Raw genomic sequence first — 56106 nt, 5'->3', positions numbered from 1 at the left:
ATTTCTACCTATCGGGCGACTAAAGCACTTGAGCATGCCTCAGCAGTGGACACGATTAGTGTTCAGATCGTCTCCAGCTCCGTACTGATGATCTTGAAATAAGAGTATTCGCTGGTCAGCGCGTTAAATTCAGACGCGGAGGAAGATCGTCCGAATGCGATAGTGTTCTGCCACCGACTAACGGCGCACCACGCCCGACACCAGCCGCGATCCCCCGAAACCATCGCAGGCTGCGCGGACGCCGAAGTCGAAGACCGCACGGCCACCCGCGAAAAACCCCGAACGCAGGCAGCGCCGCCAGCCGTTGAACCCGCCGCACACCCCCACCGACCGGCGCAGCCTGCCCACCACACGAACGCGCAGTCGGCCGACGAAACGTCGACGGCGCGGGAAAGGACTGCGTCGTGAGCAGCGGACTCGAGGACACGCCCACGCACGTGTCGAGGGCGTCCACGTGGCCGCGCGCCACCACGAGACTCGCCGCACGGATCACCGAGTGGCGCGACTGGAAGCTGCCGATCAAGATCGGGGCCGTCGTGCTCGTGCCGGTGATCTTCGCGCTCGTGCTGGGGGTGCTTCAGATTCGCGGCCAGGTCGCCAAGGCCGACGAGTACGAAGCGATGGACCGGATCGTCACCGCGGGCAGCGCGGTGCGCAAGGCGGTCGAGGACCTGCAGTGGGAACGCAGCGATGCCACCGAGTTCCTGGTGCGCGGACAGACCTCCGAACAGCAGGTCCGGGACCGGATGACCGCCACGGACCGCTCCATCGACGCCGCCCGCCGCGCGCTGGGGGCCGCCCTCGACAGCGACGCGGTGCGGTTCGCCCAGCAGGAAACAGCCCGGCAGATCGCCGAACTGGCCCCGACGCGCAAGCGGGTGCTGCGGAGCCAGATCAACCCCGACGCCGCGATCAAGTCCTACAGCGAGGTCGTCGGTGACCTGCTCGCGCTGGACCGCACCCTGCTCAGCCAGATCTCGTCGTCGCAGCTGGTCTCCCCCGCGACCAGCGCGCACGAGCTCGCCAAGATCCGGGAAGAGGTCCAGCTCCAGCAGGTGCTGGTGCTCACCGGGCTGGTCCGCGGCAAGTTCGACGAGGACGGCCTCGCGCGGCTGGACGCCAGCGAATCCCGACGTTCCGCGGCCGCCAAGGACTTCCGCGCCGCGGCCTCCCTGGACCACCGCATCCACTACGACCAGCTCTACTCCGACCCGCTGTTCCCGGCACGGGAGACCACGGTTCAGCTGGCGATAGCCGAGCGCAACAACGCGCGGGCCCAGCTGTCCTCGGCGCTGGTCTCGCCCGACACCTGGCACCACCAGTCGCAGAACGCGCTGAAGGCGCTCGGCGATCTGGGCGCCGATCTGGACCAGGAGCTGCACGCGATCGCGTTCGGCCTGCAGGACAGCGCCAGCAACCTCGCCGGTTTCGAAGCGGTGATCCTGCTGACCGCGCTGCTGATCGCCAGCCTGGTCGTGGTCCTCATCGGCCGGCACCTGCTCCGCTCCCTGGATCTGCTGCGGCGCAGCGCGTTGGACACCGCGCACCACCAGCTGCCCAACGCCGTCGCCGACATCCGTGCCGGGCACTCCCCGCAGGCCCCGGTCGAGCAGGTGCCGGTGGACAGCGCCGACGAGATCGGCGACGTGGCGCGCGCCTTCGACGACGTGCACACCCAGGCGGTCAACCTGGCCACCGAGCAGGCCGAACTGCGCCGCAGCTACAGCGATTCCTTCGTCAACGTCTCGCGCCGCAGCCAGGGCCTGCTGGAGCGTCAGCTGCGCCTGTTCGAGCAGCTGGAGCGCGACGAGGAGGACCCCGACCAGCTGGCCACCCTGTTCCAGCTGGACCACCTGGCCACCCGGATGCGCCGCAACAACGAGAACCTGATGGTGCTCTCCGGGACCGACCTGGCGCGCCGCTTCACCCAGCCGACCAGCCCGGCCGACCTGGTGCGCGCCGCGGTCTCCGAGATCGAGCACTACCCGCGGGTGATCGTGCAGCCGCTGCCCGACGTCAAGGTCGTCGGCTACGCGGCCAGCGACCTGGTGCGGCTGTTCGCCGAACTCCTGGACAACGCGGCGAACTTCTCCGCACCGCAGACCCAGGTGACCGTCTCCGGGCACCGGCGCGGCGACGGCGCGCTGGTCGTCGACATCGTCGACCAGGGCATCGGGATGAGCGAAGCCGACCGCGAAGCGGCCAACGAGCGGCTCGCCGACGGTGAGCTCACGCTGTCCACGTCGCGGCGCATGGGCATGTTCGTGATCGGCCGGCTGGCGGACCGCCACGGCATCGAGGTGGAGCTGCACCCGGGCCGCGACGAAGTCGGCCTGCGCGCAGCGGTGACCATCGCGCCCGAACTGCTCGCGGACGCGGTGAAGATGCCGCAGCCGCAGACCAACGGGATCGCCACTCACGGCCGCAGCGAGGACAGCCTCGTCGAGGCATTCGACTGGGAAGCCGCCGAGCAGGACGCGGCGAGCCCGGTCCGCAACGGCTACCACCTGCTGCGGCCTCCGACTGAGGACGCACCGGTCCCGGAGCAGCGCAACCTGTCCAACACCCAGGACCTGCCCAACGCTCAGAACGGCGCGCCGCCCCCGCAGCGGACCAATGGTGTCGCGACACCGGCCCCGATCTTCGACGACCTCTCCTCGGTCTGGTTCCAGTTGGCGCCCACCGCCGAGCACGTCGCTCTGGCCTGGCCCGAGCCCAGCGAAGAGCTCCAGCCGACGGGAGAATTCCCGCCCGCGCAAGCGAATCCCGGCAGCTGCAACGGGCATGCCTGGGCCTTCCCCAGCGACGAAGCGGGCCAGCGCGCGCAGGAAATCGCTTCCGCCGAACCGGCCGACCACACCTCCGCCGGGCTCCCGCAACGAGTTCCGCAGGCGAACCTGCTCGCGGGCAGCGCGGAGACCTCCGGCGACGACCGGCCGCGCCCGACCCGCGACCCGGAAGTCGCACGCGGTCGGCTGGCCAGCTTCCAGGCCGGAATCCAGCGCGGCAGGCACCACCTCCAGCAGGACGAGCCGGAGAACCAGACCCCCTGGCCGGCCGACCAGGCAGAACCTCCCGCGCCTGCACGGGAAACCCCCGACTACACCCCCGCCGGACTCCCCCGGCGAGTCCCCAGAACCCAGGTACTACCGGAAACAGTCACCGAGGCCTCCCAGCCTCGCCGCGACGCAGACCTGATGCGCGGCCGACTGGCCAGCTTCCAACGCGGTGTCCGCGAGGGCAAGCACAGCCTCCGCGCCCCACAGCGTTCGGCCGACGAACGACTGTGACAGCCCGCGTCAGTGAGGAGGACAGGAAACACCCATGAACACCAACAACTCCCAACCGAACCAGTTCGGCTGGCTGGTCACCGATTTCACCGAACGAGTCCCCGGGGTGGCGCACGCCGTGGTCGTCTCGGCGGACGGCCTGCTGCTGACGGCGTCGGCGAAGCTGCCCACCGACCGCGCCGACCAGCTCGCCGCCGTCGCGTCCGGGCTGCTCAGCCTGACGCAAGGAGCCGCGCGGTGCTTCGAAGCCGGCACGGTCAGCGAAACCGTGGTCGAGATGGAACGCGGCCTCATGCTGCAGATGGCGATCAGCGACGGCTCGTGCCTCACGGTGCTCGCCGCGCCGCAGTGCGACATGGGGCTCATCGCCTACGAAATGGCGTTGCTGGTCGAACGAGTTGGACAGATCCTGACCCCCGAACTGCGCTCCCAGCTGCAAGGATCGAGTCGGGTGATGACAGGCCAGTCGGTGTGAGGACCCCATGAGCACAGGTCCGGACTCATCCGGGCGACACCATTGGGATGACCACGGATCACCCGAGGTGGATGCCTTCGTCGACGTTTTCAACCGTTTCACCCTCGACAGCGGACGACGCGGCCGCAGGCGCAAACGCGCCCGCGAACAGGACGAGCGGCAGGCTCAGGCACCGCCGCCCGTGCCCGAGCAGCCCGAACCAGCGCAGCCGCCCGCGCCGGAACCGCCGCCCTGGCCGCGGGAAGCCGAAGCTGAGGCGCCCAGCCAGGCACCGGCCCAGGACTGTGACGCCCAAGACGGCGGCACGGCCACCTACATCCGGCCGTATGCCTGGACCGGTGGGCGGACTCGCTCGAACCACCGGCTGGAGCTGGAAACCTTGGTCTCCACCAGTGAGTTCTGCCACCCGAGCCGATTGCAGCGCATCGAGCACCATTCGATCGCCGAGATCTGCCGCCACCCCCGTTCGGTGGCCGAGGTCGGCGCGCTGCTCGGCGTTCCGCTGGGCGTGGCGAAGGTTCTGCTCAGCGACATGGCCGACCTGAGCCTGGTCACGGTGCACCGAACGGTCAGCGAATCCGGCAGCACATCTCACTTCACGTTGATGGAGAGGGTTCTGAGCGGGCTCCGGCGGCTCTGACTTCTCCCGCGCGCGTCCACCTCGCGCAGGACACCAGCTCATTCGACACCTGAGGTTGGCAGAAATGACCCCCGAAACGGGTTTCCGACCTGGTCACCCCTCCCCCACCAGGCCCGCAATCGCGACCTCGGCGAAGATCGTCGTCGCCGGCGGCTTCGGCGTCGGAAAGACGACGTTCGTCGGCTCGGTGTCGGAGATCGTGCCGCTGACCACCGAAGCCGTGATGACCGAGGCCAGCAGCGGCATCGACGACCTGAAGGCGACCCCGAACAAGAACACCACCACGGTGGCGATGGACTTCGGTCGGCTCTCCCTGGACACCGACCTGATCCTGTACCTGTTCGGCACGCCCGGTCAGCAGCGGTTCTGGTTCATGTGGGACGACCTGGTACGCGGCGCGATCGGTGCCATGGTGTTGGTGGACACCCGGCGGCTGGCGGACTGCTTCTCGGCCATCGACTTCTTCGAGGACCGCCAGCTGCCCTACGTGATCGGTCTGAACTGCTTCGATGGCACGCTGCGCCACCGCATCGAGGAGGTCCGCGAAGCCATCGCGATCCCGCCGGACGTGCCGATCGTGCCCTGCGACGCCCGCGACCGGGCCTCCACCAAGCAGTCGCTGATCATCCTCGTCGAGTACGCCATGAAGTGGTGGCTCCGGCGCACCGCCTGACCTTCGGCTGTAACCATGAGGACCCTCCTGTCGTTGACGGGAGGGTCCTCATGTTTTCGCGCCGTGTTGGGGTGGCCAGTGCTGAAGGAACGCAAATCGCTGTGGTGGCTGTTAGGGCCGGTGCTGCTCTACCTGGTGGCGCTCCCGCTGTACAACCGGGTCGAACCCGTGGTGCTGGGCCTGCCCTTCTTCATGTTCTGGACGTTGTTGGCGACCCTGCTCACCCCGGCCTGCATCTGGCTGGCCGCGCGCAAGGATCCGCTGTGGCGGGCCGACCGGGAGCGCGAGCGGGGTGACGCGGAATGAACCCCAACGCAGCGGTTTCCATCGGCATCTTCGGCCTGTTCATGCTCGGCGCGATCGTGCTGGGCCTGCTGTCGCTGCGCGGTCGGGATCGGGCGAATCTGGCCGAGTGGTCGATCGGCGGCCGGAGCCTCGGCGTGGTGCTGATCTTCGTGCTCATGGCCGGTGAGACCTACACGAGCTTCAGCTACCTCGGCGCGGCCGGCTGGGCCTACGACTACGGGATGCCGGTGTTCTACCTGCTGGCCTACCTGGCGATCGGCTTCGCCGTCGGCTACGTCATCGGCCCGGTCCTGTGGCACTACGCGCACCGCAACAACCTGCACAACATCACCGACATCACGGCTTTCCGGTTCGACTCGCCGTGGTTCGGGGCGGCCGTGGCGATCCTGACCACCGTGTTCCTGCTGCCCTACATCCAGCTGCAGATCACGGGGATGGGCGTGGTCGTCTCCACGATCAGCTACGGGACGATCAGCCTGGGCGCGGGGTATCTGATCGCGTTCGTGGTGACCGAGGCGTTCATCATCTTCTCCGGGCTGCGCGGCAGCGCCTGGGTGTCGATCCTCAAGGACAGCATGGTGATCATCACCCTGCTGGCGGTCTTCGTCTACGTGCCGGTGCACTACTTCGGCGGAGTCGGGCCGATGCTGGACCGGCTCGTCGCGGAACGTCCACAGTGGCTGGTCCTGCCCGGTCAGGGCAAGGAGTCGCTGGGGATGTTGTGGTTCGCCACCACCGGGCTGCTCAACGGCGTGGTGTACACGATCTTCCCGACCACCGTCGCCGGTTACCTCGGCGCCAAGAACCCCGGTGTGCTGCGGCGGAACGCCATCATCATGCCGTTCTACCAGGTCCTGCTGTTCGTCCCGATCCTGCTGGGGCTGGCCGCGGTGTTCGTGGTCCCGGGGCTGACCGACTCGAACCTGGCGATGTTCGAGCTCGTCGTGGATTCCATGCCCGCGTGGATGGTGGGGCTGGTCGGCGTCGCCGGGGCGCTCTCGTCGATCGTGCCGATGGCGGTGTTCATGCTCGTGATCGGAACGATGTGGGGCCGTTCGGTGCTGGGCGTGCACCCGCGGACCGCGCCGCGCCAGAAGCAGCTCTCGCAGCTGGTCACGTTCCTGGTCGGGCTGGTCGCGCTGCTGTTCACCTTCATCTCGCCGAGCACGCTGGTGCAGCTCTCGGTGCTGTCGTACCAGGGTTTGGCGCAGCTGCTGCCGGTGGTGCTGATCAGTCTGCTGTGGAAGCGGATGACGGTCGCCGGCGCGGCCAGCGGGCTCGCGGTGGGTGTGGTCGTCGTGTCGGTGCTGGTCGGCACCGGGAACGACCCGTGGCTGGGCATCAACGCCGGTCTGATCGGGCTCGCGGTGAACGTCGCGGTGAACGTGGCGATCAGCCTGGCGCGACCGGCGACGGCGCCTACCGAGCGACTGGCGGTCGACGAACTGGTCGAAGCCCGGAGCTGACCGCATGGGGACTTCGTCGGCAGCGGAGTCCCCACCGGCTCAAGGCATCGGCGGGGCCACCGCGGAGACGCCGAACTCGCCGCTCGCGATCGGGTTTCCGCCGATGTCGACCGGGCCCTCCGGTACCGGCTTCGCCGACGGGTACCAGTGGCGCGCGATCTCCCAGGCCGCGTCGATCAGCGCGCTGGCGTGCCCGAAGGAGTACGGCGAAAGCCCCACCACCGATGGCGCCGGGAGGACGTAGAGCTCGCAACGCGTCGCGTTCAGCTGCATGTCCAGTCGCGCTGCCGACAGCATCGCCGAGCCCAGCGCCGCACCGTTCACCCCGCCCACCGAGCGCGGCGGAATCCGCGGCGTCGGCCAGGTCGCGATCGAGCCGATGCCGCGCTTGGTCTGGTTGTACTCGAAGCGCTCCGTTCCACCGCACGGCAGCACGAAAACCCGCTCCGCACCCAGCTCGACCGCACGGCTGATCGGCATGAACACCGCCGGACCGCCGTCGACGAGCCAGCGGTCGCCGATCTTCACCGGTGGGAACATCCCCGGGATCGAGCAGGACGCGACCAGCGGCGGCAGCGCGGGACCCGACTCGAAGTACACGGCGTCGCCGCTGTCGATGTCGGTCGCGGTCACCGTCACCGGGATCTGCGCGTCGTCCAACCGCCGGTACGGCAGGTTGTTGTGCAGCCAGCGCGCGAGGCCGTGGTTGCCCATCACGTGGTTGGACAGGCCGAGCTTGCCGGCGAGGATCCGCGACGGCTGGATCGGGAACACGTCCGTCCGCCGCATCGACGTCCAGATCTCGCGCAACCTCTCCGCGCCACTCGGTGTGGGGTTGCCCGCCAGCCAAGCGGCGTTGAGCGAGCCGGCCGAAGTGCCGACGAGCAGGTCAGGTTCCACCCCGGCTTCGAAGAGCGCGGTGACCAGTCCGGCCTGGATCGCGCCGAAGGTGGAACCGCCCGGCAGAACCCACGCTGTGCGCATCAGCAGTGCCCTTCCACTCTCGTTGTGCTGTTGATCAGCGACGGCTCAGCCGTCGCCCGGGTCTCCGCGGCGGCGCTGACGCTTGACCTGGGAGCGCTGCTTCTTGCTGTTCAGCCGCCGCTGCTGGGAGCCCTTGGTCGGTTTGGTGCGTCGCCGGGCGCGCTTCGGCGGGGCCACCGCCTCGGCCAGCAGCGCGGCCAGCCTCTCCCGCGCGGCCTCGCGGTTGGCCAGCTGCGCGCGATGTTCGGACGCCACGACTGTGATCACACCACCGACGAGCCGCTTCGCAAGTCGGTCGACGGCCCGCTCCCGGAGGAGCTCGGGCACCGAGGCCGAGCCTGCGAGGTCGAAGGACAGCTCGACGCGGGAATCGGTCGTGTTCACGCCCTGACCGCCGGGCCCGGACGATCGCGAGAAGCGCTCGGAGAGCTCGGCCGCGGGGATGTGCCAGCGGCTGGTGATGCGGAGGTCTCCGGACATGCAGAACAGCATGCCTCAACCCCCGGTCCCGCTCACCACCGATTAACGGCGCGGGAACCTCCCTGCCTGCGACGACGGGGAGGTCCCCGTGCTTCAGATCACTGGCCGGGTCCCCAGCCCGCGACGCCGCCCGGCACTGGGGCCTCCGGGGCGTACGGCGTGCGGGTGAAGATGAAGGTGTTCAGGTCGAGATGGGTGGGAACGCCCTCCGCATCGCGCCCGACCCGCAGGGGCTCACCCGAGTAGTAACCATCCAGACCGGTCCAGGTGCCGTCGGCGTTGGGGCGGAACCGCGACGCCCGGCCCCGGCCCCGCGACGGGGCGAGGTCGAGCAGACCATCGGGGCGGATCCGCAGCACGTACGGGCTCGGGCCCCAGTACCACTGCCCGGTGAGCTCGAGCAGCTTCATGTCCATGTCCGGGCTGGGCTCCCAGGCCTCGGGGATTCGCGGCTCGTGCTCGGCGAGCAGGTCGAGCAGGTCCGTGGACAGCGCGCCGACGCCAGCGGTCGTGTTGGCCATGAAGATCACCCCGGTGCCGTCCTCCGGGTCCGCCCAGAGGTTCGCGATGAACCCGGGCATCGAGCCGGTGTGCCCGGCCAGCCGCCGCCCGCGGTGCCGCATCAGCTGCAGGCCGAGCCCGTAGCCGCCGCGCCACTCCGGCCCGTCGCCGACCGAGCCGGGCGAGCGCATCTCCAGGACCGTGGCCGGGTGCAGGACCTCGCCGGTGTCGCCACCGACGAACCGCACCCACCGGACCATGTCGTCGAAGGTCGACCACAGCTGACCGGCCGGGGCCATCGCGCCCGCGTCCTCGGCCGGTTCAGGCAACACGACGTCCGCCCACGGGTGCACGGCCAGTCCCTCGGCGTGCGGGGCGACCGGCGCCGTCGTGGTGCGCTTCATGCCCAGCGGATCCAAGATCTCGCGCTGCACCACCTCGTGCCACGGCGCGCCGCGCAGCCGCGCCACGAGCTCGCCCAGCACACCGAAGCCCACGTTGGAGTAGTGGAATCCATGGTGCGGCGTGGGGCGCACGGCGGATTCGTCGATGCTCTTCAGCAGTTCTTCCGCGCTGCCGCCCGGAGTCCGCTCCCACCACTCGCCAGCCGGTTCGGCGGTCAGGCCGCTGGACTGCGAGAGCAGCGAGCCGATGCTGCGGTTGCCGATCGCGGTGCCCGGCACGTGCTCGTCGAGCTTGTCGGCCAGGTCGAGCTTCCCCTCGTCGCGCAGGCGCATCACCATCACGGCGACGAAGGTCTTGGTGATCGAACCGATCCGGTACTGGGTGTCGGTGGTGGACGGCCCGCCGCCGACCTTGCCGCGGGAATCGACCCAGATCGTCTCGCCGTCCCGGACCAACCCGGCGATCAACGACGGGATCCGGTTCTCGCTCTGCTCCACCGCCAAGCGCCGCAGCAGGGCGCGCTGGGTGGAGGGCAACAAACTCGTCAACATTCCTCCCATGCTTTCAAAGACCGTCTGACGCACTCGTTTTGCGTAGCGGTGCCGGTAAACTGCCAGGGCGTCACCGGCGGCTGCGGCGGTTGACGCCGCGGGAAAGGCCGGGCTTCTTCTCCTCCGGGAAGGTCACCGGGAGCTTGCCGAACAGCATCAGCACCAGGATCAGCAGCCCGAGGACGATCCAGCCGCTCCAGCCGAGCAGCCCGACCGAGACGTCGTCGATCGCGTGGCCCGCCTGGCTGAAGATGATGGTCAAACCGGCTGCGGCGTTGAGGAAACCGTGCGCGATCGCCGGCGGCCAAACGCTTCCGGTGGCGAGCCGGAGCCAGCCGAGCAGCGTGCCGACCAGGATGCAGAAGCACAGCATCATGATGAACGCCACCACGACCGGCACGGTCGGGTAGTTGAACCCGAGGATCAGCACCGGCGCGTGCCATAGCCCCCACAGCACACCGGTGGTGAGGAACGCGCCGGGCTGGCCGAGGGGCAGCAGCGCCTGCACCAGGTAACCGCGCCAACCGAGTTCTTCGCCCATTGCCGAGAAGACCTGCAACCAGCCGAGCCCGAATACCTTCGCGATCTGGATCAGCGCCAGCGTTCCCGGCGAGGTCTGCTGCTCAGCACCGATCGCGCCCGACCCGAACTGCTCGGCCAGACCGGAGAAACCGGTCCAATCGGCGTGGTAGACGCCGAGCAGGTCGCCGACCAGCAGCGCGAGCAGCATCGTCAGCGGCGGCCCCAGCCACGCGACGAGGACGTACGGCCACCACTTCTTGATCCCGCCGGGATTGGTCAACCCGATGCTGCGCAGCAGCTTCGGTTGCGGGCTGATCCACTTGTTGACCACCAGCGCGGCCACCGCGGGCATGAACATCATGATGAAGAGCACGACGGGTGCCCAGGTCCACGTCAGCCCTTCACCGGTCAGCCACAGCGGCAAGGTCAGCAGCCAGGCGGGCAGATAAGCGATCACGACGAAGCTGACGACGCCGCGAACATCGACAAAGTCTTGCTCGGTGCTCACAGGGAGGCATTCTGCCAACCGTTTCTGAGTCGCAGCTGAGCGCGCGAATTCGGCACGAAAAAGGGAACCCCCCGATCAACGATCGACCGGGAGGTTCCCTCGTTCAGCTCCGACTAACCGGGCAGCTTGGACTAACCGGGCAGGGGTGCGACCGGTAGGCCTTCGTGGATCTGGGTCATCGCGGCGAACCAGGTGCGCGCCGGCACCTTGCCGCCGTAGATGTTGCCGCCGTTCTTGCCGCACAGGGTCGGCGGCGCGTCACCACCGCCGTCGCAGATGCCCTGGGGCCGCGCGCCGTCGGCGTAGGTCAGGACCGCGCCCGACATCTGCGGGGTGGCGGCGAGGAACGCGGCGGACTTGTGCTCCTGGGTGGTACCGGTCTTGCCGATCATCGGCCGGGACCAGCCGACGGCCTCCGCGGCCGCGCGGGAGGTGCCCTCGGTGCTGTCCTTGCTCATGCCCTGCGCCAGCTGCGCGGCCGTCTGCGGGGACACGGCCTGCTCGCACGGCGCCTCGGGGAGCTGGACCGGGTTGCCGTGCCGGTCGGTGACCTCCTCGATCGGCGTCGGCGGGCAGTACACGCCCTCGCTCATGATCGTCGCGCCGACGTTGGACAGCTCCAGGACGCTGGTCGGCGAGAAGCCGAGGGTGAACGCACCGCGGTTGCCGTTCTTGATGGCATCGGCCTGGGACGGTCCGTTCGAGCCGTCGGCCTTCAGGGTCTGGCCGGCCGTGTTGACCTTGGTCATCCCGTTGCGCAGGCCGAGCTTGGTGGCCATGTCGACGACGTTGTTCAGCCCGACCCGCTCGGACAGCGCCACGAACGCGGTGTTCGGCGAGGTCGCGAGCGCCATCTGCAGCGTCCTCGGCCCCGGCTGCACGCCGTCGGCGTTGCCGACCGTGTAAGGCGCGGTGCCGTTCTTGTAGACGCGCGAGGTGTACGAGGCGGGCACGTCGATCACCTCGTTGATGCTCATGCCCTGCTCGATCGCCGCCGCGGCGGTGAACACCTTGTAGACCGAGCCCGCGCCGAACGGCTGCACCCGGCTCACGATGTCGTAGGCGGTCTGCCCCTTGCTGGCGTCGTTGCCGTAGTCGCGGTTGGCGACCAGCGCCCGCACCTTGTGCTTGTCCTTGCCCGGTTCGACGACCGCCATGGCGTTGGCGATGCCCTCGGTCTGGGTGGGCACCTGGGCCTCGGCGGCGGCCTTGGCCGCGTCGGTGGACTTGCGGTCGAGGGTGGTGCGGATGGTGTAGCCGCCGGTCTTCAGCTGCTTTTCGTCGATGCCCATCCGGTCGAGGTAGTCGGTGACGTAGGTGCAGAAGAAGCCGTCGGTGGTGCCGTCGCCGACGCCGACGCAGCCGTTCGGCGGGCGGCCCAGCGGGGACAGCGTGTTGAGCGGCTCCTGCTTGGCGATCTCGGCGTCTTCCTTGGTGATGAACTTGTTGTTCGTCTGGTCGGTCATCAGGTCGATGACGAGGTCGCGCCGCTCCTTGGCTTCTTCGGGGTTGCTGTTGGGGTTCAGCGTCGTCGGCTGGTTGACGATCGCGGCCAGCAGCGCGGACTGGGCGATGGTCAGCTTGTCCGGCGTGGTACCGAAGTAGGTCTGCGACGCGGCGCCGACGCCGAAGGCCTGGTTGCCGAAGGGCACCACGTTGAGGTATCCGGTGAGGATCTCCTCCTTGGTCATGGTGCGCTCGAGCTCGGTGGCGATCTTGGCCTCGCGCAGCTTTCGCGCGATCGTGCTCTCCTTGGCCTTCTCCTGCTCGATCGGGTTGTCCTCGCCGGCGACCACGTGCACGAGGTAGTTCTTCACGTACTGCTGGGTGATCGTCGACGCGCCCTGCACGGCTTCACCGCTGCTGAGGTTGGTGGCCAGGGCGCGCATCGTGCCGTGCCAGTCGACGCCGTCGTGGTCCCAGAAGCGCTTGTCCTCGACCGCGGTGATCGCGGCCTTCATGTACTCGGAGATCTGCTCGGAGCTGGTGTCGACGCGGTAGTCCTGGAAGAAGTAGGCGATCGGCGCGCCGTCCTTGTCGGTGACCGTCGAAACCTGCGGCATGTCCTGCCGCGCGAGCGAACCCGACATCTTCGACATGGAGTCGCTAGCCTGGTTGACCATCGCCCCGGCGCCGGTCGCCATCGGCAGCAGCAACGCCGCCACCAGCACTCCGGCCAGGACGCACAGCCCGAACATCTTCAGCACGCCGCCGCGCACGCCTGCCCCAATCATCAAGTGTCCACCCGGCTCGACCACCGACCACAGGTCGAAGCCCCCACCTGGAATCCGTCTCGCCGGTTCACCGACCGGCCGGAGAACATCTGCGTCGACGGCGCATCAGCAGCACCGGACGACTCCTGGTTCTCTCCACAGCCAACGAGTCCGTTGATATCACACCGCCGGGTTCAACCGACGATGCACCGAACGGTCGTGCAGCCCGGATCACGCCCACCGAGAGGGCACTGATCACTACACTTGGTGACCAGCCGAGCCGACCGCGTGGAGGAGAAATGACCGATCCTTTCCTGGATTCGCTGGCCACCGCACTCGCCGGGCAGGCGGCGACCGCGTTGGGCGCGGCTGGAAAAGCGGCACTGGTGAAGGTCCGCGATCTCCTCAAGCGGAGGTCGGAACGCGACCCTGAGACGAAGGCCGCACTCGAAGCCGCCGAAGCGGACAACGCGGAACGGCCGCAGATCAAGGCGCTCGCCGAGCGGCTGGACAAGGTGTGCGCGGAGGACGCGGAGTTCGCCGAGGAGCTGCGGTCAGAAGGCGCCGCGGTGCACAACGACGTTTCGGCCGCTGACGACAGCGTCGTCAACATCAACCACGGTCAGGTCAAGAACCTGGTTCAGACCCGCGAGTTCAACGGCAACATCACGTTCAACTAGCGGCACCTTCGACTAGCGGGAGTCGGATTCGTTCAACTCGGCGAGATACCTGTTGTACTCGGCGAGTTCCGGATCATCGTCAGCCTCGACGCGCGGCGCCGGCGGCGGCACGAGCGGCCGCTTCCGGCGCGCTTCGGGCTTTTCCGCAGGCTTTTCCCCAGCGGCCTTCGCCGCGGCGTCCGGGTCGGCTTCCTCCCGCTCCCGGTCGAGGTCCATGCGCATCACGCGGATCCACAGGAAGATCGTGAACGCGCCGAACAGCGGCCACTGCAACGCGTAGCCGAGGTTCTGGAAGCTCCCACCGGCTTCGTGCGCGCGATCCCACTGCCACACGGCCAGGAAGGCAGTGCCGACGGTGGCTGCGATGAACAGCGCGTGCAGAAGCAGCCAACGCGGGGTCAAAAGGCTGCGGAACACACTTCGCATTCTAGGCGCTCACGCCCAGCCGCAACTTCCGGCTTCGTCACGCACTGCGCACAGCACCAATCCGAACCTCCATCAGCAGCACGGGGAATGTGCGTACAATCACAATTGCTGGCGGCGGCCGAAGGCGAGCGGCGTGCAGATTCCGATGAGCACGGCCGTGATCACGAAAGTGACCGGATATCCCGAAAAGTCCGCTCAGGAACGCAGGTCGTCCAGGGCTGCTTCGGCTGCGGCGAGCTCCGCGCGGAGCTGCTCGACCTTGACCTTCTGATGCTCCCGGGCCGCTTCGATCAGCGGCTCGACCGCTGCCGCGACGTCGTCGTGCAGGACCTTCGCCGCCTGCGCCACCGCACCGGCCTGCACCTGCGTCGGCTTCAGCATCCGCTTCTTCGGCGTGCTCACCTCGACGCTCCACTGGCCGTCTTCGTCGGCCGTGAGCGTCACCGTCGCTCCGCCGACCGCCTTCGGCGGGCGCGGCTTCCGCTTCGCCGCCGCCGTCCCGGCGTCCGGCTTCGCCGGGGCGCTCGACTGCGCTCCGCCTGCGCTCGGCTTCGCCGACGCTCCGGACTTCGCTGCGTCCGCAACCGGCTTCGCCGGAGAGGCGGGCTTCGCCGCCATCATGGCTGCGCTCCGCGGCAGCGTCGCTCCCACCGGCTTCGGCTTCGGCTCGCTCGCGGCCGGCTTCGCGGGCTCCGCGCCTGCGCGCTTGCGCGGCGGCTTCACCTTCGTGACCTCCGCTGCGGAGAAGGACAGGACGTCCTTCGAACCGGCCGGGCGGACCTGGATGAAGTCGCCTTCGGCCGGTTCGTCGAGCGAGATCACCTTGCCCGAGCGTCCTTCCGGGACGCCGACGGCGGAGCCGGTGAACCACACCGTCGGCGTGATCCCGGATTTCAGCTCGTCACGGATCTCGCGCAGTTCGTCGGAAGACAGCGGTGACATGGCCATTCCCTGCTCAAGGGTGAGCCCGATGGGGGCTGCTCGGCAACAACGCCGCCACTATATCGAACGCCCGTGCGAACTCTCAACGACCCCGTGCCGCGATGATCTCGAAATCCGCGGGATCAGCCTTTCGAGTGCGCAGCCAGTACTTCCACGTGAAACCGGGCCACACGGTGCGGTTGACGCCGTTCTCGTCGAGGTACCAGCTGCGGCAGCCGCCCGCCGACCACACCGCGTCGCCCAGCTCGGACTGGATCTCACCGTTGAAGTCGTCCTGCACGGACTGGCGGACGTCGAGCTGGCCCACCTCGCCGCGGCAGATCTTCTTCAGGCACTCCACCGCGTAGTTGAGCTGCGATTCGATCATGAACACCACGGAGTTGTGGCCGAGCCCGGTGTTCGGCCCCAGCAGGAAGAACAGGTTCGGGAAGCCGGAGACCGTGATGCCCAGGTAGGCCTCCATCCCGTTGCGCCACGCGTCCTGGAGCTTGCGGCCGTCACGGCCGACGATGCTCAAGTCGTCGAAGGCATCGGTGACGTGGAAACCGGTGCCGTAGATGATCGCGTCCACCGGGTGCTCCTCACCGTCATCGGTGACCACCGAGTCCTTCCGGACCTCGGTCACGCCGCTGGTCACCAGGTCCACATTGGACCGGTTCAGCGCCGGGTAGTAGTCGTTGGAGAGCAGGATCCGCTTGCAGCCCATGGAGTAGTCCGGGGTGACCGCATCGCGCACCTTCGGATCCTTGACCGCCTGGCGGATGTAGCGCCTCGACAGGTGCTCGGAGATCTTGCCGAGACGCTTGTTGAACACCGCGATGTAGCGCGCTTCGAGCGTCCAGTAGAGCGCGTTGCGGACGGCCCGCTGCGCGAACGGCACCCGGCGGAAGATGCGCTGCACGGATTCGGGAACGGGGTGGTCCGGCTTGGGCTGGACCCACGGGGGCGTCCGCTGGAACAGGTGCAGCCTGCCGACCTTCTTGGCGATCTGCGGCACGAACTGGATCGCGCTGGCGCCGGTGCCGATCACCGCGACGCGCTTGTCGGTGAGGTCGTAGTCGTGGTTCCACTCGGCGGAGTGGAACACCTCGCCCTCGAAGTCCTGCACGCCCGGCAGTTCCGGGTAGCTCGGAATGTGCAGGGCACCGACACCGGAGACCAGCGCCCTGCCCACGTACTCGGTGCCGTCCTTGGTGGTCACGGTCCAGGCCTGGGCGGACTCGTCGTACTCAGCGCCGCTGAACTCCACGCCGTAGTGGATGTGGTCGCGGACCCGGTACTTGTCCGCGCAGTGCTGCAGGTAGTCCTCGATCTCATCCTGCCTGGCGAACGTCCGCGACCAGTTCGGGTTCTGTTCGAACGAGAAGGAGTACATCATCGACGGCACGTCGCAGGCGCAGCCCGGGTAGGTGTTGTCCCGCCAGGTGCCGCCGAGGTCCTCGGCCTTCTCCAGGACGATGAAGTCGTCGATCCCGGCCTGCTTGAGCTTGATGGCCATGCCTAGGCCGGAGAACCCGGTGCCCACGATGACCACCGAGGTTCGGTAACTGCGCTGGTCCTTCGACTGCCGTTGCGCCATCAGGCCCTCCTCGGACAGCAGCACTACTGCATCTACTCCGCAGTAGGCTACTACGAGTAAGTTACTTGCGGTAGGGTTGTTTCGTGCAGACCCAGCAGGCATCAACCCCCCGGCGTAAGCGGATGTCGCGGGCCAAAAGAGAGCAGCAGATCCTCGACGTGGCTGAGGGAGTGTTCGCCGCCGAGGGCTACCAGGCGACCTCCATGGACGACATCGCAGCACGGGTCGGCTTGTCCAAGCCGATGCTCTACGAGTACTTCGGTTCCAAGGAGGGCCTGCTGCTGGCCTGCCTGCAGCGCTGCAAGCGGGAGCTGATCGAGGCCAGCACCGTCGCGGCCGCCGGAGCGGACAGCCCTGAGCAGCTCATGCACGACTGCCTGCTGGCGTTCTTCAAGTTCGGTGACGAGCACGCGCAGTCCTGGGCGCTGCTGCGCAACGAGGCCGCCGTGCCGAGCGCTTCGGTGAACTCCGAACTCGAGGGAATCCGCTTGCAGCAGCGGGATTTCACCACGGGCCTGCTGAGCGCCGCCCGCCCCGACCTCGACCAGGAACAGCTGGAGGCCTACGCCGAGGCGATCATCGGCGCCTGCGAACGGCTCGCGCTGTGGCGGGAACAGCGCCCCGAGGTGACGCCCGAGAAGGCGACCGAACACCTGATGGCCCTCTTCGCGCCGAGCCTGGCGCAGAGCCTCTGATCAGCGCCTGAAGTCACTCGTTCAGGTCGTATTGCGCTCGGCGGGGTCAAGGTCGTCTTTCTGATCTCCGATGACGATTCCGCCGTACCAACGCATCCGACCCTAGGAGAACAGACCTTGCGCCCCTGGACCACGCGCACAGTACAGGCAGCCGTTGTGGCCGCGGGGTTCGCCGCAGTCGGTACCGGTGCCGCCTCCGCTGCGGAGACCACCGACCTGCCGAAGCCGGACCTGTCGTCGATCCCTGACCAGGTCGGTTTCACCGCCCCGGTCAACGCCTGCCAGATGCAGAACGGCCTCGGGTTCAGCCCGGTCAAGGCCCCGTGCGCGGACGCGCAGCTGCACGCGAACTCCCCGAACCTGATCAAGCAGGTCGGCAAGGACATCACCACCACCGGCCACGGCATCGCCGGCGAGCTGCGGGACGGCCGACCGGCGCTGGCGCCCGGCAAGCCGAACCGGGTGCTGAGCCACGTCTCCGCCGAGGGCAACCGCCTGACCGGGATGACCAAGGAGCGCCCAACCATCGGCGCTTCGGTCACCCCGGAGAACCTTGGTGTGCTCCACGCGAAGAACTCCAACGCCACCCTGCTCGATGCCGAGGTCGGTCCCCGCCAGCCCGACCACCAGGGCGTCTCCACGGCCGACACCGCCGTCGACGTGACCGCCGCACAGGGCTACGAGGCCGAGCCGGCGGTCAACCCCGTCGGCGCGGTCGCCCCGACGCTGCAGCGCAACCCGCTCAACGCGCCCGGTGAGGTCATGCCGCTGCCGAAGCCGGACCAGCTCGTGCCCGCGGTGGGCAAGATCCCGCCGGTGGCCGCGCTCGACCAGGGCCTGGGCGGCGGCGCCGACCAGCTCTCGAGCGAGCTCACCAGCCGCGTCCCCGCGAAGCCGGTGCACCAGGTCACCGGTTCGCTGGACCCGGCGGTCCAGAAGGTCAAGGACGTCCTCTGAGACCGACCTGCTGCAAGAAAGTGGCCCCGGATCAAACAGATCCAGGGCCACTTTCTGGTGGTGCTGCTGATCAGGCCGCCGTGGCGGAGACGATTCCGCTGTCCGGCTCACCGATGTCGAGCGGTTCGCCCGCTTCCGCGCGCTTCACCAGGGATGCCGGCGGTTCGAAGCGGTCGCCGTAGCGCTCGGCCAGCTCCCGGGCGCGGGCCACGAATCCGGCCAGGCCACCGGGGTAGCCGTTGATGTACTGCACGACACCGCCGGTCCAGGCCGGGAAGCCGATGCCGAAGATCGAGCCGATGTTGGCGTCCGGCACCGAGCGCAGCACGCCCTCGTCGAAGCACTTGACGGTTTCCAGCGCCTCCATGAACAGCATCCGTTCCTGGAGGTCCAGGATGTCCACTTCGGACGGATCGAGGCCGGTGCCGAAGTGCTCGACCAGCCCCGGCCACAAGCCGGTGCGCTTGCCGTCGGCGTAGTCGTAGAAACCGGCGCCGCCGGAGCGGCCCTTGCGGTCGAACTCGTCGATCATCCGGTCCAGCACCTGCTCGGCCGGGTGCGGCGTCCAGGTACCGCCCGCCGCCTCGACCGCGCGCTTGGACTCGTCGCGGATCCGGCGCGGCAGGGTGAAGGTGAGCTCGTCGAACAGCTGCAGCACCGGCGCCGGGAAGCCGGCCTGCGAGGAGGCCTGCTCGATCGACGACGGGTGGATGCCCTCGGCCAGCATCGACACGCCCTCGTTGAGGAAGGTGCCGATGACCCGGCTGGTGAAGAAGCCGCGGCTGTCGTTGACCACGATCGGCGTCTTCTTGATCTGCTGCACCACGTCGAACGCGCGGGCCAGCGCCTTGTCGCTGGTGTGCTCGCCGCAGATGATCTCCACCAGCGGCATCTTGTCCACCGGCGAGAAGAAGTGCAGGCCGATGAAGTCCTCGCGGCGCCGCACGCCCTCGGCCAGGCTGGTGATCGGCAGCGTCGAGGTGTTGGAGGCGATCAGCGCATCACCATCGATGACGTCCTGGATCTCGCCGTAGACCTGGTGCTTGAGCTTGGTGTCCTCGAAGACCGCCTCGATCACCAGGTCGCAGCCGGACAGCGGCTCGACCTGGTCGGTGGGCGTGATGCGGGCCAGCAGCGCGTCGGACTTCTCCTGGGTGGAGCGGCCCCGGGCGATGGCCTTCTCCTCCAGCTTGACCGAGTAGTCCTTGCCCTTCTCGGCCGCTTCGAGGGAGATGTCCTTGAGCACGACCTGCATGCCGGCCTTGGCGCAGACGTAGGCGATGCCCGCGCCCATCATGCCGCCGCCGAGCACCGCGACCTTCTTGGCCTTCCAGGTCGGCTCACCGGACGGGCGGCTGCCGCCGGAGTTGATGTGCTGCAGGTCGAAGAAGAACGCCTTGCTCATGTTCTTCGCAGTCTGCCCGCACACGAGCTCCACGAAGTAGCGTCCCTCGATGGTCAGCGCGGTGTCGAAGTCGACCTGCGCGCCCTCCACCGCGGCGGCCAGGATGTTCTTCGGCGCGGGCAGCGGGGCGCCCTTGAGCTGCTTGCGCAGGTTCGCGGGGAACGCGGGCAGGTTGGCAGCGAACTTCGGGTTCGACGGGGTGCCGCCGGGGATCTTGTAGCCGGGCTTGTCCCACGGCTGGGCCGCCTCGGGGTTGGCCTTGATCCACTCCTTGGCGCGCTCCAGCAGCTGCTCGGGGGTGTCCACCAGCTCGTTGACGATGCCGATCTCGACGGCCTTCTCCGGGCGCAGCCGCTGCCCCTGCAGCAGCACGTTGAGCAGCGCGTCAGCGATGCCCAGCAGCCGGACCGAGCGGACCACGCCGCCCGCGCCGGGCAGCAGACCCAGAGTGACCTCGGGGAACCCGAAGCGGGCCTTGGGGTCGTTGAGCGCGATGCGGTGGTGGCAGGCCAGCGCGATCTCCAGGCCGCCGCCGAGCGCGGTGCCGTTGAGCGCGGCCACGACCGGCACGCCGAGGGTCTCCAGCCGGCGCAGCTGCTGCTTGACGCCGGTGGTGGTCTCGGTGACCTGCGCAGCGTCGGCCTTGCGGGCCTGGACGAGTTCGCGCAGGTCACCGCCGGCGAAGAAGGTGCTCTTCGCGGAGGTGAGGACGACGCCGGTGATGTTCTCGCGCTCGGATTCCAGGCGCTGCAGGGTTTCGTCCATGCTGCGCTGGTAGCGCGTGTTCATGGTGTTGGCCTGCTGCTGCGGGTCGTCCAGGGTCAGCACGACGATGCCGTCGGCGTCGGAGGACCAGCGGATGGTGTTCTGCTCGCTCATGTGTCGTGTGTCCTTCAGCCGATGCGTTCCACGATGGTCGCGATCCCCATGCCGCCGCCGATGCACAGCGTGGCCAGGCCGTAGCGCTGCTTGCGGCGTTCCAGCTCGTCGATCAGGGTGCCCAGGATCATCGCCCCGGTGGCGCCCAGCGGGTGGCCCATGGCGATGGCACCGCCGTTGACGTTGACCTTGTCGTGGCTGACGCCGAACTCCTTCATGAACTTCAGCGGGACGGCGGCGAACGCCTCGTTGATCTCCACCAGGTCGATCTGGTCGATGCTCAGGTCGGCCTTGGCCAGCGCCTTGCGCACGGCCGGGCCAGGACCGGTCAGCATGATCGTCGGATCCGCGCCGCTGAGCGCAGCGGAGACGATGCGGGCGCGCGGGCGCAGACCGGTGCGCTCGCCGAGCGATTCGCTGCCGATCAGAGCAAGAGCGGCGCCGTCGACGATGCCGGAGGAGTTGCCGGGGGTGTGCACGTGGTCGATGCGCTCAACCCAGTGGTACTTCTGCAGCGCCACGGAGTCGAACCCGCCGAGCTCACCGATGTCGGCGAAGGACGGCTTCAGGCCGCCGAGGCTGTCCACCGTGCTGTTGGCGCGGATGTGCTCGTCGCGGTCCAGCACGACCTGGCCGTTGCGGTCGCTGACCGGCACCACGGAGCGCGCGAAGCGACCGTCGGCCCAAGCCTTGGCAGCGCGGGTCTGCGACTCCGCGGCGTAGGCGTCCACAGTGGTCCGGTCGAAGCCCTCGAGGGTGGCGATGAGGTCGGCACCGATACCCTGCGGCACGAAGGAGGTGTCGAAGTTGGTCTCGGGGTCCATCGCCCAGGCACCGCCGTCGGAACCCATCGGCACCCGCGACATGGACTCGACGCCGCCGGCCAGCACGGCGTCCTCCCAGCCGGAACGCACCTTCTGCGCGGCGATGTTGACGGCTTCCAGACCCGAGGCGCAGAAGCGGTTGAGCTGCACGCCGCTGACCGTCTCCGGCAGCCCGGCGGCCAGCGCGGACGTCTTGGCGATGTCGCCGCCCTGGTCGGCCACCGGCGAGACCACGCCGAGCACGACGTCGTCGATCAGCGCGGGATCCAACTCGGGATGGCGACGCTTCAGCTCCTGGATGAGCCCCACGACCAGGCTGATCGGTTTGACCCCGTGCAGCGACCCGGTTTTCTTGCCACGACCCCGCGGTGTGCGGATCGCGTCGTAGACGAACGCCTCGGACATGTGCGGCGTGCCTCCTCGTTGCGACAGGTACTCCACCCAGAGTGTGACACCAAAGCTGTCACAGTCAATGGCCGAACCACTGGCATCTCGATCAGTTCCAGCCGTCCGTGGCGCCACCTGCGGATGGTGGAACGAAGCGTGTGCAGATACGATTAGCTGTAGACGATTTGACTCAGAAGTGGGTGACGAAGGTGGAGACGCTGCGTCCGAAGCACGCGCAGGATCTGGGCATGTCCAAGAGCAACCTCTACCGAGCGGCCCAGTCAGGGCAGTACGAGCGCATCGCGCGCGGCATCTACCGGCCAGCCGATGCTCCAGCCGCGGACTGGGACTGGATCGAGGCCGCGACCCGCCGCCCTGACGCGACGATCTGCCTGACCTCTGCGCTGGCCCTCCACGACCTCACCGACGCCATCCCAGACGCCCTCGACGTCGCCATCCCACGCGGCGCCCGCATCCCCGCCACCCAGGCTGCCATCAACTGGCACCTGTTCGCCAAGGCGACGTTCGACCTCGGTCGCACCGACATCCTGATCCCCGGATCCGACCTCCACATCGGCATCTACTCACCTGAGCGATGCATCGCGGATGCGTTCCGCCTCCGAGGAGCCCTCGGATACGAACTCGGCAGGGACGCACTACGCGAGTGGATTCGCCGAGGAGGCAAGCCCGCCGAACTCATGGCGATCGCCGCCCGGCTCCCACGCACCAAGGGCCCGATCCTTCAAGCACTGGAGGTACTCACGTGACCGATCGCGACGCCCACGGCGACGTCGTCTTCCGGCAGATTCAGCAAAAGGCGCGTTCTGACGGCGCCAAGACCGGCAAACCCACGCCCACAGCCGAGTACCTCACCCGCCATGCACTCGAATCGTTCCTTGACCGGCTGACTCGCACCGAGCACAAGGATAACTTCGTGCTGAAGGGCGGAATCTTGCTCGCTGTCTACGGTGTCCGCCGACCGACCAAGGACGTCGATGCCGAAGCGGTCAGTGCCTCCGTCGCCCCAGAGCACATCGTCGAAATCGTGCGAGACGCGGCAACGGTCGACGTGGCAGACGGTCTCTCCTTCGACCTGGAGACGATCAGCGTCCAGGAGATCCGCGACGAAGCGGAGTACCCAGGCCTACGGATGCGGGTCAACTGCCACATCGGTCAGCAGAAAGTCGTCGTGGCCTGGGACATCTCGACAGGCGACCCCGTCATTCCGGTGCCACGGCCGGTGAAGGTTCCCCGCGTCCTCGGTGACGACATTGAGATGCTGGGCTACGCACCGGAGACCAGCGTAGCTGAGAAGGGCGTGACCATCCTGGAGCGAGGGATCGCCAGCACCAGGTGGCGTGACTACATCGACATCGTCCAGTTGGCCGAGAGGCACGGCATCGACGAGGACCTGCTCCTCGAATCAGCCAGGGCTGTTGCCCGCTACCGCAAGGTCGCTCTCGGCCCCATCGCGCCCGTGATCGCCGGGTACGGCGCAATCGGCCAGACCAAGTGGGCCGCATGGCGGCGCAAGGAACACGTCCAGGACATCAGCGAATCGGACCTCGACGCCCAGATCGCCAAGGTGGCAGCAGTGCTCGACCCGGTGTTCAAGCGCGACTGAAGGCTCACCCACTACCGCGCACCTTCAACGCCTTGACAACTTCAGCCACCCACCGCAGGAGCGGCGGTCTTTGGTGTCGCGCACGCCCGCCATACCGGAGCGGTGCCGGGGACAACCACCGCGGTCCCGGGACGTCTTTCTGATTGAGGAGTCAGAAACTTCCCAGTTTCAGGAGAAACAAATGCGCAAGATCAGTCGTACGGCCATTCTGATCCCCGGCGGACTGCTGGCCGCCGCGATGTTCGTGAGCGGGTGCACGTCCCTGGCCGAGCAGTCGGCGTCAACCCCGCCCGGATCGGCGGTGGGCGCCGCGACCGTCAGGGCGGACGTCATGGCCCCGAACGTCCACGCCGTCGACATCGCCGTCAACATGGAGTTCGCCAGGAACGGCAGCAGCTGGATGGTCTCCTACGTCGAGGGCAAGTGGGACGACTCCTCCATGGGGGCACCCCACACGATTCCCGCAGGCGGGCCCACCCAGGTGGCCGCGCTCGCTCCGGATGTCCAGTTCCTCAGCCCGTTCGAAGGCGGCACGCCGACCGCCGAGCCCCAGCTCGACTCGGAGGGACTGGGAGTAGTGCCGATCAGCAGGGATGACTTCATCCAGCAGCACAACCAGTCGGCCAAGATCTGGCTCGACGACAACGGCCAGGTCACCAAGATCGCCGCCCGCTACCAGCCCTGACCCGAACCCGCCGCGGCGAACGTGCAAGCTGCCGTAGCCACGACTTGAGTCATCCGCCTTTGCAGCAGGCGTGAATTTCAGCGGCTGGAAACTAAGCAGCGCCCGTCCGAATTCCTGGGCGGGCGCTGCTGTCGTTGGCTGTCAGGACGAACGAGCTGTCACGTCTTGTTCGACGCGCTCGAAGATGTCGGAGTCGGTTTCCTTCTGCCATTCGGGCATGGCATCCCAGTCTGCGACGTAGGCAGGTTTGGGATCGTCGAAGTGCTTGAAGATCTGCCCGATCCAGCACAGTGCGACGAAGCGGCCCTTCTGCTCACGGGTGAGCTTGGCCGTGCTGCCGTTGGTCGCGAGGATGAAGTCGAGGACCTGCTGGTACACGGCGGCTGCACTGGCTCGCTCCCAATCGGGCGTTTCGTCCCACGGGGTGATGTAGCCGGGCTTCGGCTCGCCGGGGTAGTACTTGTTCACCCCTGCGATCCACGTCTCGCGGAAGACGCGCCCTTTTTCGTCCGACACTGAACCTCTCCTCACTGCGTTGAGCCGGGTGCTATCACAACATCCTTGATCTGCGAATCCAGGTACCGAACGTGCCGATCGGCGAGGTACGGAACCAGATGTTCTCGCAGGTCCACGAGTTTGCGGCCGAGGTAGCCAACCGACGTGGTCTGCCTGGCGCTGTCCACAGCCGCGGAGCCGCGCATGACGAGCTGGTCGACGTCGCCACGCTGGGCTCCGACGGTTGCGAGGTCGACGAGCACACTTCCACGACGTCTCGTCGAGGTTGCCTGCCCCAATGCTTTGGAAAGTGCGGGCTCGGCCAAGTCCGGGCGGCGCAGCGTCACGAAGCACGCCCCGCGTTCCTCATCCAGTCTCGATCCCTCGAAGCGGAGCCAGCCGGTCGCAGGCGCCTTGTTGTCGAGGTTGGCGACATGCTCGGCTTTGTCCAGAGCGCGTTGGCACGCGGGCAGGTTTCCGAGCCCGGCAAAGGTCTGGGCCTGGACGGCAGCGACCCAGTATCGGGTGGTCCGGGTGGGATTGCCTCTGACCGCGAGCTGCGCAGCGCCATCGAGCAGTGGGGAAGCATGTCGGTACTGGCGCTCGTAGATGTTGACGAAGGCGTGCCGGGTCATTGCGCACGCCCAGAGGTCGAACTCGTTCGCTTCCTTGCTGATGTGAGCGGCTTCGGCGTAGCAGTGCGCTGCGTCTGCGTAGTTGTCGCTGTCGAAGAAGATTTCGCCGCAGAGCTGGAACAAATCACCGGCGAGAGTGCACAGCCGGCGCCGCAGGTCATCGGCCTGCGGCTCGTTCAGGCTGTCGTTGAGGGCTGCGAGTTGTTGCCGCGCAGCCGGAAGGACATCGCGCTTGGACCGCGACTCGGCGAACTTCTTCCACAGCTCGGCATTCAGACGCTCGTAGGAGTCCACGGCTGCAACGCCTAGGTGGCGGGGGTTCGCGGTGGCGTGTCGGACCCGGTCGACATCGATTGCAGGAATGGACAGCAAGCTTCCCGTGACCGTCATCAGGCGGAGTAGTTCACGGCGATTCACGTCGTCACGTTGCCAATCGTCATCGTGCGGGGAGCCGGGAAACCGCGGTGGTCGTGTTGTTGGGTCCCTCTTTCGTACAGGCGTGCCTTGCAGCTCGGCAATCCTGATGCGCTTCTCGTCCGCGACAACGCGGTCAAAGTCCGCGAGAAGCTCGCCGCCCGCTTCCAGCACCTGGTCAGCGGTCTTCCAGAAGTCACGCGCAGGGAACTGGCGGCCGGCCTCGATGTGCGAGATCGACGTTCGCGAGTAAGCGGTGAATCTCCCGATTGCGCCTTGGTCGAGCGGTGAAGCCTCTCGGAAGCCGCGGAGCGCGGCTCCCAAAGCACGGCGCAGTTCGGCGATCGCTTCTGGCATACGGGCCATGAAGGTCTCCAGTCGAGTGCGCAGCACGTGTCCGATACGCGTCCCAGCGTAGCTAGCTGATCGGACAAGAAGGCGCGGCCAAGTGTGGGAGTTGCGCCCACATCATCGCCCACATCGACTCCACACGGTTACGTGATGACTACGCAAAGCAATGGTTCGCGCTGAAGCGACCGGGACTGCCAGGAGGGTGAAGGTGGGCAGCTTTTCAACAGCACTCGTTGCAATGGCCGTCGTTGTCCTTAGCTCGGCCGTGGCCTGCGGGTTAGCCATCGTCGCCGATGAGGTGCGTATACGACGCGAACAGGTACGGCGCAACGCCCAACACGAAGGAACTGAGGACGCCCCGGAGGAGGCGGTGCACGGTGTCGTCTTTCGAGACTGACCCTTTGCTGACCGAGCTGCAATCCGATGCTTGTGCGGTGTGGGGCTTCGGCCCAAAGCACTGTCTTGGCATCGTGGCGGCGGCGCGGTTGCGCGCAGGGCTTCCTCCGGTGGCAGGTGCGCGATGACTCCGCAGGACCGCGAGAAGTTCGCGAAGCTCGCGACGATGATTCGAGGGGCGATCCTGGCGCTTGGGTATGCCGTCGACGACATCGAGCAAGGTCGTTGGAGCCCCGCAGAGCTGGGAAACCTGGCCGCGTCAGTGGACAAGCTCGGGGAACAGCTGCGTGGCAGCGCCGCCACCGAGAGCAGCCGCGTTGTCGTCGACTCGGTGAGGGCTGACCGGTGATCGCCGCGTTCGTCGCGACGGGCCTGCTGAGCGTTGGCGGGTTCGCGCTGTGGGCGACGTTCTACTTCGCCCCGGCTCGCCACGCTGGCGGCGAAGGCGCGTTGACCGTCGCTTACCTGGTGGCACGGGTGGAAGCGGAGACACGCGGCCACGGTCGGCACCGGTTGCGCGATCCGGTCGTGCTGCGCGGCGACCTGGCCGACGAAGAAACCCAACGGCTGCCCGTGGTCGAGTCCGAGTCACCGGAAGACGACCGGGAACTCGAGTCGATGCAGCGACATCCGGCGATGTTGCGCCGACTTCTGGACGCTCTGCGCGATCTACCCCTCTGAACTCGGTGGGGATGCTGCTGCTCCCCCGACCAGCGTCCCCACCGTCTCCACGTGCCCGTGCGCCTCCGCCCCCAGCGGCAACCGGGCACGCGGACGGGGCTGGGCTGCGTACTCCCTCCCGACACAGCCCGGCCCTGTCCTCTCCGGATCACCACGACCACCAACGGAGGTAAAGCACATGACCCGAGTCATTTCCGACTGCGTGCAGGCGCGGTCGCTGATCTCCGACGAGCTGTTCGCCCGACTCTGCCACCGCATCACCATCGACGAGAACGTGGAACCCGAGTTCGCCGAACGCATCGTGGACCAGGCGTTGGCGTTCCTCGGCGCATGCGCCAAGTTCCCCGACAACCGGCTGGCACCGTCCAAGCCGGTCGACATCGGGTGGCACGCGTTCATCCTCTGCACCAAGGACTACGCCCGGTTCTGCCAGCGTGTTGCGGGGCACTTCATGCATCACGTGCCACAAGATGTGCCCGGCGCGCCGGATCATTCCAAGGATCCGGCCAGCGTCCGCAATGTCACGCTGGAGTCGATCCTGCAGGCCGGATACCGCGTCGACGAGGAGCTGTGGATCCGCGACGCGTACAGCTGCGGCGGCTGCGACGAAGACGGGAACTGCGCTGCCTCGGGCGTGTCCGGCAACGAGAACACCGAAACCCGGAAGAACTGAGAGCGGGGCCGACGTGACCACCTGGGCCGAACTGCCGTCCGTCGTGCGGGACGCGGTCGAGAGCCACGTCGGCCCCGTCTCGGGAGCCACCGAGATCACCGTGGGATGCAACAGCGATCTCGCCACTGTGCTGGGCACCAGCGCCGGGCGGGTTTTCGTCAAGGGCGTCGAGGGCGTTTCCCGCCGAATGCGGTTCCTGCGCAACGAAATCACCGCCGGGCAACTGGCCGCTGGGCTAGCCCCCGAAGTGGTGTTCTCCGAAGATGTCGGCGACTGGCTCGTGGTCGGATTCGAGCACCTGCCCGGCAGACCTGCTGACCTCTCCCCCAGCTCACCGGACCTGCCGCGCATCGCCGACGTTGTCCGCCGCATCGGCGGACTGCCCGCACCTGGACTGCGGCCGATCCGGGCGAGGTGGGGCGGCGTCGACTGGTGGGTCAAACTCGCCGCGGACGCACCCGAGCTCGCCTCCAACTGGGACGTCGACGCGATGTCGGCACTTGCGTTGCGGGCACCCGAACTCGCGGATGGTGACCGCCTGGTGCACAGCGACCTGCACGGTGAGCAATTCCTGCTCGGACTCGACAGCGAGGTGCACGTCATCGACTGGGGCTTCCCCGGCGCTGGCGCCGCTTGGGTGGATCCCGCCTACCTGGTGTTGCGGCTGGTCGAAGCGGGCCACGAGCCGAGCGACGCCGAAACCTGGGCACGCCGCGAACTACCGGCATTCGCCGAGGCCGACGACCAGACCGTGACGACTTTCGCCGCCTACCTCGCGGGCATGTGGACCCACTGGGCCGTCACCGACGACGAGCCGGGCAAGCAACACCGAGCCCGACTCGCACGCAACTACGCAACATGGCGCCTGCGCCGCTGAAGCTGGTTGATTTGAGACTGGCCGAGCCAGGAATGTGCTGGTTTTGCGAGGTGGTTGATCGCTCGTTCGTATGAATCTTGGTGGTGTGGGCGGGTTCGGGTTTGTTGCGGTATCTCGTGGGCGGTAGGGATGTTTCGCGATCGATGATCATCGGTCTGCGCAAAGCACGGAGGGGAAGAGGACATGGCCCTGACCAAGGACCAGCTGGTCACTGACATCGCTGAGAACGTGGACGTCCCCAAGGCGACGGCCCAGCGAGTTCTCGAAGCCGTTGGCCTCATCGTCGGCGAGCAGTTGGAGAACGGCGATGAGATCGCGCTGCCTGGTATCGGGAAGTTCAAGGTCGCGGAGCGTCCTGCGCGGACCGGCCGGAATCCCTCCACTGGTGAGTCGATCGAGATCGCGGCGAAGAAGGTCGTCAAGTTCGCCCCGGCCAAGGCCCTCGGCGAAGCCGTGAACAAGTAGGCCCTGCCTGGCGCGTACCTCAGAAACTCCCCGTACCCCACCGGAATCCGGAAGGTGCGGGGCGTTTTGCTGGAAGGTCAGTCGAGGAGGGAATCCACGGGTAGGCCTCTGATCGAGGCGTCCAGGACTTGGACCGTGTGGGCCATCGACATGTGTTCGCCTTGGCGTTCCAGGGCCGTTCGGATCTGCATCGAGCAGCCCGGATTGGCCGTGACGAGCAGGCGCGCGCCGGTGGCCAGGACGGTCTCCGCCTTGCGGTCGCCCAGCTCTCGGGCCGGTTCCGGTTGGAGGAGGTTGTAGACGCCCGCTGAGCCGCAGCACAGTTCGCCGCGGTTGATCTCGCGGATTTCCAGGTCAGGGATCGCGCGCAGCAGTTCTCGCGGTTGGGAGCGGATGCCTTGGCCGTGCGCCAGGTGGCAGGCGTCGTGGTAGGCGATCTCCACCGGGAGCGGGTGGCGTTCGGCGACCGGGCCCAGTTCGACCAGCAGCTCGGCGATGTCTCGCACCCGGGCCGAGAACTTCTCGGCCTTCGCCGCGTACCCGGGGTCGTCCTGCAGCAGGCGCGGATACTCCTTCAACGTCGAGCCGCAGCCCGCCGAGTTGATGACCACGTAGTCCACGCTGGACCGTTCGAAGACGTCGAGCAGGTTTCGCGCGAACTTCACCGCTTCTTCTTCGCGGCCGGAGTGCTCGCTGAGCGCGCCGCAGCAGCCCTGCGACTGGGGAATCACGACGTCGCAGCCCTCGGCGGAGAGGATGCGGGCCGTCGCAGCGTTGACGTCGGGGAAGAACGCGCTCTGCACGCATCCGGTGATCATGCCGATGGTCGCGCGCCGCTTGCCTCGGGCCGGGACGCGGTGGCCGAGCTTCGGGGCGCGTTTGATCGGCGGCGCAAGGGATTCCATCGTCTGCAGGCCTTCGGGCAGCTTCGCCATCAGGCCGGACTTCTTGAACAGCTTGCCCAGGCCGAGGCGCTGGTAGAGGGCCAGCGGTCCGCGCAGGGCGTTGAGGCGCTTCGGGTACGGGAAGATCGTGAAGATCGCAGTGCGCATGAGGCGGTCCCTGCGGCTGCGTTCGTGGTGACGCTCCACCTGCGCGCGGGTTTCGGTGATCAGCGTGCCGTACTGGACACCGGACGGGCAGGCGGTCACGCAGGCCATGCAGCCCAGACAGGCGTCGAAGTGCCCGACCATGGTGTCGGTCATGGGCTCGCCTTCGAGGCCTTCCTTCATCAGGTAGATGCGCCCGCGCGGCGAGTCCATCTCCTCGCCCCACAGGTCGTAGGTGGGGCAGGTCGGCAGGCAGAAACCGCAGTGCACGCAGTCGTCGACGAGTTCGCGCTGCGGCGGGTGGTGGGCGTCGAAGGCACCTGGGCGGGCCGGGGTGTCGGTCATCAGATTCCTCCCACGTACCGGCCCGGGGCGAGCCGGCGCTCCGGGTCGAACTGGTCCTTGGTCCGACGCATCAGGGTCAGCAGTCCCGGTGCGATCGGACCCCACGGATCGATCTCGGCCAGGACGGGTCGCGGCGCGCGCTCCAGAACCGCGTACTCGCAGCGGCTTCGCAGCGCAGCGACGAACTCCGCTACGGCGGTCGGGTCGGTGTCGCCGGGAAGCCCGACGTGCAGCACGCCCAGCCCTGCCGCGCCTCGGGTCGTCACGGGGAGACCGTTGGCGGCTTCTCGGATCGTGGCCAGCAGTTTCGGCAGTTCAGCGGGTTTGTCGGCCACACGCAGGCCGATCCCGTCGGGATCGAACGGGTGGTTCCCCCACCATGTCGGGGCTTGCTCCAGAACTTCGGCGCCGAGCGTTGCGGCCAGTTCCGCGGCGCGGGCGTGGGTGGCTTCGGGGCGGCCTTCCAGCTGCCCGCACACCGTGATCGGGCCGTCCCCGACGCGGTTCAGCTCGATCGCGGTGGGCATCGCTTGGGAGTGCCGGATCGCATCGGCCACCGCGCCGGCGGTCGACGGATCGGTGGTGGTGGCCGAGATCCAGCGGTGTTCGGCGGCGACCGGGTGCAGGCGGAACACCGCCTCGGTGATCACGCCGAGCGTGCCGAAGGAACCCGTGTAGATCTTGCCGATGTCGTAGCCCGCGACGTTCTTGACGACCTTGCCCCCAGCGATGGTGATCGTGCCGTCGGCGCGGACCACCGTGATGCCGATGAGCAGATCGCGCACCCTGCCGAACAAGTGGCGACACGGCCCGGAAGTGGCCGTGGCGACCACCCCGCCCACGGTCGCGGTCGGCAGCGGTTGGTCTATCGCGAGCTGCTGACCGGCCGCGCGCACAGCCTCGTTGACCTGGGCAATCGGGGTTCCGGCCAAGGCGTGCACGACCAGGTCGCCCGCCGCGTGCTCGACGATTCCGCTGGCTGGCGAGACGTCGAGCACCAGGTCCACCGCGGTCGGCGCGGCGCCCCAGTCGAGCTTGCTTCCGGATCCCTTCGGCACCACCCGCAGCCCGTGCTCGGCGGCGACCTTCATCGCCGTCGACGCGCTCTCGGTCCCGTCCACAGTGGCCACCCATTGTGGACGGACGCCGCACACCGCGTCCGATTCGGTGGCGTCGCGCACGTGTTCCTCGCCCAGCGCTGCGATCAGGGCGTCCTTGCTCGTGGTGGGCATCAGAACTGATCCGCCAATCCCGCTTCGGTCAATGGGTGCACGCCGCGCCGGGGCCCGGGGACCTCGCCGCAGAGCCTCGGCGTCGGGAAGACCTTGCCCGGGTTGCAGATCCCCACCGGGTCGAAGGCGCAGCGCAGGCGCTGCATGGTGTCCAGGTCGTCGGCGGTGAACATGCGGCCCATGTACTTGACCTTGTCCGCGCCGACGCCGTGCTCCCCGGTGATCGAACCGCCGTGCTCGATGCACAGGTCGAGGATCGCGCCGGAGACCCGCTCCGCGCGCTCGTTGGCACCGGGCTCGGAGTCGTCGAAGAGCACCAGCGGGTGCAGGTTGCCGTCACCGGCGTGGAAGACGTTGGCGACCCGCACCCCGGATTCGGCGGACAGCCGGGAGATGCGGCCGAGGACCTCGGGCAGCGCAGTCCTCGGGATCACCCCGTCCTGCACGATGTAGTCGGGGCTGATCCGGCCGACCGCGGCGAACGCGGACTTGCGGCCCTTCCAGATCATCGCGCGCTCGTGGTCGTCGGCGGCGACGCGGATCTCGAACGCGCCGTGCGCTTCGCAGTGCCGCGCCACCTCGGAGAACGTGTGCTCGACCTCGGACGTCGGGCCGTCCAGCTCGACGACCAGCACCGCGCCCGCGCCTTCCGGGTAGCCGCAGTGCACGGCCTGCTCGGCGGCTTCGATGGCCAGCGCGTCCATCATCTCGATCGCCGCCGGGGTGACGCCGTCAGCGATGATCGCCGACACCGCCGCGCCCGCCTCGTCGGTCGACGGGAACCCGGCCAGCAGCGTCTGCACGGACTCGGGTTTTCGCAGCAGCCGCACGGTGATCTTGGTGACCACGCCAAGAGTTCCTTCGCTGCCGATGAACGCACCGAGCAGGTCGTAACCGGCGGATTCCCTTGCCGTGCCGCCGAGTTCGACGACATCGCCGTCGGGGGTGACGACTTCGAGGGCGAGGATGTGGTTGGTGGTGAAGCCGTACTTCAGGCAGTGCGCGCCGCCGGAGTTCTCCGCGACGTTGCCGCCGACCGAGCAGACCTGCTGACTGGAGGGGTCCGGGGCGAAGTAGTAGCCCTGGTCGGCCACGGCCCGGGTGACGTCGAGGTTGATCACGCCCGGTTCCACCACGGCGCGCTCGTTGGCGAGGTCGATCTCCAGGATCCGCCGCATCTTCGCGGTCACGATCAGCACGCCGGACGCGTGCGGTAGCGCCCCGCCGGACAACCCGGTGCCGGAACCGCGTGCCACGAAAGGAACTTCGTGCTCAGCGCAGATCCGGACGATATCGCGGACCTGCTCCGCCGTCTCGGGCAGCACCACGACGGCCGGCACGACCCGGTGACTGGCCAGGCCGTCGCACTCGTAGGTGCGCAGCTGCTGCAGATCGGTGATCACCAGATCCGGCGGCAGCGCTGCGCGGAACCGCGGCACGACCCGGTCGAGCGCGGTACTGGTCGACTGCATTGCTCAGCCTCCCGAGAAATTCCGTCTTGCGGAAAACCCGTTCCGTTCAAGGCGGAACGATATGTTGTTCACAACATAGATACAAGAGGTGGACAAGATTGTTCGCCTGACCTGATTGTCACCCAGAGACCCGCGATCGCACAGTCCGTCGAGGGCTCTGGCGACCGGTGAGGCCGTCTACTCGTCGCTTCCCACGGGCTCGACCGAACGCTCCAGCTTCACCGCATCGACCGGCCGTAGCCGCTCCGTCGCGTGGTGAGCGCCGTCGGGATGCGGCCAGGCCAGCCCCTTGAAGTAGGCCTCCGCCTCGTTCTCCTGGATCTCCACCACCTTCTCCAGGAGCCGCAACGCCGCCCGACGACGGTCGTGATCGGATTGCCCTCCGGGGCTACCGGAACTCCACGCCTCGGTCCCCCTCCAGGTGAGGTAGGCGTGCCCGATCGCGCGTTCGGCGCTGCGCAGCAGCACCCAGGACTGATCCCAGGAGTAGAACGACCGGAGCGCGGTGAGCCCCGCGATGACGAATCCCGCCACCGACAGCAGCAGCGGCTTGCCCGGGTAGTCGAATCCGGCCAGCACCGGCATCCCGGCACCGATCAGGATCAGCATTATCCCGCTGCTGCGGTAGAACCGGCGATGCCACCGCGCGCGCCAGTCGTAGAACCGGTGCAGGCGGAGCACGTACGCCTCGACGGCCGCCGGGTAGTCGGCATCGTCACCGGAGGGAATCTCCCTCAACGAGGGCGACCGGAAGTTCACGCCGGTACCGTCTCATGATTCACACGCACGTTGAATCCCCTTCTACGCAGGTGGAGCAAAGCCCGAGAAGAAGAAGTTGTCAGCGACCCCCGCGGCGCGCTGCGCATCGGCGGCCGAGGTGACCGTGAACGCGATCAACGGAATCTTCCTGGCGCGCCAGAACTCCGCGAACCGGGACGGCAGGGCCGCCAGCTCGTAGGTGATGAAGTCGGGCGACGTCGCGAAATTGGTCAGCATGGTGCGGCCGATCGCCGACACGATCGGACTCCGGGAGTGCAGCAGTCCGGAGATCTGCCCGATCGGCCGATCGGTGGTGAGCCTGCGCAGGTTCCAGACCGCCAACGGGTCGAACGACTGCAGCGCGACCGGTCCCCGGTATCCGCGCAGCGCCCCGACCACCGTCTTCTCCAGCCTTCGCGACGTGTCCAATGTCCACCGCCGCACGTCCAGGACGATCGGGACTCGACCGTCGACGGCTTCCAGGGCCTCGAACAACTGCGGGATCGGCTCCCCGGCGGTCCCGGTGCGCAACTTCCGCAGGCGGCTCCACGGCTGCTCGGCAACGGCGAATCGCGACCCGTCGCTGTCGACCACCGTCCCGTCGTGCACCACCACGGGCACACCATCGGAAGTGAGCTGCACGTCGAGCTCGAAGGGGATGTCCCGGTCCGCCGCGAAGCGGAAGGCGGGAAGGGAGTTCTCCGGGCGCCCGCAGGCATCGTCGTGCAGTCCGCGATGCGCGATCGGTGATGAGGCGAACCATCCGCAGCCGTTCGACGAGGACATCCACTGAGGCAGGCCCATCACCTCACCCTGCCGGACAACCGTCCTCGCCGGTAGATGCATCTCCGCCTTGTCACAGCCCGTTCAGGGCGCTGGCGGCCGGTAGGGCGGCCTTGCCGAGGCGGTCGACGGCGCGTTGCACGTGGTCACCGGGGTAGCGGAAGCGCAGTTGGTCCGGGACCGCCAGCATCGCCGTGCGGAAGCTGCACAGGCCGAACGCGATCGCCGGCGGCGGGTACGCCGGGCGACCGTGGACGCGGCGGGCCCAGTCGGGCAGCACCGAGTACGCCAGGTGCCCGAGCGGCAGGTAGCCGAGGTTCACCGGGAGCAGCCACCAGGGCGCGAACGGGCGGTGCAGGAACTTGTAGATCAGGTCGGAGTCCTCGGTGCGGCGGAGCTGCGGTCGCATCCGCGCGAAGTAGGCCGCCATCTCCTCGCTCGATCCAGGAACCGTCGCGGGGTCCAGGCCGACGAGCGCGGCGGAGCGGCGCTGCTCGTCGAAGTACCGGTCCAATTGGGCTGTGGTCAGCGGGAATCCGGCGCGGCGGACCACTCCGGCGAAGGACGCGACCTCCGCGCAGTGCACCCACAGCAGCAGCTCCGGCTCGTCGATCCTGATCTCCGCACCGGTCTGCCGGTCGGTTCCCCGCAGCTTGCGGTGCACCGCTCGGACCCGTTCCGCTGCGTTCTCGGTTTCGGCTGTGGTGCCGTAAGTCGTGGTGGCGACGAAGTTCCCGGTGCGCATCAAGCGGCCCAGCGGGTCGTCCTGGAACCGCGAGTTCTGCACCACCGCGGCAACAGCTCGTGGGTGCAGCGCTTGCAGGTAGAGGCTGCACACCCCGGCGATCCACATCGCCGGGTCAGCGTGCAGGTGCCAGGTGACGGTGCGCGGCCCGAACAGCCCCTCGTCGCCCATCGCTCAGCCGCCCAGCACCAGCAGCGGGATGAGCTGCTCGGCTGCGGTCAGGGAACCGTGCTGGCCGCGCAGCGCGGCCTCCCCCGGTTCGGCCACCGACCGGACTACCCCGGAAACGCGCATGATCGCCAGCACGTCGCCGATGCGCGGGCGCACCGAATCGGCCACCACCGGGCCGAACCAGCCCTCGTCGATCGCCTGCTCGCCGGTCAGCACCAGGCCGTTCTCGCCGATCCGCTCGCGCCACGCGGCGAGCACGTCGTCGCGGGCACCGGGTTCGGCGTAGACGTGCCGGGCGCGCGCTTCACCGCCGAGGAGCCGGACACCGTCGCTCAGCGCGGGATCGGTGTCGGCGTCGAACGCGGTGTCCGGATCGACTTCGACCATGCCGTGATCGGCGATCACCGCGAGCACTGCGCCGGATGGCAGTCGCTCGGCGAGCGTCGCCACGAACCGGTCGAGCTGGGTGAGCTGCAGCCGCCACGGCAGCGAGCCCGGGCCGTGCACGTGGCCCAGGAAGTCGAGGTGGCCGTGGTAGCCGTAGCAAAGGCCAGGACCGTCGGCGTTGAGCGCATCCAGGATTTCGGCTGCCAGATCACCCAATGCGCGTTGTCCGCGGAACTCCGCGCCCCGCAGCGCGGCACGGGTCAGGCCGCTTCCCGCGAACTCGGCGGGCACCGCGGTCCGGACGTCGACCCCGGCCGCCGCGGCCCGCTCCAGCACCGTCGCCGTCGGCTGCACCTGCTCCGGCGGCCAGCTCTCCAGCAGGCTCGGGTGGTCCGGAAGATCACGGGATGCCCAGCTCAGCGGATGCAGCAGACCACCGGACGGTTCGGCGAAGGTGTAGCCGACGATCCCGTGCTCGCCGGCGCAGCGACCGGTGCCGAGCGAAGTGATGCTGGTGACCGTGGTGGTGGGGAATCCCGCCGTCAGCGGCGGCCTGGTCAGCAGGCTCGACAGGAACGGCGCGTCCTCGGCGTGCTCGCGCAGCAGGTCGCAGCCGAGCCCGTCGACGAGCAGCGCCGCCGCGCGCCGGGACTCCGGGAGGCCGAGGGTGTCGGTGAACCCGGCCAGCCCCATCGAGCCCAGCAGGGACGGCAGGACGTCGGGCAGCGCTCGCCCGTTCCCGTCAGGAGCGACAATCCAGTCCATGCCACCGAACCTGCCACGCAAGTGCGCCGACGGCTAGAGCCCGACGGCGCGTCGGTCAGCGCACCGCCACGCAAAACGAGTTCTTCAGACAAGCTCTCAGAAGCCCATCGAGCGGCCGATGATCTCCTTCATGATCTCGGTGGTGCCGCCGTAGATGGTCTGGATACGGGAATCCAGGAACGCCTTCGCGACCGGGTACTCCATCATGTAGCCGTACCCGCCGTGCAGCTGCAGGCAGCGGTCCACCACGCGCTTGTTCAGCTCGCTGAGCCACCACTTGGCCATCGCGGCGTGCTCGATGTCGAGCTCCCCGCGCACGTGGTCCTGGATGCAGCGGTCTGTGAACACCCGGCCCACCTCGACCTCGGTGGCCATCTCGGCCAGCTCGAAGCGGATGTGCTGGAACTTGCCGATCGGGCGGCCGAACGCGGTGCGGTCCTTGCAGTAATCCTTGGTGACGCCCAGGATCTTCTCCGCGATGGCCGCCGAGGCGACCGCGATCGACAAGCGCTCCTGCGGCAGGTTCTCCATCAGGTAGATGAAGCCCTTGCCCTCCTCACCGAGCAGGTTGCTCGCCGGCACCCGCACGTCGTTGAAGAACAGCTCCGCGGTGTCCTGTGACTTCTGGCCGATCTTGTCCAGGTTGCGGCCGCGCTCGAAGCCGTCCATGCCGCGTTCCACGACCAGCAGGCTGATGCCCTCGTGCCCGGCGTCGGGGTCGGGGTCGGTGCGGGCCACCACGATCACCAGGTCGGCGAGAATGCCATTGCTGATGAACGTCTTCTGCCCGTTGAGGATGTACTCTCCCCCACTCTTGGCTCCGCTCGAGCGGGAGGTGCCCCCTCCGTCGCGCACCGCGGTGGTGCGGATGCCCTGCAGGTCGCTGCCCGCGCCCGGCTCGGTCATGGCGATCGCGCTGATGGTCTCGCCGGAGCAGAAGCCCGGCAGCCAGCGCTGCTTCTGCTCCTCGTTGGCGAGCTTGATCAGGTAGGGCGCGATGATGTCGTTGTGCAGCGGGGATCCGAACCCGGAGATGCCCGCGCTGACCAGCTCCTCGCCGAAGACGACGTTGAACCGGAAGTCGTCGACTCCGCCACCGCCGTAGCGCTCGTCGACGGCGAATCCGAGCAGCCCCTGCGCACCGGCCGCCAACCAGGCCTCCCGGCTGACCACCCCGGCCGCTTCCCACTCCTCGACGTGCGGCACGAGCTCCTTGTGCACGAACGTGCGCACCGTTTCGCGGAACGCCTCGTGCTCGGGCTCGAACAACTCCCTGCGCATTCGGTTCACACCTCCATTCGATCCGTGCTGGTCAGTGCTTCGCGCCGAAGGCGCCCGAGTCGAGAAGTTCGCGCGAGATCTTCCAGTCCCGCAACACGACTTCGGTGTCCGAGCCCGGCGTGGCCACCGGCCCCGGCTCGGGGTTGGGGGTGCGGCTGAAGCGGGGTGCCGGGGCAGGCTGCAGCACGCCGTCGCGACGCACGAGGGTTTCGCGGGCGGCGACGTGCGGGTGCTTCTCGGCTTCGGTCATGGACAGCACCGGGGCCACGCACGCGTCGGATCCGTCGAACGCCTCAGTCCACTCCTGGCGGGTGCGCTGCCGGAACGTCTCGGCGAAGATCTCGCGCAGCCGCGGCCAGTTCGCCGGATCGTCGCGGTCGGGCACCTCGTCGGCCAAGCCCAACTTCTGCACCAGTTCGGCGTAGAACTGCGGTTCCAGCGCGCCGACGGAGACGTACTCGCCGTCGGAGGTTTCGTAGACGTCGTAGTAGGGGGCGCCGGTGTCCAGCAGGTTCGTGCCGCGCTCGGTCTTCCACCCGCCGCTGCCCAGGAACCCGAACAGCATCGCGCCGAGGTGCGCGGCACCGTCCACGATGGCCGCGTCAACGACCTGCCCGCGACCGCTGGTGCGCGCTTCCAGCAGCGCCGCCAGCACCCCGACGGCCAGGTACATCGCACCGCCGCCGAAGTCGCCGAGCAGGTTCGCCGGAACCTGCGGCGGACCGCCCTTGCGGCCGATCGCGTGCAGCATGCCGCTGAGCGAGATGTAGTCGATGTCGTGGCCGGCGGTCGGCGCCAGCGGGCCGTCCTGCCCCCAGCCGGTCATCCGCCCGTAGACGAGCTTCGGGTTGACCGCCCAGCAGTCCTCCGGCCCCACTCCGAGGCGCTCGGTGACCCCGGGGCGCAGCCCTTCCAGCAGCACATCGGCCTGTTCCACGAGGGCGAGCACGGCTTCCGCGCCGCGCTCGTGCTTGAGGTCGACCTGCACGGACCACTTGCCGCGGTTGAGCAAGTCCCCCTCCCCGCCAGACGCCGTCGGCCGGTCCACCCGCACCACGTCGGCGCCCAGGTCGGCCAGCAGCATCGCGCAGAACGGCGCCGGACCGAGCCCGGCGAGTTCCACGACCTTGATCCCGGCAAGCGGTCCACCTGTTCGCGTCACGCCACACCTCTCCACGGCCTGTGTCGCGCGGCACACGAAGCACGACGCATTTAGTGTTACATCGTTGGTGTAACAGACGTCAAGGCTTCGACCAGCTACGCGGGTGATCCGGTACTTTCCGCGCTGTTAGCCGGGAAACCGCGGAAGGGGACCGGCCGTGGTTCGACGCAGGCGCGCGAACCCCGTGCTCCGGAGATCAGCTTCCGCACCCGGACCATGACCTGGCAGGACGGGTCGAGCTTCCGGTTCCCGTTGCACGGCAACGCCGAACACCAGCACCTGCGGAAGTACGCGAGCCGCCGGACACCATCCGCTGGAGCTGACGACCGGCGCAGCAATCGAAGAGTTCGCACCATGACGAACTTCGGCGCCGTGACCGCCGCACCGCCCGTCGGCCTGACCGTCGGCGAGGTCTCCCGCGAGTCCGGGGTCGCGCCTTCAGCGGTGCGCTTCTACGAGCGCACCGGCGTGATCGAGGCGGGGCGGACCGGGGCCAACTACCGGGTTTTCAACCGGTCGGCGGCATGCCGGATCAAGGTCGCCAAGCTGGCCCAGGAGGTCGGCCTGACCGTTCAGGAGATCGCGGACCGGTTGACCGACGAAGCGGAACGCCGGGTCGCCTCGCTGCGCCGCTACCTGACGGCGATCGCCACCTCCGACCGGCTCTGCGAAGACACCAAGACGTCGTGAAGCGAGCTGGGGCCGGCAGCGTGCTGCCGACCCCAGCTTCTGCGTGACCGTCAGCGGTCCATGAGGGCGAAAACTCCCCACTCGCGCTAGTACCTGGCATAGCGGGCCGGTTCCTCGGAGAGCTCGGCTCGCAACGCGTCGGCCAACTCGTCGTCGGGATTCCGGTCGAGCCAGCGTCGGATGTTGAGCCACTGCGCGGCCTGGTACCGGTCCCAGCTGTCCTGGTCGGCGAGCATCATCTCGACGACGTCGCAACCGAGTTCGCCGAACTGCTCGATCAGCTCGGGCAGCAGCAGGAAGTCATCCTCGCTGCAGGCGTGGCACGCTTCGGCGGTGCGCTGGTCCAGGGGTTCCCGACGCCAGTACGGTTCGCCGATCAGCAGGATGCCACCGGCGCGGAGGCTGCGACGCAGCAGATCGATCGTGCCTGCCACTCCGTTGCCGATCCAGGTGGCGCCGACGCACGCAGCGAGGTCGACGGGTTCGTCCGCGACGTGGCCCGACGCATCGCCGTGGATGAAAACCACTTGATCGGCAACACCGAGTTCGGCTCCCCGGGCACGAGCCCCGGCCGTGAACTCGGTGCTGATGTCGACTCCGGTCCCGACGATGCCGTGGGCGCGTGCCCAGGCGCACCGCGTCTCGCCCGAACCGCTGGTGAGGTCGAGCGCGCTCGTCCCGGGGGTCAAGTGCAGCGCCTGCCCCAGAGCAGCCAGCTTCTCGCTGGTGAACGGGTTGTGGATGCGGTGGCTGCTCTCGCGGATGGTGAAGCTACGTGGAAGATCCACTGTTGGGAGTCCTTACGTCCGATGAGGTCATGACGTGCGCGGGGAACGGCCTGCTGACGCTGGCCGCCGTTGCCTGGACCGTCATCAGCAGAACTGCTGGCAGGCCACCTTGGTCATTGACCACCTGTGCCCACCGGTCGCAACTACCATCGGCGAACGTGATCACGATGATGCGGGGCGGGCCGTACAGGTGCGCGCTGGTCGTGCGAAGCGGCGACGCGGTGGACGATCAACTGCTGGCTGAGCTGACCGCCCGGACGGGCTTGGCCTTTGCCCGGATCGGCAATGGCGGATTCGGCGGCGGGCCAGTGGCCGATGTCCACGCCGACGAGTCCGGCGGCAACTTGCTGATCGACACGGTCGATCCCGACACCGGAACCAGGGCGATGCTCGTCCGGGCGGTGTCTTCGGAACGGGCCATCGCCATTCGCGCGGTCATCGGCGACCGGTTCCAGGCGTGGACCGAGCAGACGCTGCGCGCGCAGCTCGAGGAGAACATCGCCAGCCAACCCTGGATCCTGGTGCCGATGATGATGGCGGTCGGCGGCGCGGAACCCGAGCCCGAGACGATGCGGGTGCTCCGGCAGACGCTCCAGCACGAGGACGAGACCGTGCGGAGCGCCGCCGAGCACGCCGAGGAGATCGCCAAGTGGCTCCTCGAGGACCCGGCGGTCATGCGAGTCGTGGAGAACCAGGAGCTGGTAGGCGTACTGCGTCCCGCTCAACCGGTGGACGGCGAGGAGGACTGGGTCACGGTCCGGCCGGGCTCACCGGGCCGGGCGGTTCCTCGCCCTGTCACCTGGCTGTCCTTCCCCGGCGAGCCCGGTGACCTCCTTCCTGCCTTCCTCTGGAACCAGGACTGGGAATTGGAGGTCGTCGGGAATACCCGTGACGACTTCTTCGAGCAGATCCGGGTCTCCGAAGACGGCCGGACCGCCCTCCACGAGGTGGCGCACGCCGAACTGGCGGGCCGCTACCTCGCCGTCCACGGCCAAGACGCCGAGGCCACCACGACCGCCCTCCGAGAGGCAGGCGCCGAACCTCTCGACGGCCCACCTGCCGGGCTGGACCGCACTGCTCCCTGAGCTTCGAGCAGGCAGGTCAGGAGCACCTTCTATGCGACAGCGTTGGTGTTACAGCGGTTGAGGAGTAACGTTGCCCGCATGCTCCGATCTGCGGACGAAGAGCTCACCATCGACGAACTGGCCGCCCGCGCCGGAGTCACCGTGCGCACCGTGCGGTTCTACTCTTCGCGCGGGCTGCTGCCACCGCCTCGGCTGCGGGGCCGGCTCGGGCTCTACGGCGGGGACCACCTCGCCCGACTCGACCTCATCCGGGAGCTGCAGACGCTCGGCTTCACCCTGTCGGCGATCGAGCGGCACCTGGCGCGGCTGCCCGAGGACGCCTCGCCGGACGAACTCGCCCTGCAGCGCGCACTCATCGCGCCGTGGACCGACGACCACGCCGAGGACCTCGAGCGCCACGAACTCGACCGCCGCACCGGGCGGCACCTGGACGACGAGCTGATCGACCTGCTCATCGAGCTCGGCATCCTGCAGCGGATCACCGCATCCACCAAGCTGCGCGTGCCCAGCCCGGCGATGCTCGGCGTCGGGTTGCAGATCCTCGACCTGGGCCTGCCGTCGGAGATGCTGATGCAGGCCAAGACGATCGTCGAGCAGCACACCGCGCAGATCGCCGCCGACCTGCGCGAACTGTTCGCCGCGAACGTCCTGCGCCCCTACGTCGAGCGCGGCCGCCCGCAGGACGAGCGGGAACGCGTCCGGTCCGCGACCGACCAGCTGCGCCCGCTGACCATCCAGGCGCTGGTCAACGGCTTCCAGCGGGCGGTCAACGACGTCATCCGCAACCACGTCTGATTCGGCCTGCTGGGCGTATTGGCAAGTTCCCCACTGGCCAACGCTGCGCTTGGTGAGGTTTCATCGCGTCACGGCTTCACGTCGTACTGGGCACGTCGAGGGGAGCTCGGCAGCGATGAGCGATTCGGACACGTGGGCGGCCGACGCGCTGGAAACGACAGTCCCGCAGCTGTTCTCGCGCAACGTCGCAGAATTCCCGCAGCAGCCCGCGCTGACCGACGGCGATCGCACGCTGACCTGGGAGCAAGCCCACCACGAGGTCGAGGTGCTGGCCGCCGGGCTCGCCGGGCTCGGTCTGCAGCGCGGCCAGCCGTTGCTGATCATGGTGCCGAACCGGGTCGAGCACTGGCTGATCGACGTCGCCGCCACTCACCTCGGCGCAGTGCCCTGCACCCTCTACCCCACTCTCAGCCAGGACCAGGTGCACTACGTCGCCCACCACAACCGCGCGAAGGTGATCCTGCTCGACGGCGCTGACCAGCTGCGCCGCTGGTCGAAAACGCTGCGCAACGCCTCCGACGTAGAGCACGTCGTGGTGCTCGACGAGGAGGCGATGGTCTCGGCCGACGAGCGGTTCCGGACCTGGGACCGGCTGCGGGCGCTCGGCGAGCAGCGGCTGCGGGAAGATCCCGAGCTGGTGCAGCGGACTTCGGCAGCCGTCAGTCCGGCGGATCCAGCCGCGATCCTCTACACCTCCGGCACCACGGGTCAGCAGAAGGGCGTGGTGCTGACGCACCGCAACATCTGCTTCTCGGCCGCCGCCCTGCACCAGGCCACGCAGTCCGAACGGCACTCGACGCGGATCAGCTACCTTCCGCTGGCGCACATCGCCGAGCGGATGGTGGGGATCTACGCGGCCATCCACGACGTCGCCCACGTCCACTTCTGCGCCGACCAGCAGCAGCTGGCGGCGACGCTGGGGCGCGCCCGGCCGTACCTGTTCTTCGCCGTCCCGCGGGTTTGGGAGAAACTCGCCGCCGCGCTCCGGGACGTCCCGGCCGAACAGCGCTCGCAAGCCGGGCGGCGGCTGCGGACCCGGCTCGGGCTGGACCGCGCCGGGTGGCCGTCCAGCGGTGCTGCGCCGATCGACCGCGAGCTGCTGGACCTGTTCAGCAGCATCGGCGTGGACATCTTCGAGCTGTGGGGCATGACCGAGACCAGCGGCTGCGCGACGACCAATCGCGCCGGGGCGCACCGTCCCGGAACGGTGGGTCGGGCGTTGCCGGGCGTGGAGGTGCGGATCGCCGACGACGGCGAGGTGCTGGTGCGCAGTCCCCTGGTGTGCGCGGGTTACCTCGAACCGGACGGTGCGATCGAGCCGATCACCGACGCCGCCGGGTGGCTGCACACCGGCGACGTCGGTGTGCTCGACGAGGACGGGTACCTGTCCATCACCGATCGCGAGAAAGAACTGATCATCTCGGCTGGTGGCAAGAACATCGCGCCCACCGCGGTGGAGAACGCGCTGCGGGCGCATCCGCTGCTCGGGCATGCGCTGGTGTTCGGCGACCGCCGGCCCTACCTGGTGGCGCTGCTGTTGCTCGACGAGGAAACGGCGCCGAAGTGGGCGCGCGAACGCGGCATCGCCTTCGCATCGCTGGGCGAACTCGCCGAGCACCCGGCGGTCCAGGCCGAAGTGGCCACCGCGGTGGCTGCCGCGAACGAGCGCCTGAACCGCCCGGAACAGGTCAAGCGCTACCGAGTGCTCGCACACCCCTGGGGCGTCGAGAACGGCGAGCTGACTCAGACGTTGAAGCTCAAGCGCCGGGTGATCCACGAGAAGTACGCCGACGTCATCGACGAGCTCTACGGCACCTGACCGTGCTTCGATGAGTTTCGGTCGCATCGCGAGTCCAACTGCGCGGAAGACCGTTCACCCAGGAGCTGGGAAGGGACCACCATGGCCATCCAACCGATCGTCATCACACCGGACTTGGATCGATTGCAAGGCTTCTACCAGGCGTTGTTCGGTGCCCAGGAGACTGCGCGCGTACCCGATGACGGGCCCACCTTCTTCGTCGCCCTGGACATCGACGGGGACCGGCTGGAGCTGGTGAACAACAGGGACGTGAAGGTCCGCGAGCCGAACCGGATCCTGCTGAGCTTCAGCGTCGACAACGTCGACGAGCTGCTCGAACGGGTCGAGTCGGCAGGCGGCGAGGTGCTGGGGCCGGCCAACGACATGCCGTGGGGGCAGCGGGTCGCGCACATCAAGGACCCGGACGGCAACGCCGTGAACCTCACCCAGCAGATCTGACGGCGTCCGTGGGCGGGCACACCACCCGCCCCGGGACTGTCACACCTGCGCGGTTTCGGGCTCGTCGGATCGGGCCCACCTGGTGGGTTCGCCGGTGATCACCAGGCAGGTCACCGTGATCAGCGCGCCGATCACCAGGTACGCGGCGATCGGCCAGGACGCTCCGCCGGACAGGCCGAGCAGCGCCGTCGCCACGACCGGCGACAAGCCGCCGCCGAGCACCGAACCGCTCTGGTAGCCCAGGGACACCCCGGTGTAGCGGACCTTCGTGGCGAACAATTCGGCGCAGAACGCCGCCATCGGCCCGAAGACCGCCGCCGAGCCCGCGTAGCCCAGGGCCATCGCCAGCACGATCAGCGCCGGGTTCGCCGTGTCCAGCAACCAGAACATCGGGAACGCGTACACCGCGAGGAAGATCCCGCCGCCGAGCATCACCCGGGTGCGGCCGAGGCGGTCCGAGAGGTGGGAGAACAGCAGGATCCCGGCGATCTGCGCCGCCGACCCGCACAGGCTGCCCAGCAGCATCACGTCGCGGGTCGCGCCGAGCTTCTCGGTGCCGTAGGTCAGCAGGAACGTGGTCAGGATGAAGATGAACGTGTTGAAGCCCAGGTTCACCCCGGCCGACAGCAGGATCTGCCGCCAGGAGTTCGAGAACGCCTCCGCGACCGGCATCCTGGCCCGCTCGCCGCGCTGACGGATCTTCGCGAACTCCGGGCTCTCGGCCAGCCGCAGCCGCACGTACAGACCCACCCCGACCAGCACCAGGCTGACCAGGAACGGCACCCGCCAGCCCCAGGTGAGGAATTCGTCGCCGGAGATGGCGGTGGCCCCGGCGAAGGCACCGGTGGCCAGGAACATCCCGGTCGGCGAGCCCAGGAAGGTCCACCCGCCGTACCAGCCCTGACGGTTCGGCGGCGCGTGCTCCACCGCCATCAGCACCGCGCCGCCCTGCTCGCCGCCGAGGAAGAAGCCCTGCACCAGGCGCAGCGTCACGAGCAGCAGCGGCGCCCACACCCCGACCTGCTGGTAGGTGGGCAGCAGACCGATCAGCGCGGTGCACACGCCCGTCACGCTCAACGTGATCACCAGCATCCGCTTGCGGCCCACCAGATCGCCGAAGTGCCCGATGACCGCGGCGCCCAGCGGTCGGGCGAGGAACCCGGCGCCGAACGTGGCGAACGCCAGCAGCGCGCCCACCCACGGGTCGCCGGAGGGGAAGAACAGCTTGTTGAACACCACGGCCGCCGCAGTGCCGTAGATCAGGAAGTCGTAGAGCTCGATCGTGTTGCCCACCGCGCTCGCGAACGCGGCCTTGCGCACCGCGACGCGGTCCGAACCCGCGGGTGCCGATGCCATCTCGTCTCCTGTCCCTCGCGAAAGCGCCCCGGGAGCGATCGCCGCGGGGTTCGCGCCTCACGATGGCGCAGCGATCATCGAAAGGTCCACCACCTTTTCGCGCACCGCCGCTCGGACGAGCGATGCTGGGTCTCGTCGACGTCTTCCGTTCTGTGACGGTTCGTGCAGCAACCCTGGCCGGGCGAACCCCTTTCCGGTGGTCCAGGTGCGCTTGGTGCCGCACTTCGAAAGGCCGCGGCGATAAAGAGAAGCGGAATGTCTCTCCAAACCCAGGAGGATCGACGAGATGGTTGACACACGGCTGACCGGCCGCATCTTCCTCACCGCAGTGGCCCTTGCGGGCACTGCGCTCGTCCCGGCACTGGCCAACGCGGAACCCGCGGCGGACGTGAACGGGAGCATGCTGAACCTCACCGTCAGCGGCCAGAACCGCGGCGAAACCCCGCGATCCACGGTGCTGAGCTGTCATCCGGTGGGCGGCTCGCACCCGAACGCCGGCTCGGCGTGCCAGACGCTCGAGGCGGTCAACGGCGACCTGAACCAGCTGACCGCAGGCCAAGCGGTCTGCAACCTGAACTACCAGCCGGTGACCTTCAGCGCGCGCGGCACCTGGCAAGGACGACCGGTGACGTTCGAGAAGACGTACTCGAACCAGTGCGTCGCGGAGGCATCAACGGGCAAGGTGTTCGCCTTCTGACGTACGCGTCGGGCCCCGTGGTTAGCGGGGCCCGACGCCGTAGTCACGCTCCGCACGCAGGTTACGGTGAGCGCATGGCGACCGATTCGGAAGCTGGCGATCCGCGCTGGCCCAAGCAGCTCTACGAGCAGGGTGACGAACCGGATCCCCGGTTCACCCTCGCCAACGAGCGCACCTTCCTGGCCTGGATCCGCACCGCGCTGGCGCTGATGGCCGGCGGGGTCGGGATCGAGGCGCTCAACGTGGTCACCGAGCATCCGAATCCACTCCGGACCGCGCTGGCGGTGATGCTGCTGCTCGCCGGTGTGCTTTGCAGCGCAACGGCTTTCGCGCGGTGGATGTCCACCGAACGCGCCCTGCGGCAGGGACGTCCGCTGCCCGCTCCGCGCTTGGCACCGGTGCTCGGGTACGGGCTCGGCGTGATCGGCGTGACCGCCTGCGTCCTGCTGTTCGTCACCGGGATCTGATCGTGGCGGACCGGCCCGACAGCCCGTGGGATCCGGGCTTGCAGATCGAACGCACCACCCTCGCGTGGTTGCGGACGACACTCGCGTTCATCGTGGGGACGCTGGTGCTGCTGCGCCTCCTGGCGCACGAGAACGTCCTGACCGCGCTGATCTTCACCGTGCTGACGTTGCCGCTCGGGCTCGCGATCACCTGGCTGGTTTGGCGCCGCCATCTCACCAGCGAGCAACGCCTGCACGCCCGCATCCCGCTCCCCGGCGGCGCACTACCGGCCGCGATGACCGCGCTGGCTGGGCTGGCGGGCTGCTCGGGCTTGGCTTACGTGCTGTTCGCCTGACCAAACGCTCCAGTGTGGACGATCCCGAAAACTCCGGGCACTACTGCGATGCGCCGACCAGGCCGGGCCACGCCGACATCGCGCAGTCGATGATCGCGTGCGCGGTTTCGCGGGAGCAGCCGTCGCAAGCCTGGATCGACAAACCTTGCAGCACAGTCAGGTAGAACGAGGCGATCGCCGCGATGTCCGCACCGGCCGGTACGTCGCCTTCGGCGACCGCGAGTTCCAGTCGTGCGTGCACCGCCCGGTAGTCGTCCTTGCGGCACTCGGCCAGGAATTCCTGGACTCGCTGGTTGTCCGGGCCGCAGTTGGTCGCCGAGAGCACGACCATGCAGCCCCTCGGCGTGCTGGGGTCCACGTAGGCGTCGGCGTTGTCGCGCAGCATGGCTTCGATCGCCTGGCGCGCGGTCGGGTGCTTCTGGAGCGAATGTTCGCCCACGGCTTCGTCGGCGCTGTTGTAGAGCGCGATCGTCTCGCGGAACAGGCCCTCCTTGGAGCCGAAGGCCGCGTAGAGGCTCGGTGAGCTGATGCCCATCGCCGCGGTGAGGTCGCTCAGCGCCGTCGCCTCGTAACCCCTCTCCCAGAACAGCTCCATCGCGGCATGCAGCGCGGTTTCGCGGTCGAAACTGCGCGGTCGACCTGGCGGCGGCATCTCACACTCCTCTGATCTCGGAGCGGTCATCATCGCCGACCCGGTTCCGGCCGACGCCGCAGCTCCCACCTCGTTGACACCCAGGATAACCCGTGCTAGCCATTTATATATCGTTCGATACAGAAATATGAGGTGCTCATGGGGTCTCTAACGGGCAAGGTTGCACTGGTGACCGGCGGCGGGCGCGGGATCGGCGCCGGTATCGCCGAACGACTGGCCACCGACGGCGCCGACGTCGCGATCACCTACAACACCGCTGCCGATCGGGCCGACGCCGTCGTCGGGAAGATCGAGGAGACCGGCCGCCGAGGCCTGGCGATCGCCGCCCCGGCCTCCGATGTCGACGCGGTGGCACGAGCGGTGCGGCAGACGGTCGACGAGTTCGGCCGACTGGACGTCCTGGTCAACAACGCCGGGATCTTCACCTGCGCGCCGATCGACGAGCTGACCCTCGAGCAGTTCGACGAAACCGTCTCCGTCCACGTGCGCGCGGTGTTCGTAGCCGTGCGGGCTGCTGTCGAGCACCTGCCCGAGGGCGGGCGGATCATCAACATCGGGAGCAATCTGGCCGAACGGGTTCCCGGCCCCGGTCTGAGCCTGTACTCGCTGAGCAAGTCCGCGTTGATCGGCTTCACCAAGGGCCTCGCCCGCGACCTGGGCCTGCATGGCATCACGGCCAACGTCGTCCACCCCGGCTCCACGGACACCGAGATGAACCCGGCCGACGGGACGGACGCCGACGCCGAACGGGCGCTGACCGCGCTCGGCCGCTACTCGACCCCCGCCGACATCGCGGCCACCGTCTCGCACCTGGCCGGCGAATCCGGACGGAACATCACCGGCACCTCGATCACAGTCGACGCCGGCGCCAACGCCTGAGAGCGGGGAGGACACCGGAATGCCCTGGGTCATCCTCATCGTCGCCGGGCTGCTCGAGATCGTCTGGTCGCTGGCGTTGAAGCACGCCGAAGGCATGACCCGGCTGTGGCCCGCGGTCGTGGGAATCGGGGTCGCCATGATCAGCCTCGGGATGCTGTCGTTGGCGTTGAAGCACCTGCCGGTCGGCAGCGCCTACGCGATCTGGGTCGGCATCGGCACGGTCGGCGTCGCCGTCGTGGGCATGCTCACCTTCGGTGAACCCGTGACGTGGCCGCGCCTGGCGTTCTTGACGTTGATCGTGGTTGGCATCGCCGGCCTCAAATTCGTCGAAGCCTGAGCGGCGCGGGCGGGGACGGGGGAACCCCTGCCACCGCCCGCACCGAATCAGCACTCGATGACGTTGACCGCGAGTCCGCCGCGGGCGGTCTCCTTGTACTTGACCTTCATGTCCCGGCCGGTCTCCCGCATCGTCTTGATCACCTTGTCCAGCGAGACGAAGTGGTTGCCGTCACCACGCATCGCCATCCGCGCCGCCGTGATCGCCTTGACCGAGGCCACCGCGTTGCGCTCGATGCACGGGATCTGCACCAGACCGCCGATGGGATCGCAGGTGAGCCCGAGGTTGTGCTCCATCGCGATCTCGGCGGCGTTCTCCACCTGACGCGGCGTCCCGCCGAGCACCTCGGCAAGCCCGGCCGCAGCCATGGAGCACGCCGAACCGACCTCGCCCTGGCACCCGACCTCGGCCCCGGAGATCGAGGCGTTCTCCTTGAACAGCACCCCGACAGCCCCGGCTGCCAGCAGGAACCGCACCACACCGTCGTCGTCCGCACCGGGTACGAACCGGGTGTAGTAGTGCAGCACCGCCGGGACGATGCCCGCCGCACCGTTGGTCGGCGCCGTCACCACTCGCCCACCGGCCGCGTTCTCCTCGTTCACCGCGAGCGCGAAGAGCGTGACCCACTCCAGCGGGTCGTCCTGATCGGTCAGCAGCGCGGCCAGCTCCGCCGCCCGCCGCTTGACCTTCAGCCCGCCCGGGAGTTCACCGGTGTTGCGGCAGCCGTTGTCCACGCACTCCCGCATGACGTGCCAGATGTCCAGCAGTTCCTTGCGCACGGCGTCCTCGCCGCGCCAGGACAGCTCGTTGGCCAGCATGACGCCGCTGATGGACAGGCCGGACTCCGCGGCGCGCTCGAGCAGTTCCATGCCGGTGCGGAATGGCAGCCGCAGCTCGGTCTCGTCCGGTTTGATCCGGTCGGACCCGGTCGCGTCCTCGTCGACGACGAAACCACCGCCCACCGAGTAGTACACCGCGCTGTCCAGCTCGGCGTCCCCGGCGAAGGCGGTGAACCGCATGCCGTTCGGGTGCACCGGCAGCGACCTGCGGCGGTGCATCACCAGATCGCGGTCCGAGCTGAACCGGATCTCGTGCGTCCCGTCGAGGCACAGCCGCCCCGTCTCGCCGATCTCGACGACCCGGTCCGCCACCGCGGCCGGATCGACGACCTCCGGGCTGTGGCCCTCCAGGCCCAGCAGCACCGCCTTCGGGCTGCCGTGCCCGTGGCCGGTCGCCCCCAACGAACCGAACAGCTCCGCCTTGACCCGCGTGACCTGCGGCAACCGGCCCGCGTCGCGCAGTCGTCGCGCGAATCGCTTGGCCGCCCGCATCGGTCCCACGGTGTGCGAACTGGACGGTCCGATGCCCACTGAGAACAGGTCGAAGACACTGATCGCCATTGATCGCCTCCGCTGCTGCCCGGGTCCTACTGCCCGATCAGTTCGGCGTACTGCTCCGCGGTGAGCACAGCACCGGTACCGGTGGCGCGCACCTCCAGCAGCCAACCGCCGGCGAACGGCTCGGCGTTGACCAGCGCGGGATCATCCACAACGGACTCGTTGATCGCCACGACCTCGCCGGTGACCGGCGCGAACAGGTCGCTCACGGACTTGGTGGACTCCATCTCACCGCAGGTCTGCCCGGCCTCGATCTGCTCGCCGACCTCCGGCAGCTGCACGAAGACGATGTCGCCGAGCGCCTCGGCGGCGTGGTCGGTGATGCCGATGCGGACCAGCTCGTCGCGGTCCTCGATCCACTCGTGCTCTTCGGTGTAGCGCAGGTTCTGCGGCAGGGACATGGTGGGAGGCTCCAAGGCTGCTCGGAGGGCGCGGGCGCGCCCGGAAATGTGCTGGGCCTCCCCCTCTGTTTCGGGACCTGAGAGCTTCGCCGCAGACCTGCGACTTGCACCTTGGGTGGCGCGCCAGCGGTGGCGCGCGCTTTCCAGAGTTGCCTCGCCCGAACGGTCATGGGTGCCTGAGAGTTTGTGGGGAGTCTTGCTCCTTCGGCGCCTCGCAGCTGGTACGAGGTCTCTCCCGCACGGGGTCGACGGCCAGTATGCGATTGTCAGACTGCTCAGCAACGATAAACGTGCCTGTCTTGGTGTCACAATGCCCTCCCCAACTGACCGCCAAGGCGGCCGCTTCTCCAGGAGGCCGGTGATGCTCGACGTCCGAGCACTGGTCGAACGGGTCGGCCCGACCCTGCTGCGCTCGGTGGTCGTCCCGGAATCGACCGCGTGCGTCGGCGACGTGGTCATCGCCGAACCCGACCAGCACCTGACCGTCGTCGACGGCGACCTCGTGCTGGGCGTGGCCGTCGCGGACCGCGAGCAGGCGGCGTCACTGGTGCGCGTCTGCGGCGACCGGGGCGCTTCGGCGGTGCTGCTGAAACCGCCGGTCTCCGCCGATGAGCGCATCGTCGCCGCGGCCGAGGCGGCCGGGGTCGCGCTGGTCGAGGTCCGGTCGGAGACCGCGTGGGCCCAGCTGGTCTGGCTGATCAGGGCGGCGCTGGCCGGGACCGACATCGACGAGGCGGGCGCGCGCAGCCCCGGGGTCGGCGATCTGTTCCGGCTCGCCGACGCGGTGGCCGACGTGGTGGACGCGCCGGTCACGATCGAGGACGCGCGCTCCCAGGTGCTGGCCTACTCGGCCCGGCAGGACCTCACCGATCCCGCGCGGGTCTCGACGATCATGGGGCGCAGGCAGCCGGACGACGTGCTGGCCAAGTTCCGGGCGTACGGCACCTTCCGCAAGCTCAGCAAGGGCAGTTCGGCGATCTTCGTGCCCGCCCAGCAGGACGGCACGCTGCCCCGATTGGTCGTGCCGATCAGGATGGGCGGCGAGCTGCTCGGATCCATGTGGGCGGTGGTGCCCGAGGAGGTTTCCGAGGAGCGTGCGACGGCGTTCGCCGACACCGCACACCTGGTCGCGCTGCAGCTGCTGCGCTGGCGGGCGGTGGCCGACGCCGAGCGGCGGCGCAGCGCGGAGCAGGTGCGGCTGCTGCTGGACGGCGGCGAGGGCTGGCGGGTCGCGGCCAACGAACTGGCCGTCCCGAACGAGCGACACCGGGTGATCGCGATCGAGATGCCCGCCTCAGCCGGGCCCGCCGAAGGGCACCGGTTGGCGCTGTGGGAGTGGATCACGCGCGGGATCGGCCGCCGGCCGCTGGTCACCGAGATCGGCACGATGCTCTACGCGGTGGTGCCGGACCGCGGCGACCGCGGCGGCTGGCTGGAGCTGCGCACTGCGCTCGCCTCGCACGACATGTCACCGCGCCCGCTGATCGCGGTGGGCACCTCGGTGGCGGTGGCGGACCTGCACCAGTCGCGGTCGCAGGCCGAAGAGCTGGTCAGCCTGCTGCGCACCGGCAAGCTGCAGGAACGGGTCGCGGTCTACGAGGACTACTGGCACCTGCTGGTGCTCAGCCGCATGGCGGGCGCGGCGACCGACGCGGGCATCGGCGCGCTGGGACCACTGCAAGTCATGCGCGAGCACGACCGCACCCAGGGCACCGAGTACCTGGCGACGCTGCGCGCCTGGCTGCGCCACCCCGGCGACCCGCGGCAGGCGAGCCAGGAGCTGAACGTGCACCCGAACACCTTCCGCTACCGGATGAAACGGCTCGCCCAACTCGTCGACATCGACCTGGACGACCCGGACGTCCGCTCGGCTCTGCTGGTCCAACTGCTCGCCGAACGCTGGGCGCAACACGGCTGAGAGCCTGCCGGCGTATGCCGTCCGCGCTTGTGGAAGCGGCGTAGCCGCTTGCATCCCCCTTCGCAGGGTGGCCACCGGCGGGCTCTGAGCGGTTTCCTGGCGAGGACGGCCCCTCCGCCGTGTATTGGTCATACATCAGGAGGGGCACCCGCAGTCCAGGGAACCGCTCAGGTTCCGCCAAGCGACCACCCGAGAAACGCAGCCAGTAACAGGCCTTGAGCGGTTGTGCTGCGAGCACAAGGGGGTCGGGGCAATCTCATCGCGTGGGCATGATGCGCCCCCGGAATCGGCGACGGATCGTTGTGCGCAACACAGGTGACGAAAGGATTCCGCCGTGAAGATCGCCGTCCCGCGCGAGATCAAGAACAACGAGTACCGGGTAGCGCTCACGCCCGCGGGCGTCCACGAGCTGAACAGCCGCGGGCACGACGTCTTCGTCGAGGCCAACGCGGGCGCCGGCTCCTCCATCCCGGACGAGGACTACCTCGCCGCGGGCGCGAAGGTCCTGCCCAGCGCCGACGACGTGTGGTCCGAAGGTCAGCTGGTGCTCAAGGTCAAGGAGCCGATCACCGAGGAGTACCCTCGGCTGAGCCGCGACCAGGTGCTGTTCACCTACCTGCACCTGGCCGCCGACGCCGCGCTGACCGACGCGATGCTGAACTCCGGCGTCACCGGCATCGCCTACGAAACCGTGCAGACCGCCGACGGCAGCCTGCCGCTGCTCGCGCCGATGAGCGAGGTCGCCGGTCGACTCGCCCCGCAGGTCGGCGCCTACTCGCTGATGCGCCCGAGCGGTGGCCGCGGCGTGCTGCCGGGCGGTGTCCCGGGCGTGCACCCGGCGCGGGTCTTGGTGATCGGCGGCGGTGTCGCGGGCCTCAACGCCGCGCGCGTCGCGATGGGCATGGGATCCGACGTGGAGCTGCTGGACACCAACGTCGACAAGCTGCGCGAGATCGACCGCGACTTCCACGGCCAGATCCGCACGGTGACCTCCAACCGCTACTCCGTCGAGCAGGCGGTGCGCGCCGCCGACATGGTCATCGGCGCGGTGCTGATCCCGGGCGCGAAGGCGCCGAAGCTGGTCTCCAACCACCTGGTGTCGGAGATGAAGCCGGGCAGCGTGCTGGTGGACATCGCGATCGACCAGGGCGGCTGCTTCGCCGACTCCCGCGCGACCACCCACGACGACCCGACCTACCGGGTCCACGACTCGGTCTTCTACTGCGTGGCGAACATGCCGGGTGCGGTCCCCAACACCTCGACCCACGCCCTGACCAACGTCACCCTCCCCTACGTCCTGCGCATCGCGGACCAGGGCTGGCGCGAAGCCTCCCGAACGGACGCGGCCCTGGCGGTAGGCCTCAACACCCACGAAGGCCACCTCGTCAACGCCCCGGTCGCCGAAGCCCACAACCGAACCAGCACCCCGATCACCGACATCCTCGGCTGATCCCGAACCGCGAAAACCCCACCACCGCAAGCCGGCAGCGGGGTTTTCGCACATCCAGGCGCAGTGGTGTGAGTCCGTCAGGTTTAGGGCAAAACTGACTCGCGGCAAAAGGCGGGCACACGCGGGGCGGCCCGCTCAACCAGCCTGGGGGTCACCGGGAGCAGGCCGCCACCGTCAGTGTAGGACACGCTCGGCCGTTTGCCGACGAGCTGCGCGACCGCTCGGCGGGCATTTTCAAGCCGAATCGATAACCACTCGATGGAGTGAGCCCTGCGCCCTGGCCGTGCAGGCGTGGACACCGCCTGCCGATGTCACCCGTTGGGGCAGCCCGGAAGTGGGTTGCCGAACGACTGCGGCGGGAGGCGATGTGGCGGACACGGCGTTACGCAAGGCAGTGCTCGACCGGCTCGACAACCTGGACCGGGTGGTGGACGACGCCGCCGCCGAAGTGCTGCTCCCGGTCGCCCGTTCCGAGCTCTACCGGCTCACCGCCGGGTTCCGGGCACTGCTCGACGAACACCAGCCCGGCGAGGACGGCCGGTGCCCGTCCTGCCAGGGCACGCTGCGCAGCCGGCCGTGGCCGTGCACGGTGTGGTTGACCGCGCACCGGCAGCTCATCGGCGATCACTCCGGCACGCCGATGCGCACCAATCGGATGGACGCGCTGCGCCGGAAGTTGCGCCGCAAACCCGCCCAGCCGGAGACCGACGTCGAGGTCATCCCGGAGCCGATCGTGTCCTCGGTCGGTAGCGGTCCCAGCGACTGGGAAACCAACGAGTTCATCCGCCCCGACCTGACCGTCGGGCCGCCGACCCCGTCCCCGGCCGGCGGACACCTCGAAACCGATCACCACAAGATCCACCGCGCCTCGGTGATCGACCGCGGCATCCAATGGCCTTAGAACCTGCCTTCGTTCGTCAGACGGGTTCTTAGAGGCTGTTGGGTAACTGGTTCGGCACGTGGGGTGACGTGTTGTTGATCATGTTGGGCGTGTCGAGGCAGTAAAAAGGGTCATCCCCGTGGTGATCGTGTTGTGTGTGCAACTGCGATACCGGCGGGGATGACCGCCGTTCATGTTATCCGTCCAGTCTCAGCGATGAGGTGTGGGCCGTGCTGGGACCGTTGATGCCGGTGCGGGCTCGGGAAAAGGGCGGCAGGCAGCGCAAATACGGCGATCGTGTGGTGCTGGACGGGATCTTGTTCGTGCTGCGGTCGGGGTGTCAGTGGCGGATGATCCCTCGCGATCTGCTGCCGTGGGACGCGGCTTACCGGTGGTTTCGGGTCTGGAGTGCCGACGGCACGATCGACCGGATCCACGACACGCTGCGCGATGAACTGCGGCGCCGGGCCGGGCGTGAGACGTCGCC

At 68.4% G+C, this 56106-nt stretch carries 57 protein-coding genes and 2 riboswitches; of the genes, 31 read left to right on the top strand and 26 right to left on the bottom strand.

Translation table 11 applies throughout. From position 1 onward, the window contains the following. Positions 1-404: 404 nt before the first annotated feature. The 6 genes from ACWCO2_RS09905 to ACWCO2_RS09880 all read left to right on the top strand — a co-directional run bounded on the left by ACWCO2_RS09905 (position 405) and on the right by ACWCO2_RS09880 (position 6850). Positions 405-3290 carry a nitrate- and nitrite sensing domain-containing protein gene (locus ACWCO2_RS09905; RefSeq protein WP_450127343.1) on the top strand — a complete coding sequence of 962 codons (2886 nt, stop codon included), beginning with the start codon at positions 405-407 and terminating at the stop codon, positions 3288-3290. 34 nt (positions 3291-3324) lie between these two features. After that, positions 3325-3765, top strand: a complete 441-nt coding sequence (locus ACWCO2_RS09900) for a roadblock/LC7 domain-containing protein (protein ID WP_450127342.1) — start codon at positions 3325-3327, stop codon at positions 3763-3765. 7 nt (positions 3766-3772) lie between these two features. After that, complete coding sequence (locus tag ACWCO2_RS09895) at positions 3773-4405, top strand: DUF742 domain-containing protein (protein ID WP_450127341.1); 633 nt, start codon at positions 3773-3775, stop codon at positions 4403-4405. Positions 4406-4469: 64 nt separating this feature from the next. Then, the gene (locus ACWCO2_RS09890; protein ID WP_450127340.1) at positions 4470-5078 is read left to right on the top strand and encodes a GTP-binding protein; all 609 of its coding nucleotides are present in this window, start codon (positions 4470-4472) and stop codon (positions 5076-5078) included. A gap of 78 nt (positions 5079-5156) precedes the next feature. Beyond that, complete coding sequence (locus tag ACWCO2_RS09885) at positions 5157-5384, top strand: DUF3311 domain-containing protein (RefSeq protein ID WP_450127339.1); 228 nt, start codon at positions 5157-5159, stop codon at positions 5382-5384. Then, entirely contained in the window at positions 5381-6850 is a 1470-nt protein-coding gene (locus tag ACWCO2_RS09880) for a sodium:solute symporter family protein (RefSeq protein WP_450127338.1), read from the top strand. The genes ACWCO2_RS09885 and ACWCO2_RS09880 overlap by 4 nt, the downstream gene beginning before the upstream one ends. A gap of 39 nt (positions 6851-6889) precedes the next feature. Here the strand turns inward: ACWCO2_RS09880 and ACWCO2_RS09875 are convergent, their stop codons facing one another. The 5 genes from ACWCO2_RS09875 to ACWCO2_RS09855 all read right to left on the bottom strand — a co-directional run bounded on the left by ACWCO2_RS09875 (position 6890) and on the right by ACWCO2_RS09855 (position 13035). Beyond that, positions 6890-7834, bottom strand: a complete 945-nt coding sequence (locus ACWCO2_RS09875) for a patatin-like phospholipase family protein (protein ID WP_450127337.1) — start codon at positions 7832-7834, stop codon at positions 6890-6892. 45 nt (positions 7835-7879) lie between these two features. Further along, positions 7880-8314 (bottom strand): alternative ribosome rescue aminoacyl-tRNA hydrolase ArfB, encoded by a 435-nt coding sequence (arfB, locus tag ACWCO2_RS09870; RefSeq protein ID WP_450127336.1) that lies wholly within the window; start codon positions 8312-8314, stop codon positions 7880-7882. Positions 8315-8412: 98 nt separating this feature from the next. Further along, a complete protein-coding gene (locus ACWCO2_RS09865) occupies positions 8413-9771 on the bottom strand; it encodes a serine hydrolase domain-containing protein (protein ID WP_450127335.1) in 1359 nt (452 codons plus the stop codon). A gap of 70 nt (positions 9772-9841) precedes the next feature. After that, entirely contained in the window at positions 9842-10801 is a 960-nt protein-coding gene (locus ACWCO2_RS09860; RefSeq protein WP_450127334.1) for a CPBP family intramembrane glutamic endopeptidase, read from the bottom strand. Positions 10802-10932: 131 nt separating this feature from the next. Beyond that, entirely contained in the window at positions 10933-13035 is a 2103-nt protein-coding gene (locus tag ACWCO2_RS09855; RefSeq protein ID WP_450127333.1) for a transglycosylase domain-containing protein, read from the bottom strand. 278 nt (positions 13036-13313) lie between these two features. Between ACWCO2_RS09855 and ACWCO2_RS09850 the strand changes: the two genes are divergently transcribed. Continuing rightward, on the top strand, positions 13314-13694 hold the full coding sequence (locus ACWCO2_RS09850) for a hypothetical protein (RefSeq protein WP_450127332.1): 381 nt from the start codon (positions 13314-13316) through the stop codon (positions 13692-13694). A 12-nt stretch (positions 13695-13706) separates the two neighbouring features. On the opposite strand, the gene ACWCO2_RS09845 is transcribed toward ACWCO2_RS09850, so the two are convergent. From ACWCO2_RS09845 to ACWCO2_RS09835, 3 genes are all read right to left on the bottom strand, one after another. Continuing rightward, positions 13707-14111 (bottom strand): hypothetical protein, encoded by a 405-nt coding sequence (locus tag ACWCO2_RS09845; protein WP_450127331.1) that lies wholly within the window; start codon positions 14109-14111, stop codon positions 13707-13709. A 204-nt stretch (positions 14112-14315) separates the two neighbouring features. Then, a complete protein-coding gene (locus ACWCO2_RS09840; protein WP_450127330.1) occupies positions 14316-15062 on the bottom strand; it encodes a DUF6319 family protein in 747 nt (248 codons plus the stop codon). 82 nt (positions 15063-15144) lie between these two features. Next, positions 15145-16641: a flavin-containing monooxygenase gene (locus ACWCO2_RS09835; RefSeq protein WP_450127329.1), complete on the bottom strand. Its 1497-nt coding sequence runs from the start codon at positions 16639-16641 to the stop codon at positions 15145-15147. An 83-nt stretch (positions 16642-16724) separates the two neighbouring features. Here ACWCO2_RS09835 and ACWCO2_RS09830 point away from each other — a divergent pair, with 83 nt between their 5' ends. Both ACWCO2_RS09830 and ACWCO2_RS09825 read left to right on the top strand, forming a co-directional pair. Beyond that, positions 16725-17336 (top strand): TetR/AcrR family transcriptional regulator, encoded by a 612-nt coding sequence (locus tag ACWCO2_RS09830; RefSeq protein WP_450127328.1) that lies wholly within the window; start codon positions 16725-16727, stop codon positions 17334-17336. Positions 17337-17492: 156 nt separating this feature from the next. Next, positions 17493-18293 (top strand): hypothetical protein, encoded by an 801-nt coding sequence (locus tag ACWCO2_RS09825; protein WP_450127327.1) that lies wholly within the window; start codon positions 17493-17495, stop codon positions 18291-18293. Between the two features lie 70 nt (positions 18294-18363). On the opposite strand, the gene ACWCO2_RS09820 is transcribed toward ACWCO2_RS09825, so the two are convergent. Continuing rightward, a complete protein-coding gene (locus ACWCO2_RS09820) occupies positions 18364-20577 on the bottom strand; it encodes a 3-hydroxyacyl-CoA dehydrogenase NAD-binding domain-containing protein (protein ID WP_450127326.1) in 2214 nt (737 codons plus the stop codon). A 14-nt stretch (positions 20578-20591) separates the two neighbouring features. Next, positions 20592-21806 carry an acetyl-CoA C-acetyltransferase gene (locus ACWCO2_RS09815; protein WP_450127325.1) on the bottom strand — a complete coding sequence of 405 codons (1215 nt, stop codon included), beginning with the start codon at positions 21804-21806 and terminating at the stop codon, positions 20592-20594. Between the two features lie 182 nt (positions 21807-21988). Between ACWCO2_RS09815 and ACWCO2_RS09810 the strand changes: the two genes are divergently transcribed. The 3 genes from ACWCO2_RS09810 (at position 21989) to ACWCO2_RS09800 (ending at position 24097) form a co-directional block, all read left to right on the top strand. Beyond that, positions 21989-22555 (top strand): type IV toxin-antitoxin system AbiEi family antitoxin domain-containing protein, encoded by a 567-nt coding sequence (locus ACWCO2_RS09810; protein ID WP_450127324.1) that lies wholly within the window; start codon positions 21989-21991, stop codon positions 22553-22555. Next, a complete protein-coding gene (locus ACWCO2_RS09805) occupies positions 22552-23412 on the top strand; it encodes a nucleotidyl transferase AbiEii/AbiGii toxin family protein (RefSeq protein WP_450127323.1) in 861 nt (286 codons plus the stop codon). Before ACWCO2_RS09810 ends, ACWCO2_RS09805 begins: the two co-directional genes overlap by 4 nt. A gap of 181 nt (positions 23413-23593) precedes the next feature. Continuing rightward, positions 23594-24097, top strand: coding sequence for a hypothetical protein (locus tag ACWCO2_RS09800; RefSeq protein ID WP_450127322.1), 504 nt, complete (start codon positions 23594-23596; stop codon positions 24095-24097). A 141-nt stretch (positions 24098-24238) separates the two neighbouring features. Here ACWCO2_RS09800 and ACWCO2_RS09795 read toward each other — a convergent pair whose 3' ends face one another. Together ACWCO2_RS09795 and ACWCO2_RS09790 are read right to left on the bottom strand one after the other, a co-directional pair. Next, positions 24239-24613 carry a hypothetical protein gene (locus ACWCO2_RS09795; RefSeq protein WP_450127321.1) on the bottom strand — a complete coding sequence of 125 codons (375 nt, stop codon included), beginning with the start codon at positions 24611-24613 and terminating at the stop codon, positions 24239-24241. A gap of 11 nt (positions 24614-24624) precedes the next feature. After that, the gene (locus ACWCO2_RS09790; protein WP_450127320.1) at positions 24625-26007 is read right to left on the bottom strand and encodes a helix-turn-helix domain-containing protein; all 1383 of its coding nucleotides are present in this window, start codon (positions 26005-26007) and stop codon (positions 24625-24627) included. Positions 26008-26512: 505 nt separating this feature from the next. On the opposite strand from ACWCO2_RS09790, the gene ACWCO2_RS09785 reads away from it, so the two are divergent. From ACWCO2_RS09785 to ACWCO2_RS09765, 5 genes are all read left to right on the top strand, one after another. After that, the gene (locus tag ACWCO2_RS09785) at positions 26513-26737 is read left to right on the top strand and encodes a hypothetical protein (RefSeq protein ID WP_450127319.1); all 225 of its coding nucleotides are present in this window, start codon (positions 26513-26515) and stop codon (positions 26735-26737) included. Further along, on the top strand, positions 26734-27069 hold the full coding sequence (locus tag ACWCO2_RS09780; protein WP_450127318.1) for a hypothetical protein: 336 nt from the start codon (positions 26734-26736) through the stop codon (positions 27067-27069). Before ACWCO2_RS09785 ends, ACWCO2_RS09780 begins: the two co-directional genes overlap by 4 nt. A 178-nt stretch (positions 27070-27247) precedes the next feature. After that, the gene (locus tag ACWCO2_RS09775; protein ID WP_450127317.1) at positions 27248-27742 is read left to right on the top strand and encodes a glycine-rich domain-containing protein; all 495 of its coding nucleotides are present in this window, start codon (positions 27248-27250) and stop codon (positions 27740-27742) included. 13 nt (positions 27743-27755) lie between these two features. Beyond that, positions 27756-28619, top strand: a complete 864-nt coding sequence (locus tag ACWCO2_RS09770; RefSeq protein ID WP_450127316.1) for a phosphotransferase family protein — start codon at positions 27756-27758, stop codon at positions 28617-28619. Positions 28620-28802: 183 nt separating this feature from the next. Continuing rightward, positions 28803-29084: an HU family DNA-binding protein gene (locus tag ACWCO2_RS09765; RefSeq protein ID WP_270949128.1), complete on the top strand. Its 282-nt coding sequence runs from the start codon at positions 28803-28805 to the stop codon at positions 29082-29084. A gap of 77 nt (positions 29085-29161) precedes the next feature. Here ACWCO2_RS09765 and ACWCO2_RS09760 read toward each other — a convergent pair whose 3' ends face one another. The 9 genes from ACWCO2_RS09760 to ACWCO2_RS09720 form a co-directional block, all read right to left on the bottom strand. Beyond that, positions 29162-30478: a (Fe-S)-binding protein gene (locus ACWCO2_RS09760; protein WP_450127315.1), complete on the bottom strand. Its 1317-nt coding sequence runs from the start codon at positions 30476-30478 to the stop codon at positions 29162-29164. Next, entirely contained in the window at positions 30478-31710 is a 1233-nt protein-coding gene (locus tag ACWCO2_RS09755; RefSeq protein WP_450127314.1) for an FAD-binding oxidoreductase, read from the bottom strand. The genes ACWCO2_RS09760 and ACWCO2_RS09755 overlap by 1 nt, the downstream gene beginning before the upstream one ends. Continuing rightward, positions 31710-33182 carry an FAD-linked oxidase C-terminal domain-containing protein gene (locus ACWCO2_RS09750; protein ID WP_450127313.1) on the bottom strand — a complete coding sequence of 491 codons (1473 nt, stop codon included), beginning with the start codon at positions 33180-33182 and terminating at the stop codon, positions 31710-31712. The genes ACWCO2_RS09755 and ACWCO2_RS09750 overlap by 1 nt, the downstream gene beginning before the upstream one ends. Positions 33183-33359: 177 nt before the next feature. Continuing rightward, complete coding sequence (locus tag ACWCO2_RS09745; RefSeq protein WP_450127312.1) at positions 33360-33920, bottom strand: SLATT domain-containing protein; 561 nt, start codon at positions 33918-33920, stop codon at positions 33360-33362. Between the two features lie 63 nt (positions 33921-33983). Continuing rightward, positions 33984-34745, bottom strand: coding sequence for a glycerophosphodiester phosphodiesterase family protein (locus ACWCO2_RS09740; RefSeq protein WP_450127311.1), 762 nt, complete (start codon positions 34743-34745; stop codon positions 33984-33986). 52 nt (positions 34746-34797) lie between these two features. Next, the gene (locus tag ACWCO2_RS09735) at positions 34798-35640 is read right to left on the bottom strand and encodes an oxygenase MpaB family protein (protein WP_450127310.1); all 843 of its coding nucleotides are present in this window, start codon (positions 35638-35640) and stop codon (positions 34798-34800) included. Positions 35641-35643: 3 nt separating this feature from the next. Next, positions 35644-36792: an alkaline phosphatase family protein gene (locus ACWCO2_RS09730; RefSeq protein WP_450127309.1), complete on the bottom strand. Its 1149-nt coding sequence runs from the start codon at positions 36790-36792 to the stop codon at positions 35644-35646. Between the two features lie 96 nt (positions 36793-36888). Then, on the bottom strand, positions 36889-38073 hold the full coding sequence (locus tag ACWCO2_RS09725) for an acyl-CoA dehydrogenase family protein (protein WP_450127308.1): 1185 nt from the start codon (positions 38071-38073) through the stop codon (positions 36889-36891). 31 nt (positions 38074-38104) lie between these two features. After that, positions 38105-39235 (bottom strand): CaiB/BaiF CoA transferase family protein, encoded by a 1131-nt coding sequence (locus ACWCO2_RS09720; RefSeq protein ID WP_450127307.1) that lies wholly within the window; start codon positions 39233-39235, stop codon positions 38105-38107. Between the two features lie 216 nt (positions 39236-39451). Here ACWCO2_RS09720 and ACWCO2_RS09715 point away from each other — a divergent pair, with 216 nt between their 5' ends. Beyond that, on the top strand, positions 39452-39925 hold the full coding sequence (locus ACWCO2_RS09715) for a MerR family transcriptional regulator (protein WP_450127306.1): 474 nt from the start codon (positions 39452-39454) through the stop codon (positions 39923-39925). Between the two features lie 86 nt (positions 39926-40011). Here ACWCO2_RS09715 and ACWCO2_RS09710 read toward each other — a convergent pair whose 3' ends face one another. Then, positions 40012-40713, bottom strand: coding sequence for an SAM-dependent methyltransferase (locus tag ACWCO2_RS09710; RefSeq protein WP_450127305.1), 702 nt, complete (start codon positions 40711-40713; stop codon positions 40012-40014). A 158-nt stretch (positions 40714-40871) separates the two neighbouring features. On the opposite strand from ACWCO2_RS09710, the gene ACWCO2_RS09705 reads away from it, so the two are divergent. The 4 genes from ACWCO2_RS09705 (at position 40872) to ACWCO2_RS09690 (ending at position 44850) form a co-directional block, all read left to right on the top strand. Further along, entirely contained in the window at positions 40872-41798 is a 927-nt protein-coding gene (locus ACWCO2_RS09705) for a hypothetical protein (protein ID WP_450127304.1), read from the top strand. A gap of 78 nt (positions 41799-41876) precedes the next feature. After that, entirely contained in the window at positions 41877-42593 is a 717-nt protein-coding gene (locus ACWCO2_RS09700) for a MerR family transcriptional regulator (RefSeq protein ID WP_450127303.1), read from the top strand. A gap of 115 nt (positions 42594-42708) precedes the next feature. Then, a complete protein-coding gene (locus ACWCO2_RS09695; RefSeq protein ID WP_450127302.1) occupies positions 42709-44412 on the top strand; it encodes an AMP-dependent synthetase/ligase in 1704 nt (567 codons plus the stop codon). Positions 44413-44493: 81 nt separating this feature from the next. Then, positions 44494-44850 carry a VOC family protein gene (locus tag ACWCO2_RS09690; protein ID WP_450127301.1) on the top strand — a complete coding sequence of 119 codons (357 nt, stop codon included), beginning with the start codon at positions 44494-44496 and terminating at the stop codon, positions 44848-44850. Between the two features lie 39 nt (positions 44851-44889). Here ACWCO2_RS09690 and ACWCO2_RS09685 read toward each other — a convergent pair whose 3' ends face one another. Continuing rightward, positions 44890-46206, bottom strand: a complete 1317-nt coding sequence (locus ACWCO2_RS09685) for an MFS transporter (RefSeq protein WP_450127300.1) — start codon at positions 46204-46206, stop codon at positions 44890-44892. Between the two features lie 286 nt (positions 46207-46492). On the opposite strand from ACWCO2_RS09685, the gene ACWCO2_RS09680 reads away from it, so the two are divergent. From ACWCO2_RS09680 to ACWCO2_RS09670, 3 genes are all read left to right on the top strand, one after another. Beyond that, a complete protein-coding gene (locus ACWCO2_RS09680) occupies positions 46493-46903 on the top strand; it encodes an SSI family serine proteinase inhibitor (protein WP_450127299.1) in 411 nt (136 codons plus the stop codon). A 74-nt stretch (positions 46904-46977) separates the two neighbouring features. Beyond that, positions 46978-47370, top strand: a complete 393-nt coding sequence (locus ACWCO2_RS09675; protein ID WP_450127298.1) for a YidH family protein — start codon at positions 46978-46980, stop codon at positions 47368-47370. Positions 47371-47372: 2 nt separating this feature from the next. Further along, positions 47373-47705, top strand: coding sequence for a DUF202 domain-containing protein (locus ACWCO2_RS09670; RefSeq protein ID WP_450127297.1), 333 nt, complete (start codon positions 47373-47375; stop codon positions 47703-47705). 40 nt (positions 47706-47745) lie between these two features. On the opposite strand, the gene ACWCO2_RS09665 is transcribed toward ACWCO2_RS09670, so the two are convergent. Then, the gene (locus tag ACWCO2_RS09665) at positions 47746-48357 is read right to left on the bottom strand and encodes a TetR/AcrR family transcriptional regulator (RefSeq protein WP_450127296.1); all 612 of its coding nucleotides are present in this window, start codon (positions 48355-48357) and stop codon (positions 47746-47748) included. A 138-nt stretch (positions 48358-48495) separates the two neighbouring features. Between ACWCO2_RS09665 and ACWCO2_RS09660 the strand changes: the two genes are divergently transcribed. Together ACWCO2_RS09660 and ACWCO2_RS09655 are read left to right on the top strand one after the other, a co-directional pair. Then, positions 48496-49236: an SDR family NAD(P)-dependent oxidoreductase gene (locus tag ACWCO2_RS09660; RefSeq protein ID WP_450127295.1), complete on the top strand. Its 741-nt coding sequence runs from the start codon at positions 48496-48498 to the stop codon at positions 49234-49236. 19 nt (positions 49237-49255) lie between these two features. Continuing rightward, positions 49256-49573: a DMT family transporter gene (locus ACWCO2_RS09655; protein ID WP_450127294.1), complete on the top strand. Its 318-nt coding sequence runs from the start codon at positions 49256-49258 to the stop codon at positions 49571-49573. Positions 49574-49620: 47 nt separating this feature from the next. Here the strand turns inward: ACWCO2_RS09655 and ACWCO2_RS09650 are convergent, their stop codons facing one another. Continuing rightward, on the bottom strand, positions 49621-50973 hold the full coding sequence (locus ACWCO2_RS09650; RefSeq protein ID WP_450127293.1) for an L-serine ammonia-lyase: 1353 nt from the start codon (positions 50971-50973) through the stop codon (positions 49621-49623). Positions 50974-50999: 26 nt separating this feature from the next. Continuing rightward, positions 51000-51371, bottom strand: coding sequence for a glycine cleavage system protein GcvH (gene gcvH / locus ACWCO2_RS09645; RefSeq protein ID WP_450127292.1), 372 nt, complete (start codon positions 51369-51371; stop codon positions 51000-51002). A 55-nt stretch (positions 51372-51426) separates the two neighbouring features. Continuing rightward, positions 51427-51524: riboswitch (glycine riboswitch) on the bottom strand. Further along, a riboswitch (glycine riboswitch) is annotated at positions 51525-51619 on the bottom strand. Positions 51620-51732: 113 nt separating this feature from the next. Here gcvH and ACWCO2_RS09640 point away from each other — a divergent pair. The 4 genes from ACWCO2_RS09640 to ACWCO2_RS09625 all read left to right on the top strand — a co-directional run. Then, positions 51733-53289 (top strand): PucR family transcriptional regulator, encoded by a 1557-nt coding sequence (locus ACWCO2_RS09640; RefSeq protein WP_450127291.1) that lies wholly within the window; start codon positions 51733-51735, stop codon positions 53287-53289. A gap of 334 nt (positions 53290-53623) precedes the next feature. Further along, entirely contained in the window at positions 53624-54739 is a 1116-nt protein-coding gene (ald, locus tag ACWCO2_RS09635) for an alanine dehydrogenase (protein ID WP_450127290.1), read from the top strand. 367 nt (positions 54740-55106) lie between these two features. Then, positions 55107-55640: a hypothetical protein gene (locus tag ACWCO2_RS09630; protein ID WP_450127289.1), complete on the top strand. Its 534-nt coding sequence runs from the start codon at positions 55107-55109 to the stop codon at positions 55638-55640. A 209-nt stretch (positions 55641-55849) separates the two neighbouring features. After that, positions 55850-56106, top strand: a 257-nt coding sequence (locus ACWCO2_RS09625) for a transposase (RefSeq protein ID WP_450127288.1), incomplete at its 3' end; no start/stop codon positions are given.

The organism is Saccharopolyspora sp. NPDC002376, assembly GCF_053593195.1.
Note: the sequence above shows the minus strand (reverse complement) of the source record. Positions and strands in the feature narration are given on the sequence as shown.

Coding starts and splice junctions, on each gene's coding strand:
- ACWCO2_RS09900 (WP_450127342.1), top strand. CDS start 3,325: ATGAACACCAACAACTCCCAACCGAACCAGTTCGGCTGGCTGGTCACC.
- ACWCO2_RS09895 (WP_450127341.1), top strand. CDS start 3,773: ATGAGCACAGGTCCGGACTCATCCGGGCGACACCATTGGGATGACCAC.
- ACWCO2_RS09890 (WP_450127340.1), top strand. CDS start 4,470: ATGACCCCCGAAACGGGTTTCCGACCTGGTCACCCCTCCCCCACCAGG.
- ACWCO2_RS09880 (WP_450127338.1), top strand. CDS start 5,381: ATGAACCCCAACGCAGCGGTTTCCATCGGCATCTTCGGCCTGTTCATG.
- ACWCO2_RS09875 (WP_450127337.1), bottom strand. CDS start 7,834: ATGCGCACAGCGTGGGTTCTGCCGGGCGGTTCCACCTTCGGCGCGATC.
- arfB (WP_450127336.1), bottom strand. CDS start 8,314: ATGTCCGGAGACCTCCGCATCACCAGCCGCTGGCACATCCCCGCGGCC.
- ACWCO2_RS09865 (WP_450127335.1), bottom strand. CDS start 9,771: ATGTTGACGAGTTTGTTGCCCTCCACCCAGCGCGCCCTGCTGCGGCGC.
- ACWCO2_RS09855 (WP_450127333.1), bottom strand. CDS start 13,035: ATGATTGGGGCAGGCGTGCGCGGCGGCGTGCTGAAGATGTTCGGGCTG.
- ACWCO2_RS09850 (WP_450127332.1), top strand. CDS start 13,314: ATGACCGATCCTTTCCTGGATTCGCTGGCCACCGCACTCGCCGGGCAG.
- ACWCO2_RS09840 (WP_450127330.1), bottom strand. CDS start 15,062: ATGTCACCGCTGTCTTCCGACGAACTGCGCGAGATCCGTGACGAGCTG.
- ACWCO2_RS09835 (WP_450127329.1), bottom strand. CDS start 16,641: ATGGCGCAACGGCAGTCGAAGGACCAGCGCAGTTACCGAACCTCGGTG.
- ACWCO2_RS09820 (WP_450127326.1), bottom strand. CDS start 20,577: ATGAGCGAGCAGAACACCATCCGCTGGTCCTCCGACGCCGACGGCATC.
- ACWCO2_RS09815 (WP_450127325.1), bottom strand. CDS start 21,806: ATGTCCGAGGCGTTCGTCTACGACGCGATCCGCACACCGCGGGGTCGT.
- ACWCO2_RS09800 (WP_450127322.1), top strand. CDS start 23,594: ATGCGCAAGATCAGTCGTACGGCCATTCTGATCCCCGGCGGACTGCTG.
- ACWCO2_RS09790 (WP_450127320.1), bottom strand. CDS start 26,007: ATGGCCCGTATGCCAGAAGCGATCGCCGAACTGCGCCGTGCTTTGGGA.
- ACWCO2_RS09785 (WP_450127319.1), top strand. CDS start 26,513: ATGACTCCGCAGGACCGCGAGAAGTTCGCGAAGCTCGCGACGATGATT.
- ACWCO2_RS09775 (WP_450127317.1), top strand. CDS start 27,248: ATGACCCGAGTCATTTCCGACTGCGTGCAGGCGCGGTCGCTGATCTCC.
- ACWCO2_RS09765 (WP_270949128.1), top strand. CDS start 28,803: ATGGCCCTGACCAAGGACCAGCTGGTCACTGACATCGCTGAGAACGTG.
- ACWCO2_RS09760 (WP_450127315.1), bottom strand. CDS start 30,478: ATGACCGACACCCCGGCCCGCCCAGGTGCCTTCGACGCCCACCACCCG.
- ACWCO2_RS09755 (WP_450127314.1), bottom strand. CDS start 31,710: ATGCCCACCACGAGCAAGGACGCCCTGATCGCAGCGCTGGGCGAGGAA.
- ACWCO2_RS09750 (WP_450127313.1), bottom strand. CDS start 33,182: ATGCAGTCGACCAGTACCGCGCTCGACCGGGTCGTGCCGCGGTTCCGC.
- ACWCO2_RS09740 (WP_450127311.1), bottom strand. CDS start 34,745: ATGGGCCTGCCTCAGTGGATGTCCTCGTCGAACGGCTGCGGATGGTTC.
- ACWCO2_RS09735 (WP_450127310.1), bottom strand. CDS start 35,640: ATGGGCGACGAGGGGCTGTTCGGGCCGCGCACCGTCACCTGGCACCTG.
- ACWCO2_RS09730 (WP_450127309.1), bottom strand. CDS start 36,792: ATGGACTGGATTGTCGCTCCTGACGGGAACGGGCGAGCGCTGCCCGAC.
- ACWCO2_RS09725 (WP_450127308.1), bottom strand. CDS start 38,073: ATGCGCAGGGAGTTGTTCGAGCCCGAGCACGAGGCGTTCCGCGAAACG.
- ACWCO2_RS09715 (WP_450127306.1), top strand. CDS start 39,452: ATGACCTGGCAGGACGGGTCGAGCTTCCGGTTCCCGTTGCACGGCAAC.
- ACWCO2_RS09700 (WP_450127303.1), top strand. CDS start 41,877: ATGCTCCGATCTGCGGACGAAGAGCTCACCATCGACGAACTGGCCGCC.
- ACWCO2_RS09695 (WP_450127302.1), top strand. CDS start 42,709: ATGAGCGATTCGGACACGTGGGCGGCCGACGCGCTGGAAACGACAGTC.
- ACWCO2_RS09690 (WP_450127301.1), top strand. CDS start 44,494: ATGGCCATCCAACCGATCGTCATCACACCGGACTTGGATCGATTGCAA.
- ACWCO2_RS09685 (WP_450127300.1), bottom strand. CDS start 46,206: ATGGCATCGGCACCCGCGGGTTCGGACCGCGTCGCGGTGCGCAAGGCC.
- ACWCO2_RS09680 (WP_450127299.1), top strand. CDS start 46,493: ATGGTTGACACACGGCTGACCGGCCGCATCTTCCTCACCGCAGTGGCC.
- ACWCO2_RS09675 (WP_450127298.1), top strand. CDS start 46,978: ATGGCGACCGATTCGGAAGCTGGCGATCCGCGCTGGCCCAAGCAGCTC.
- ACWCO2_RS09665 (WP_450127296.1), bottom strand. CDS start 48,357: ATGCCGCCGCCAGGTCGACCGCGCAGTTTCGACCGCGAAACCGCGCTG.
- ACWCO2_RS09660 (WP_450127295.1), top strand. CDS start 48,496: ATGGGGTCTCTAACGGGCAAGGTTGCACTGGTGACCGGCGGCGGGCGC.
- ACWCO2_RS09655 (WP_450127294.1), top strand. CDS start 49,256: ATGCCCTGGGTCATCCTCATCGTCGCCGGGCTGCTCGAGATCGTCTGG.
- ACWCO2_RS09650 (WP_450127293.1), bottom strand. CDS start 50,973: ATGGCGATCAGTGTCTTCGACCTGTTCTCAGTGGGCATCGGACCGTCC.
- gcvH (WP_450127292.1), bottom strand. CDS start 51,371: ATGTCCCTGCCGCAGAACCTGCGCTACACCGAAGAGCACGAGTGGATC.
- ACWCO2_RS09640 (WP_450127291.1), top strand. CDS start 51,733: ATGCTCGACGTCCGAGCACTGGTCGAACGGGTCGGCCCGACCCTGCTG.